Consider the following 56,507-nt stretch of genomic DNA (forward strand, 5'->3'; position numbering starts at 1 on the left):
ACTGTGAGGCGCACTAAAAAAGTCTATCCCTAAGGATAGACGCAATCGGCTTAATATACAATTCTTTTTGCTTTCAGAAACGTTTTTTTCCAATATGCTTTATTGATATTCGTGATCTGTACGCCGTTCTTCGGCTCAGGAGATGCATGCAGCATACGCATATTACCGATATAAATGCCGACATGTCCAACGGTACGATTCGATTTAAAGCGGCCCGGCACGTAGAAAAACATCAGATCTCCTTTACGCAGAGACTTCCGGCTGACCAAATTGCCTCGCGTGCCTTGCTGGCGCGCCACCCGCGGCAGACTAACCCCGTACTTGCCGTATACATACTGCGTGAAGGTCGAGCAATCGAAGCGTCCTGTTTTCGGATACGGCCCCGTTCCAAAACGGTATTTCACCCCGAGATACTGCTTGCCTTTTCGAATCATCGCATTGATATTCACATTCTTCAGCACAGGGACGACCTGGTCATTGCCCAAATCTGTCCAAGCCGGCAGGGCTTGATCCAATAATGGAACAGCGGCTTCCGCATCCTCGTCCCCACGGAATGGATCGGCCGGGTCATCGCTAAAATCCAAATCGGGCGAAGTGCCGGCCGGATCAGGGGCATCCTCGTTCGGCGGTGTCGAAATGGTCGAAGGATGGATGCGCAATTCCTGATTTTTCACCTCGAAGGACATATCGTCCTGGAACAAATCCCCAACCGCCGAAACAGGCAAATAGGCATTGTCGCCTTCTTGGACGACCGACTGTCCCAGCTGGATTTCAGCACCGTCTTTTACCGCTTTGTTCGTATTCATGATCAGTTCGAAATTCGCATCATTATCGCCAATCTGCAGCTTTGTGTGGCCATCTTCCCAATTGGATTTGTAATTTAGCGTTTGAATGAGCTGTGAGACCGGAATATAGTTGGTGTTGCCGATCACCTTAATTGGAATGACCGCATCTTCGTTGGTGCCTTGAGCGATGATACCGCCGCCCCGCTGCGATAAGCTGCGCGCCGAATTGCCGTTCGTTGTCGACTGAGCCTTGGGCTTCGCCGTGGGCGACGGGCTGCTGCTCGGGCTTGCGCCATCCTTCCCACAGGCTGTAACCGTCAAGAGTGCAACAGCCATACCGCCAGCCGCCGCTGCTTTCCATATCCTCCACATGCGCTTCTCTCTCCTTCAGGAATCCATTGTCATCCTTCATAGAGTGAAGCAAGCGAGGAGCAAATATGCGCCAATTCTTGGCCAGCGGCATGGTGCTTAATGGAAAGAAGTTGGTTGATCAAGCAGAGCGAAAGAGCCCTGCGATCCAGTTAAAAAAGTCGCCCAATATCGGTATCAATCCGATCCCGTGCTGACCAATCGCAACAATGGCATAGGCCGATTCACCAATCCCGACGACACCGAGCGCAGTTTGACCAATGGCGACCGCGCCTAGCGCTGCTTCTCCGATGGCAACAGCGCCCGCGGCCCAATGTCCAATGGCGACCGCACCTGCGGATAGAAAACCGGAGACCGCAACGGCCCCTCCCGACAAGTAATGCGAGACCGCAACGGCGCCCAAAGACAACAGCCAAGAAATCGCGACGGCTCCAATCGATACGAGCCCGAAGGCTACGCCTCCAGCTGAAATCAGACCAATCGCGATATCCCCGACTGCGATAAGCCCGATGGCCACCTTTTTCCTGCCCGTGTGCGCCCCTCCGATCCGTATACTGATCAGCGGCAGCGACTGCGAGGGCCACTGATAATCAATCTCCCGCTGATTCCATCTGCTCGTCTCCCACATCCCGTTATGCCAGCTCCGTTTGTGCATTGTACGTAACCTCCAATGTATCACCGTTTAACTTCGTTATGTTTAAGCATAACATGTCTTTAGGGCTTGTTGAACCGTCCGAAGGTCCTTGTGGACTCGGTCTCGGGACGGAGCTTTATTCAAAAGGGAGCCCCGCGGCCAACCGCAGTTGGTTCGCAAGCCAGTTATAGTAGACCTTCTGCTCTTGTAACTTGGTCGTTGTTACGACGTCGCCTTGACACTCTTTTTGCGCCTCGTCCGCTTGTAGCCAAGCCGGTCCAATCCACGTATGAATAATCGTATTCGCCACTCCCGGGTCTAATTTCAAGCTTTCTTCCTCCGCTCTTTGCAAGGTGAAGCCTTGCTGTTGGTTACTGCTCAGAATCTTAACCAGCTTGTTCGCATAATTAGGATCTACAGCCCATCCCGCGGTAGCGATCGCCTGGATCTGTTCCATTTCCGTCGCCTTGCATCTGACATCGGCATAACGTCCATTTTGCAGGATAAAATCCACATACCCCGCAACAGGGTCATCATACTTGATGTAAAAGCCTCCTTCTGAGGCAGGGCGGGGCGTACCCTTCAAGGACTCACTCATATAAGGCTGCCAGGTCTGGCCAGCGATATTGTTGTTGATGTGCAGGTTTGAACTCGTAAAGTTGCCGGTTTCAAGCTGCCACTGGGCTAAAATGACTGTCGGAAACCAGCCTGTATCCAAACTGGCCTCCTTCGCCTTGTTCCACCAATTAATCATGTTCATTTGGATGTACCACCGACTTTACTTTTGATTAGACGAATCGCTTCTCGCAATGGCTTGGGGAGCGGCAGCCCCAGCTTGCCGTAATTTTCACTGATCGAAATCAATTCGTTCGCTAAAAATGAATAAATAGCCCCCTGCATAATTATCGTCGTTCCCTGAACCTGGTCAAGCCGATGCGCAAGCATGATCGCGGTAAACATGAGCGCTTTTTTAATAAGCCCCCAAAAACCAATGCTGCTCTGCGGCTGACCCGATTTAATCATGGCAAGGACGCCGGTGATATAGTCGACACCTGCGGCTATCGCCAATAACACTAACAAACTCGTCCACCCCCCGAATGCATAGGCTCCCAATGCTACAAACAACGTCGACGCGATACTTTTTTCCATCCTCAACCACCTCCTTTTCTAATTACCAAGTTGGCTGCGAAAATCGTAAAGCCCTCGAACATGTATTTTTCGAAACGTTATGAGAATGAAAAAGACGACTGAACCGAATACACGGATAGCCGTCTTTATACACAAATAGTATGATTGCTTCCGCCTACGTACCTAAAAGCGCTGTTCTTAAATCCAGCCAATGTTGGCCCTTGCGATCCTTCGTCGTGTCGATCACCGTATCAGGTGCCCATGAAGGCGCTGCCGTAGACAGCACTGTATAAATGTCTGTGATTGCCTGTCTCAACTCAATTAAATGGACCGCCCTTATGTTTGTGGCCGATGCCCCGTTCGTCCAGTCTTGAATCGAAGCATCTGTCCATGTTGCTACGGCCAAGCCCCGCGCCTGTCGGATAGCGTTAATCTTTGTTCGCAAATCATCAATCGTACGCTTGCTTATCGCCGTATCGTCTGAGGCAATTACAGTAGGCCACGAAACGGCCTGAATAGTAAATGCCGCTGTCCCGCTCCACGTCCCCCAATCCTTTCCATCGTATGCTCTGATTCTGACGTAACGTGGGCCCGTTGTTATGTCTGCCTGAGGTGTATAGTAGCCCGTCGACCCGCTCGATAGACTTGTTGCGCTCCACCCCGACGAAACCGCGCTTGATGTAGTGTCAAGCAGAATTGACGAGAAATCATTTGCTGCACTTATTTGAATTTGAAAATTAGTCAATGTGGCGTCGTTGGCGTCTGTAACCGTAAATTTGAATTTAGGGCGCTTGTTTAGCGTATAGCCGGATGACGAGAGATTGACGGACGTTGACACGGGATAACTATTTGTGGTGAATGTCGTATAGTTCAACGTGCTGACGTTTCCAGCGTTGTCCATATAGGTTACACCCCATCTATATTGCGTCGCAGGCGTTAGCCCCGTTAAGCTATTTGTCAGCCCTACAACGGATTTAGGATAGCCTAGGACGTTAGCCCACGATGAGCCGTTCCACTGCTGCAAATAAAGGGTTGTGAGCAACAGGCCAGAGGATGGAGCCGGATCGTTAAAGGCTGACCATGAAACGCCGTTTGATGTTGCGTATAACACTCCGTTTGTTTGCGTTGGTGAGTTTGGCGCTGTCGTATCCGTTGAGACTGTAGAAACAGGGCTACTTAAACTCCAGTTACCCGCGTTATCTTGATAAACCACAAAAACGCGATACTGCGTATTGGGCGTGAGTCCCGTTATTGTGTATGACGTTTGTCCCACAGCTAGCCAATTCGTTTGAAGTCGCACGCTTGCCATAGTTTCAACGCATACATAACCGCCGCCATTCTGCCCAGAGCTTGGCACGTTATCACTAAATGCGGAAAATGTTATTGCAGCAGTTGTGCCTGTTACCGTTCCGATTGTGTGGGTTGGTTGGTTAGGAGCTACAGTATCAATAACAGTCGGCGTACTTCTCCCGCCGTAATTCGGATCGGGGCTTGTGCCGTTGGCTATATTGATTGCCCCCGATGAATCCCATACACGCATTCTGAAGTAGTAGCTACCATCCGACGTTATCGCCCCCGCCGGAATTGTATAGCTTGTTGCTGAACTCGCTATATAGCCCGAACTCCATAGAACTGCGTTATATGCAGAATTTGCAATCTCTACCTCAAACCCTGCTTGTGTGTCTCCGCTGTCGGGATCGCTAAACGTCCATGAAATTGTAGGCGTTCTCGTGTTTGCGTATGCTGTCGGGCTTGTTACTGTCGGAGCGTTTGGTACTGTATTAGCTGTATAGCTGTAAATACTAACACGTGTGGTTGTGACGGAGGCAAATGCCGCCCCCACACCTTTTGAATACCCTTCAATCGTTTGTGCTTGCATAGCGACGTTATACGTGGAAAAGAGTGCGCCTAAATCTGTAATGGCTGATACCGAAGTGCCGAAATTGGACACAGTATAGTGATACATAGAACCAGGCGCTTGATAATAAAAAGCATGAATATTTCCAGATGAATCCATTACAATCGTTTCCGTCGATGGATGAGTAAATGAAAAGGATGAAACTTGACTCCATGAACTGCCATCGTATTTATATATTCTGAGTGTAGCTATTAAATATGGATCAACAAAATAAATATTCCCATCCTTAGGGTTACGCAACAAATACGTATAGTATAATGAGTTTACCGCCATCCCAGAAGGAAGCCCGATGGGTGTAAACGCATTTGTGTTCATGTCTATAGACACAACATTAACGCCCGGATAAACGAAATATACACGCCAATCTTTTTCAACCATCGTGCGTACGTTTGCTCCGCCATAGCCAATAGCTGAAAATGCTGTATTCCATCCTCCGACCCACATTTTATCCTCGGAAGGGGAATCTTCACCGCTATCAACCCTATTTGTCGTCCCTACATATATCTTACCATTAGACGCAAGAAAAGCCGGACCAGTGTCCGCGTAGTACGAATATCCGAAATATTGTTGCCACCATCCGCCATTTGAATACGCTACAGAATTTGCGGAAGCACCGACTGGGATGGCTGTTAAGTCAATTCCGTAAACGTAGTAGTTTCCCCAGTTTCCATTTGAAACACGTGTGCTTAAAAGTTTAGTTCCGCTAACTGTCGTATTATATAATCCCCAGTTACCACTTTCTATGTACGTATGTAAATAGAAAGACGCCCCGTTGTCGGAAGAAACCCAAAATTCGATTCTATTACTCGACGCGGGATTCGCTCGAATAATATAAATCCATCCGTTAGATAAAACGCCGTAAGCTCCATTTACTTGTAATTGTGGGGAATTTCCGAAATCCAGTGTAATCTGATTAGAAGCACTCATGCTCTATTTCACCTTCCTTACGGCGCATATTTTTTAGCTAATGCAATTTGCGCCTCTACCCACTGCTTCGTCGCCGCATGCATCGCCGCAGTCGGATCGGCCGGCAGCGTAACCCCACTGCCCGTAAACACCGGATTATCCTTCGGCGCCTTCCCCGCTACCGCAGCATCCAAGGCATCCATGTTATCATCGATCAATGTTTTCAGATTCACATATGTCGTTGTCGGCGAACTGCGATCCACTTTGTTTAATCCTAAATTCGGTGTAGTAGGCGTAGCCATACCACATCACCCCCATGCAAGATAATCGAGCACTGTGTGCTCAAGCTGGTCAATCGTCAATGCCTCAACCTCTGAGACGGATAGAAAACGGAAGCGATAGATCACTTCAAGATGTGCCGGTAAAATGTCACCGACAGCCGCATACACGTCTGCCATGTTAGGAGGTGACCCGATCACATCCGAGAAGCTCACCGTAATTTGATAGGATGCAGGATCGGCGCTCACATCAATCGCGCCATTCTGATAGCTGCTTACTACCTTACGAAGCAGCTCAATCGTGACCGTCCCTGTCCCCCGAATTTTCGACTTAATCACGGACCGCCGTTGATCGTAGGGCTTCGTAATGTCCGTCGGGATGCCAAGAAAATCCTCCCAATACGAGAGACCCCAGGTTGCGCGATCGACAATTGCCTGATCCACAACATCACTCAAACTGCCGTTCAAATCGTCAATCTCGACACCTTCTGCCTGCACCAGCGCCCGGGTTTCGTAGATGTTTTCAAACATCTCCGGCAAGGAGCCCAGCATTTGCGCTCCCGCCGCACTTCCGATTTCAATCTCAATCACTCAGCGTCACCGTCCCGAGAACCGCCAATGCCCCGGCAGCAATGCCCACATTGCTCCCCGCTCCATTGAGCAATAGCGATGAGTAGTCTGCCACTCCCGCCACATTCAGCAGCATTGCGCCAACCTTCGCATATTTGACCGAGGGATCGGAGCTAAAGGCGATGCCGGCACAATATTCAGCCAAAGCAGCCGAAAAGTCAGCCTGCACCTGAGCCAGCGTACGCGAACCGTCAAGCGTAATCGTTCCCGTCACTTCAATCGCGACGCTCGTTGCAGCAGCCACCGTAACCGACGCGCCAATCGGCGCCTTCCCTTCGCCAACCCCCGCATTCGGATCCATATACGCCTGAACTTCATCAACAAGCGTTGAGCTTGCTGGCTGCTTGTTCGTATCCATGATAATGACTTTGACCGTTCCTGGTCCGTCCCACAACGGAATCACCTGCGCACCGCCTACGCCATCGACCTCCAGCGCCCATTTTTTATAATCCGCTTTGTTGCCGCTCGTTGTCGGTTCCCGAACCTCCGAGAAGAAACGCGCCCGATAACTGGCATCGCTCTCCCGCTCAGCGCCGGGAATGAGCACATCCGACAGGGTCGCACTCACCAATCCGGTAATGTAATCGATGGGCAGCATCGTGCCATAGTATTGATTTCCGACAACGCCTAGCGTCTCGCAACGCATTTCAAATTGGCCGGCAGCGATTTTCGAAAAGACCGCATACGTCACTCCGGAGATCGAAAACCGACTCCCGATGGGCACATCAAGCGGTACACCTGCAGCCCCTGCAAACACGCCCTTCCTTATTGCGTAAGTTGCTTGATTTCGCGTCAGGCCAAACGGTTCGGTTAAATCATCCAGATGCTCCTCCACAGCCGTTTGCGGAAATACGGAACGGAGTCCCATGTCCAACTCGACATAAAGCTGAGCAAGCTCGGAAGCCGCAGGCGCCAATGCATCATAGATCATACTCCCCTGGCGCTTGTCCACATCGTCCGGGATCCGATCTAACATACGTCCCAGAATGACCGCGTAACTTTGCGATTCATACATGCCATTACACCTCTTTTCTCGTTTCAAAATTTCCATAAGCCGTGATAACTGTAAACGTTACGATTGCGGAATCCCCGTTCAGACGAATCGTCAGATCCTCAATCGCTTTAATCCGATCATCTTGCAGCAGCGCCTCTTGAATCCGCCGATTGAGCTCGGTCCGAATAAAAACGGCACTCTTCCCAATCAGCGATTGGAACTCGCAACCGTAGTCGGGCCCATAAATCAAGTAGTTAAATCGCTCTGTCTGCAAAACTTTATAAACGGCTTGCCGCACCGCCTCCAGCCCGTCCACACGCCCAATGATTCGCCCCGCGACCGGATCAAGCGCATAGGTCAAGGATGGCTGCTCAGCTTGCTGCAGCGCCCTATTGCCAATTCCCCCAGAAGGAATCATGACGACACCACCCGATCCAAAATCAAAAACTGCTGCCCGCCCTGCAATCGAAGCAATATCAGATCGTCTCCAGCCTCAAGGCCGCGGCGAATGACCAGCGGTTCCGGCAGCGCCTCACTCTCTACCTGGTATGCCGTCAGACTCTCAGGCACAATCAAAAAATCCTCATCAAGCGCGAATCGTTGATCAACGAACACCTCTAGAGGATCAATCCCTGTGACCTTTGCAAAAAGGAGCTGCAGCGGCTTCCCCGCCTCCGTCGCCCCAACACCAACCTGTTTAATGAGGTTGTTCAGTTCCGCTATTTTTTTCATAGTCGTATATCCTCAATTCTAGTGACATGGTATGGTCGGCCCCGCTAAACTTATGCGTACATTCATCCACCAGAAAATAACTGTTCTGCCCGATTTCCCCGATATTGATCGATACAGAGCTACCGGCCCGCACCCGAATTTCTCCGATCGCATCTATGGAGAAGGTGCGCGTTTCGCGGTTTTTCAGCTCAATCAGGTTATCCAGCATCTGTTTAATCTGAGCTTCATTCAGCTTCTCATTTACCTTCTGATAAAATTGCAGCCGCCCCCACCTGGCAATGTTCCCGCTATCCTGTGCGACATACAGGTCACGCGATTTCGTCGTTTTATTGTCCTGAACGAGCTTGATGCGGTTGTATGTGTCGGAATCAATGGATCGCTGCATTTTATAATCGAGCGCAAGACTCTCATCCCCAATGGAAAAATCCAATTTCCAATCGTCAATATCCCGAAGCGCCAGCTCGCCGAAATCGTCGTAAAAAACGTAAGATCTCCCCGTGGCCACCGTCGTATCTGCCAAGGCGTCGCAAATCATATCCAGCAGCTTGGTGCCGTCCTCCAGCCTTTGCGGGAACTTGTGAACCGTATCGGCAAGCTTTCCTGTTTTCAGTTCCAGATCATCGGCAATCTTCTGAATAATCTCAGTGGCAGTCATATTTTTAAAAACATACGTCTCATTCCCCATCAAATACCGAACTTGATCGTAGGCGGTAATTTTGACGCCATTGTCCCGGCCATCGTCGACGACAAAAATGTAGCCATAGAACAGAGGCTGTCCCTGATACCGCAATCGCACGACATTACCCGGCGCATACTTAAAAGCATCACTCTCATAGAGCCCTCCCTTCAAGAGTGTAAAATCCAACCTGGAAGCCTTGCCAACCCTGCTAGTCTTCACCGTCACTTCGGCGAAAGGAGGTTCCCACATCATTCCGTCCCGATTGTCAATCTCTAACGTTAACATGGCAGCACCTCAATAGGCAGGGAGCTTGATTCGCGTGCCCGCCTTTAATTTTCTGACATCCGCGTCCGACAGCTTGTTCAGCTTCTGGATCTCCTGATACTTCGAACTGTCAGGATCCCCGTCAGTATTCAAATAAAACTTCATAGCCACTTGCGCGAGGGTCTCGCCGTCTTTCAGCATGTACGTATCCGGCCTGATGCGATCATCCGGCCGACGCTTGGGTTGGGGAATCGCAGCCGCTTCGCCATTGCTGTCCGTTTTGACCACCACTCTGCGTGCCGAATAGAACACATACTCCTTCAGCGACAACGAGTATTCCAGATCGCCGGAGCTCCCCGCATCCTCATTCCAACTGAACTTTTCAATGGAAGCAGGGAAATTAATATCTTGCCCCCGGAAATGCTGCTCAACCAGATGCTGCTCATAATGCGCGCCGTACACAAACCGAATCGGATGCTTGGTTGCCATCCATTTTTCAATCAACTTCACATAATACATCGGTTCAAAAAGCTGCTCACTCGTCACGAACGGGTACCACTTGGCCGGAAAAATGCCACTGAACGATACCTCCCTGAGCTTCGGGCTCGTGATGATGTTGATCTCACCGGCGCGCGTTTCCGCTGTTCCCCCGTTCGGCCCAATGATGTCATAGGTCTTGCCATTGCCGCTCGCCGTTAATTCAATCGTTTCGGGGTTGACCGGGATTTGGAACCCTTCCTCGTTGTTGTTGAAACTTAAGTGAATTTCATAACTCACGCGATCACCCCGCTCACGGAACTGGATACTTCCACCTGCAAAGCTTCCACGATCTGACCGAGCATATCCTCGACATCGCCTGTATTATTGTTATGAATATCCCCAGTCAGCTGTACAGTCGGCGTGAGGGAAACGAAGTTTTGAATGCTCTTCATCTCAGCCAGGTCGCGCATGACCTTCAGATCCTCGCTGGAGATGTCGACGGTGTCATTAATAGAGCCAACTTCGTTCACTCGATTAATGGTCGCGTTTTGATTCCAATTATCGAGTACAGACGTGTCCGCTCCTGGCATTTTGAACGAGAGATTTTTCATAAAATCCGAGCCACCGTTAAAGCCATAATCGAACTCGTTTTTGAGGTTTTTCTGATCCATTTTGGCAGCGGAGAAGTCCATTACATTCTTGTCGCTAGTCGGTTTTTCTATCTTGTCGAGAACACCCTGCATCTTATCACTAACACTGTGGATATTTTTTTCGTCGAGTAGCTGCACTGGTTGAAAATCTTTTCCAAACAAGCTACTGACAGCGCTCATCAGCCAGTTAAATCCTTTCAGAGCCACGTTTATTGCTGATATGATAGAGGTCATCAATCCTCCAGCAAAATCTTCAGCGCTTCTCACCATGTTTATCGCAAATAGCCCCCAAGACATTGCTAAATCATAAAAACGTTTTTGAATTGCATAGATGGGGTCAATAAATAAATTAACTAAAAATTCAGCTAGGCTGACAAAGTAATTCCATATGACAGCAACAATATTCCAAACCACCCCAACCAACACCATAAAGCTTCCCGCAATCGCCCCAACAATTTGAGCAGCGGTTACCCCGCACTGCAACAAAATAAAGATAACTGCTCCAATGGCAGCAGCAACAAGCAGAATCGGCCAATTAATCGCCAGCCAAGCCAATACTTGTGCAAAAAGCGGCGGCAACGCTGCAAATAAAGGAGGGATCATCGCCCATAGCTGCGGAATCAGGTATGTCACAACGGCTGCACCAATGGCAATCAAGATATTGCTAATCAGCGGCCAATGCGCCTGAATCACATTTGACAGTGCTAAAGCAGTTTGTACCAAAGTGCTGAAGATCATGGCTACACCTCGAATTGCGGAGGCAAAGGCGTCAAAATAAGGTTGAAACTTCCCGCTCTGAAAAGCCGTATTCAGCAGTTGCATCAGTGGGAGAAGCGCTGTAACAGCACCTTGCCCCGCTTCTGCCATGGAGCCTTTAAGATTATTTTTCAAAGCCTGTAACTGATTCGCGGGACTTGCCATCATTTTATCGTAGGCAGCTTGACCCATTTTCTGTTTTTCAAGCAACTGATCGAATGCCTTTAAGAATCCATCAATATCGCCTTTTTTACCTAAACTGTCCAATTTGTATTTGCTGACATCTGCCTTGGAGACGTTAAAATTCTTTTCCAGCGCCCCTGTATCCCCAGTCATCGCATCTTTCAGCGCCGATGATGATTGATCGAGCGTACTGCCGCCGCCGACACTTAACCTTTGAGCCATTGTGTTCATTTTGGATAGCTGATTCGTATTTTGCGCAACAGGGAGAAAAGAGAGCGTACTTTTCAGCGACTGACTGACATCCTGCCCTGCGGCGAGCGCTTCTTTTTTAAACTTTGCGAACATCGCTGCTCCGACCTGGTCGTTGCCAGTTCGCGCTTTAAATGTATTTGCCAACTGCTGCTCTTCCATACTTGCCGACATCGCACTTTTCGCCTGCTTCATGACAGCAGACAGCGTATTGGAGGACGCAACACTTTTAACGAAACCTACGAGTTTACTGCTTTTTCCAGGGTCAGCTTTCTCAGCCGCTTCTTTAACGGCTTCCTCCGCCTTTCCCCCAACAGCTCCACCCGCTCCCCCACCTGCGCTAGCAGCCTGAAGCAGCTCCGTAAGCTTTTTAACTTCACCGGTTAACGTATGCATCATGCTGCTCATTTCCTTAAGAAACGATTCCAGGGCGGAAGGAAAATTAAATTGGACTTCTGTCATAAACGTACCCATCATTTCAAAAAGCCGCTCGCGAAAATCATAGGCTTGCCTCATCGCTTTGGTGGTATCCAACCGCTCCATTACAACAATTTCCGGTTGTTTATATAAAGCCAGACTCGTACTAACCGTCGCCATCCCAACACTCCTTTCCCGCAAACAAAACGCCTCCAAGAGGCGTTTTATTTCCGAGTCTTTTTGGATTCGTCCGCCTCGCGTTTTGCAAAAACCTGGAGCGAAGCGAACACGAAGGCTCGCTCACTCCGAGGCAGCTGCAAAATTTCGTTAGGCAGCCTTCTTAACTTAAACAAGGCGTAGTACAGGAGGACAGCGGTCGGGTCCGGCTCGCACCGTTCCCCGTCCGTGCCCCATCCTCCCTCGATTAGTTTTTTGCCTCGTCGACCAGATCGTTCATGTCTTTATCGAAGCCGTTGATCTCCTGAACCTTGAGCAGCAGGTTCGCATATTCGCCGGCGAGCAGCATTTTGCGGATCAGCGTTTCCGCGCCGAGCACACCGTACGATTTTTGCAAATCCGCATCCTTCAGATTCGGGAATTTAACGCAAGCCACCGCGAGCTTGGACAAGTAATCCGTCTGATCCACTTCCGCCACCTGCTGGCCGCCCTTGCTTTTGCTTCGCTTTGTGGCGGACTTGCGAATTGCGTCGTTGTCTTCCTCCGTAATCGAACGGAGCACCCACGCGACCGGTCTGCCCTCGCTATCTTTAAAGCGTTCGGATACGACGAACTCCTCCGTCGTTTCCATGGCAACATTGCCAGCCAAAAATACGCTCATTTCACTCATGCCAGTACCCTCCTTCTATGAATTAGCCTAATTCAGGCGCAGAAAATTCCGTCGGCATATCCCAATCGTCGAATGTAAAGCTGACTTCTTCTTCCATCGCCTCAGATTCAACATCGAATGCAGCGATCGTGATTTCGTCCAGGTTGATGTTTTTGACCGTCGTCACCTGCTGGCCGATTGAAGAACTCGGATCTTCATTCGTCACCTGCACGTCAAAATATACGTCAACGCCATTTTTGGTGTATTCCAGCATCATTTTACGGAACAGCGAAGTGGTGTAATAAATCGTCATGCTGCCAGTTCCGCTGAAGCCATTGGCTTTGTTCTGCGTGCCGCGTTTGCCGAGCGTCTTGATTTCTTTCTTGTTTTTCTTGACCTTTGCCTCGAATTTCTTGGCATAAAACATCAGCTCAACCGAACCGTTAATCGTGGCATAAGCGCGGGCGGATTGCCCGGAAATCGTATCTTTGGCATAAAGGAAACTCATATTAGTTCACCTGTACTTTCGTATAAATTTTTTCGATGGCATCGACCGGCTGTACCGACACTTCAACGAGCACGCTATCTGCCGATACGCCCTGACCAATAACAATGTCCGTTTGCGAATTGAAGTTTTGCACGGCGCCAATCTCTTGCAAGGACTCCAGGTACTTCACATATTCGTTTTTCAGCAGGTTGCGACCATCGCTGTTGTTATCGAGTTTGCCGATATAAAAACGCTCAAAAATCCGCTTCAAATCGTTATTGATCGCATCCAATACGCGAAGCACACGGTTTTTGGCGAACACCGGTCCCTTCGTCACGGTAAACGACGTCAACGCGTTAATATCTTGCTCCACGATCGCCTGGCCGTTGTTGTGAGTGAACAAGAACTCGCCGGATTTGAGCGCCGTTTCGATTTGGCTGTTCGTGTATCTCGGGTTCGCATCCACCGCATCGTCGTAAGCATGGTAAGTGAGCGTTTCATTCACTTGCGCTGCGGCTGCGGCCCCTGCTACCCACGCGGTGGCTGACACTGCATCCAGATGCGTCCCATCGCTTAAAATAACCCCGTTTTTGACGGAGATCACGCCTTCGTAATCCGCCGCAGGATAGTTCGCGAGGACAGCTTGAATTTTCTTGCCCTCGTCATCCCTCAAACGCTTGGCAAATGCCGCATACGTCGCTTTCAGCGCCGCATCGCTCGACGGCAACGCAATCGTCTGAAAATCGTAAACCTCAATCGCTGTCAAATAATCGATGTGGTCGGCATTCGTCACCGTACCGTCGGCTCCGCCGGTCAAGGCTGCGCCGGCTGTAGCGGTCAGATCGCCTTCCCCGCTCCAATCGATCCAAGCATTCGCCGCAAGCTCCGCAATGGTGCCAACGATCTGCTTGTCCACAACCTCCGAACTGAGCAGCGTCGTCACGTCAAATTTGGAAGGCGAATCGACGTTCGGCTGAATCGTCACTTTCAGTTGATTGCCGCGCTCCCCGCCGTGCTTCGCTGTAGCCGTCAGGTCTTCCACCGTAACCGCCGCTTTCGTTCCGCTGTTCAAGCGATAGAGCAGCAGTGTGCCAGCCCGCTTCAGCGCTTCTTTGACCAAGACAAGCTTGCTGTCCGTCACCTCATAACCAAGCAGCGCCTTGACATTGTCACCTGCATGAATTTCAAGCACTTGCTTAGCCGCGCCCCAGCTCAGTGTCAGAGCCATCGTCGCGATCCCGCGATCTCCCAGCGTGCCCAGCGTGCTGCTGCTTGCGAAATTAAAATATGCGCCCGGGCGCACCTTATTTTGAATTGTAAAAGTTCCACCTGCCATCTTACTCCACCGTCCTTTTCAAAAATGTAGTTACAATCTGTTCCACCTGTTGATGGGTGTAGCTTTCGCCGTCTGCGAGCTGAGATTTCAGCACATCTTTCAACGTCCCTGCCCACCGGGTCGAGCGCAATAACTGCTCTTTCGTAAATACGGGCTCTCGTCCCGCTTCATGTTCCTGGTTCATACGCGAACCTCCTGTTCAAGCTTCATCGTCTGCGGAAGCACCGCTTTCTCTCGCATCACATGAACATCCGCCGTTACGTAAAAGCGGAGGACATCCTCAGCAATTTCATACTTCATCGTGTGCAAGCGAAAGGTTTGTCCACCTGCCTCCATGTTCACCAGCGGCTCAAAAAGCTGCTCAGCCACGCCCCGGCAATCGGCCTTTTTCGTCAAGCTCTCCGGCTCCGGATAGAAGGAAATGCAAAACTGCATGACGCGCTTGCTTCTCCGATCCAAACCGCCGATTTGCTCGCTGCTCGTCAACGTGACCAACAGATACGATTCCTGGCTGCCAGGCTCCTCTGTATGAACCGGAACCCCAGTCACCGTCTCGCCGAGGCAAGCTGCAATGCCTGCCATAATCTGATCAACAATGATCGTTCATCACCTCCTTAGCGAACTTACGTTCGCATCTTACACTATATAGGGGCATGCGTGCGACAAACTAACTTTTTGTAAGTAGCAACTTTCGGATATGCTCCATCTTCTGCTCGGCTCGCTGGTAATGCGTACGCACAGTGCGAATTGTAATGTTTAATTCCCGCGCAACCTGTTCCCAACTGAATTCAAATCCGATGTGCAAAATGTAGCACTGACGCTCTCGCTCCGAGAGTGCCGCCATGGCATCGTGCAGGCCGAACTCCTCTTTGGCCGTGAGCTCGCGCACGGAATCCGCAACGGGAACACCTGTAAAACTCTCAAACCAGCTGGGGTCCCACACTTTGGTCAGCTCATAGACCGATCGGCGTTCTACACCCCTGCGATTGCCAGGCGCCCGCCCTGTGCGAAGCCAAAGCACGATGTACTCACAATCGCCGATCATCTCGGCGAGCAGTTTTTGATCCTCTTGACGTTCTGCCTGCTCCTTCATAGCCGTGAGATTCTGAACGGTTTTCATATATTGCAGCAGCAAATCATGCAGACTCAATGAAATCCACCTCCAGATTAGCTCTGCTGTCATCTAGATCAGTGCCGTCCTCCAACTTCTGAATGTTTTTCACATACACCCCGATTCCAGTGCCCGAAGCAAGATCCTCCGCCGCAAAATAAAGCGACACCCGCCCATACATTCCGGCAAAAATGTCATTGGAATTCAGAATCGGCTGGAAGTCCCTATCCACGATCCCTGGCTTTTCATCGGGCTTGGCTGTCGCCGTCAATACCCAGTGCCCATGGCATACCTGATCTGCCATCGAGTCGCCATCGCGAACAGGGCTCGATACTGTCAAGCAGTTCGTCTCTTTCCAACGAACCCGAACACCTTCTTCAATCGCACCGTGAACGGCTGCATCCATTTTTCGCTTCGTTGCCGCATCTGACTTGGGAATGAGCACCGTGATAAGATACGCTGTTCCATTCTCCCGATTGCGATTGCCAGAAGGCTGCAGCTTGAGCTGGATGAATCTCACCTTTCCAGTAATCACTCTTTGTTTATCATGAATATTTAGCATTGTAGTCCCTCCGTTATTCTCATCTTGTATTCCCGACATTATATCTAGTGTTCAGAACCAAACATACGTTCTTATACCCAAAAATGTACAGTATCCACGACATTTTGTCCAAACCGATTCTGAGCGATTTTTGCCCATTTTTACAGGAATCTCCCATTCTAGCTCTGAAACTCCATATATTCCCTTAATATAACTTGTATTTCCGTCTTTTTAGTGTTGCCCTCCCGACTTCCACTCGTTATACTAGACTCAATAGTCGGAATAACCGACATGAAAGCGAGGATCCCATCATGTCCATAGGCGCCAACATCAAGCGATTTCGTAAAGAACGGAAATTAACGCAAGTCGAACTGGCCGAGAAGTCCAGTCTCTCTCGTTCGTATCTTGCCGATATTGAAGGAGATCGGTACAATCCAAGTGTAGAGACGCTCAAATCCATCGCAGAAGCGTTGAACATCCCCACGCATCATCTCCTGGATGAAGACAACGCACCGCCGCCGGATTGGGCAACGTCCAAAGATTTGCGGGATTTTAAAAAAATGCTGCTCGAAGATGCGCCTGTCATGTTTGACGGGGTTCCGCTGGATCAGGACGATAAAGACAAAGTGATGAAAGTAATGGAAGCGATTTTCTGGGATGCCAAGAAGAAAAACAAGAGGAAGCCTATCGAAGAGTAGCGGAGGACCTGAATGGACGAACTTATTTATAAGCTAATTCGCAAATATAAAACGAATAATCCATTCGAGCTGGCCAAATGCCTGAATATCAACGTGGTGTTCCACGATCTCGGCGACAACACCCGCGGGTTCTACACCAAAAAGCTGCGCCGACGCTATATTGTGATTCATAATCAACTGGATGAAAACTGGCAGCGTTTCGTCTGCGCGCACGAACTCGCCCATGACAGGCTGCATCCCGGCATCAGCCGTTTTTGGATAGACGAGTCCTCCTTCTTTGTCGCAGGCAAATTTGAAAGACAAGCCAATCGGTTTGCGATCCGGCTGCTGACCGCGGGAGATTCTCCGCAGCAGGGGGAGTCGCTGCAAAGCTTTTTTAACCGGCATAACATACCGGAGAGTATGGAGGCTTTTTATTAGCGCGCCTTGGAGCGAGGCCGGTGTGATAAAAAGCTGTAACAGGCGCCACAACGCTTATTGCCTCGAAAAACGAGCATTTTTTATTCTAACGGTTGCCGCAACGCTTATTTCTATGAAATCTGGTGAAATCAGGCTGATTTCGTACAAATAAGCTCCGTGGCGACCGTTACAGTTTGAAATGGCGGATTTTGCGCCAAATAGCCGCTGTGGCGACCGTTAGCGCCAGCAACGTAAGCATCGTGCCCTCTCCGTCCCCCGCACGCAACCGCTGTTCCCGCTACGGCAGTCCGCATATATTAGAAGCCTGCGCCACAAAAAAATACGTGCCCGCGCGACTTGAGGAAGCAATCCCCTAAGTCATTGCGGACACGTATTTTACACACCAGGAAGCTTGAAGACATTGCTTTGAATTATCAAAGCTTATCCGATGCTTCCTTCCATCTCAAATTTTATCAATCTATTCATCTCAACCGCATATTCCATCGGCAGCTCTTTCGTGAACGGCTCGATGAAGCCCATAACGATCATTTGCGTCGCCTCGGCTTCGGTTAGACCACGGCTCATGAGGTAGAACAATTGGTCCTCAGACACCTTGGAAACCGTTGCTTCGTGCTCAAGCGTAATGTTATCGTTCATGATTTCGTTGTACGGAATCGTATCCGACGTCGATTCGTTATCCAGGATCAGCGTGTCGCACTTGATGTTCGCTTTGGAACCTTGGGAGTTGCGTCCGAAGGAAGCGAGACCACGGTACGTTACTTTACCGCCGTGCTTGGAGATCGATTTGGATACGATCGTGGATGTTGTATCCGGTGCAAGGTGCGTCATTTTCGCGCCTGCGTCTTGGTGTTGGCCTTTACCCGCAACCGCGATGGAAAGCACCATACCTTTCGCGCCGCGGCCTTTAAGCACAACAGCCGGATATTTCATCGTCAGCTTGGAACCGATGTTGCCGTCGACCCATTCCATGGTCGCGCCTTCTTCAGCAACCGCACGTTTGGTCACGAGGTTGTAGATGTTTGGCGCCCAGTTTTGGATCGTTGTATAACGCGCACGGGAGTTCTTCAGACACACGATTTCAACGACCGCGGAGTGCAAGGAGTTCGTGCTGTAGATCGGCGCTGTGCAGCCTTCTACGTAGTGCACGAAGCTCTCTTCGTCGGTGATGATGAGCGTACGCTCGAATTGCCCCATGTTCTCGGAGTTGATGCGGAAGTAAGCCTGCAAAGGCACTTCGCATTTGACGCCTTTTGGCACGTAGATGAACGAGCCTCCGGACCAAACGGCGCTGTTCAGCGCAGCGAATTTGTTATCGGACGGAGGAATGACCGTACCGAAGTATTGTCTGAAAAGCTCAGGGTACTCGCGCAAGGCAGAGTCGGTATCCATGAAGATAACCCCTTGATCTTCCAGCTCTTTTTGCATGCTGTGGTAAACAACCTCGGATTCGTACTGCGCGGATACGCCCGCTAGGAACTTTTGCTCCGCTTCCGGAATACCGAGCTTATCGAACGTTTCCTTAATTTCCGTAGGAACTTCTTCCCATGTTTTCCCTTGCTTCTCGGATGGACGCACGTAGTACTGAATGTCGTTAAAGTCCAGATCGTCCATGTTGCCGCCCCAACGCGGCATCGGCATTTTGAAGAATTGCTCCAAGGACTTCAAGCGGAACTCCAGCATCCACTCCGGCTCGCCCTTAATTCTTGAGATTTCTTCAACGATTTCACGAGTCAAACCTTTGCCCGATTGGAAAATGGCTTTGTGCTCATCCCGAAAACCATACTTATACTCTTCAAGATCCGGCATTTGTTTCGCCATGGTTGATTCCTCCTTCATGTGTAATGTTTATATGTGGTTCACGAAAAAAATGTGCTAGTGTTCGGTTTTGTGCGTATGCTCGATCCCTTTGCGCAGTGCGTTCCAGGCCAGCGTGGCACATTTGATTCTCGCAGGGAATTTATTGACGCCGGACAGCGCCTCAATGTCCTCGTACTCGAATTCGACCGGCTCCCCCTTCATCAAAGAAGAGAAATCCTCCGCCATCTTCAATGCCTCTTCAAGCGACTTGCCTTTAACGGCATCCGTCATCATCGAAGCGGAAGACATGGAGATGGAGCAGCCTTCTCCAGTGAACTTCGCCAGTTTGACAATCCCGTCTTCCACCTGCATTTGAAGCGAAATTTTATCGCCGCAGGTCGGATTGTTCAAGTCGATCGTTACGGCTTCATCCGATTCAAATTTCCCCCGATTACGAGGCGTTTTATAGTGATCCATGATCACGCGACGGTACAAGTCATCCAATTGCATGGCCGAAGTACTCCTTTGTCTTTTGTAAGGCCATCACGAGACGGTCTATATCCTCTTCCGTATTGTAGAGATAAAAGCTTGCGCGTGCCGTCGAGCTGACTTCCAGCCATCTCATCAGCGGCTGGCAGCAGTGGTGGCCTGCACGAATGGCGATGCCTTCCGCGTCCAGCACCGTAGCCACGTCGTGCGGATGCACGTCGCCGAGGTTGAACGTCACAAGCCCCGCACGATTCGTCGTCGGTCCGTAAACCGTCAAATCCTCGAGCTGCGTCATGCGCTCCAGCGCATACTGCGTAAGCTGAACGTCATGCTGATACACGTTCTCCATGCCGACTTCCTGCAGGAAGTCGATCGCCGCGCCAAGCCCTACAGCGCCGGCGATAATCGGCGTGCCGCCCTCGAATTTCCAAGGAAGCTCCTTCCATGTGGAATTGTACAAATCCACATGGTCGATCATTTCGCCGCCGAACTCAACCGGCTCCATTTCTTCGAGCAGCGCCTTCTTCCCATACAATGCCCCGATTCCGGTCGGCGCACACATTTTATGGCCGGACAGCGCGTAGAAATCGCAATCCAGATCCTGCACATCCACTTTCATGTGCGGCGTGCTTTGCGCACCGTCGACAACCATTTTCGCACCGTGCTTGTGGGCGATCTTCGCGATGTCCTTCACAGGATTCACGACGCCGAGCACGTTGGAAATGTAGACAACCGAAACGATTTTGGTGCGATCTGTAATCGTGCTTTCCACATCCGCCAGCGCAATCGAGCCGTCCGGCTGAAGCGGAATATATTTTAATGTAGCGCCCGTCGCCTTAGCGGCTTGCTGCCAAGGAATCAGGTTGCTGTGGTGCTCCATCGGCGTAATGACGATTTCGTCGCCTTCTTTCAGCACCGAGCGCGCATAGCTGGACGCTACAAGATTGATGGCCGTAGTCGTACCTCTGGTAAAAATAATTTCCTGCTCGCTGGCTGCGCCGATGAACTTCGCCACTTTGGCTCTAGCTCCTTCGTACGCATCCGTTGCCCTGGAGCCGAGGGTATGAACACCGCGATGAACGTTAGCATTATCCCATTCATAGTAATGCTTCAGTGCCTCGATCACCTGAATCGGCTTCTGGGAGGTAGCAGCGCTGTCCAAATACACCAGGGGATGACCATTCACTTCTTGCTTTAAAATGGGAAATAGTTCACGTATCTCGGCTGTATTCATTGTCCCAGCTTCCTCTCCACTAAGCTTTGCAGCTGATCTTCAACGCTTTGCAACGGAATCTCGGACACGATTGGCGCCAAGAAACCGTAGATGATCAGACGTTGAGCCTCTTCCTTCGTAATCCCGCGCGACATCAGGTAGTGAACCTGCTCCGCATTGACTTGGCCTACGCTCGCAGCATGGCCAGCTTTTACATCATCTTCATCGATCAAAAGAATCGGATTCGCGTCCCCGCGAGCTTTCGGGCTCAGCATAAGCACTTTCTCCGTTTGTTGGCCGTTACAGCCTGTTGCGCCCTTCTCGATCTTCGTGATGCCGTTGATGATCGCCGTCGCGCCGTCACGCATAACCGCACGCGTAATCATATCGCTCGTGGATGCTTTGCCCCAGTGAACGGCGCGTGTCGTCAGGTTCAGCTTCTGCTCTTGCGTGCCGACACAGATCACTTTCGCATCGGAGTCGGAGCCTTTGCCGCGCAAAATCGACGTCGTATCGGACATCGAGTTGCCAAAGTTCAGCTCGCCGACAACCCACGCGATCGCGGAATCGTCTTCGAGAATCGCACGGCGGTAAGTCAGGTCGGTCACGGACTCTTCCATGCTGTGCACGGAGGAATAGTTCACGCGAGCGCCCGGTTTCGTGAAGACTTCCACGACGCCGTTTTGTACGAGCGCAGCACCGCCGACAGCGGATACGTAATTTTCAACAAAGCTTACAGAACTGAATTGCTCAGCTACGATCAAAATATGCGGCGCAAACGTCGCTTCCGCATCGTCCGCGATGAACAGCGCTTGAAGCGGAGCTTCAACCACGACATTTTTCGGAACGTAGATGAAGACCCCGCCGTTCCACAGCGCCGCATGCGTCGCCGTCACTTGATTTTCGTTTGCTTCAACGGCTTTCATGAAGTAAGGCTTCACGAGGTCCGCATGCTCGCGTACCGCTGTTTCGAGATCGGTGAAGATCACACCCTGCGCTTTCAGCGCTTCGGACACTTGCGTGAACACGATGCCGGAGTTGCGCTGCACGATCAAGTTCTCTCCGCCAGCCAACCCTTGGCTGACAGCTGGAAGTGCATCCACAGACGCCACAGGCGACTGGGCTTTATAGGAACCGTAGGAGGAAATGCTCCAGCGGTCGATTCTTGTTTTTTCAAGCGTTGGTAAGTCCAACGAATTCGCCAGGGAGAGACCTTCGGAACGAAGTGTCGTCATCCATTCCGGTTCTTGTTTGCTTCTGGAAAGCTCAAGCACCGAGTTCGAATCGATGGATAGGGTCGTTTGATTGCTCATAATATCCTCCTGATTATTACTTCGGTGTTGATTAGTATTTCGGCGCTGTGGTGTTCATTGGAATTTTGAATTCTTCTTCGTCTTGACCAACCGTTTCGTCCACGATGCCGAGTTCTGCTTTCACCCAGTCATAGCCTTCCGCTTCCAGACGCTCTGCAAGCTCAGGACCGCCGGATTTAACGATGCGGCCTTGCATCATAACATGTACAAAATCAGGTTTTACGTAGTTAAGCAGACGTTGATAGTGCGTGATGATCAAGAAACCGCGCTCTTCACTGCGCATAGCGTTAACGCCTTCCGCAACGATACGAAGCGCATCGATATCCAGACCGGAGTCGATTTCGTCCAAAATGACGATTTTCGGCTCAAGCAGCAGCATTTGAAGAATTTCGTTACGTTTCTTCTCACCGCCGGAGAAGCCTTCGTTCAGGTAACGGTGCATGAACTCAGGGTTCATTTCAAGCTGCTTCATTTTCGCTTCCATTTGGCGAATGAACTTGATCAAAGAGATCTCATTGCCTTCGCCGCGGCGTACGTTGATCGCACTGCGCAGGAAGTCAGCGTTCGTTACGCCCGTAATTTCGCTTGGGTACTGCATCGCCAGGAACAGACCTGCGCGAGCGCGCTCGTCAACGGCCATTTCCAGCAAATCTTCACCGTCGAGCGTTGCGGAACCTTCCGTCACTTCATATTTCGGGTGCCCCATCAATGCGGAAGCCAGCGTACTTTTACCCGTACCGTTCGGTCCCATGATCGCATGCACTTCGCCGCCCTTGACTTCAAGGGACAGACCTTTCAAAATTTCCTTTCCTTCGACGTTCGCTTTCAGCCCGTCTATTGTAAAAATTGGGGAATTTGCCATTTTCGATAAGCCTCCATAATGTTGAGTGTACTTTTAAAACAAATGACAACCATAAACCTAAACTGATTATCACTGATTCTCATTAGAATAATTCTATTATAACTCACTACTGTAAATCAAGAAAGGGCATTTCCATACAAAACGAGTGCAAAATGTGAAAATATGCGTAGTTTTTATGTCAAAACCCGTTTTATTTCGGCAAGTTGCGCAGCAAATTGTTCGTCATTCAGGACAGGCTCCAGCCCATCGTCCCCAGGCGCCTCGTTTCCAAGCTGGATCCAGGATTTGCAGCCCATATAGGCCTGTTCGATCGGAATGGTGATCGGCTGCTTCAAACGATACACCCTTAACAGCATAATATGCAGCGGGTTTTTCCGTTTCCACTTCAATCTTTCTTCCGTGAAATTTTCCGTCCAAATGTGAAAAGGAAACAACTGATTGAGCCGCTCTTGCTCCATGATCTCGATGTCCTCAATCAATCGGGCATAGCTCGTAATCGTGACGTGTGTATCTTCCGCCGACCAGTTCGCAAGCGTCTCGTCAATGACACCTCGGTACGCTTCCTTCAGCAGTTCCCGGCGTTGGTGCTCATACGTTGGATACAGCAGGAAATCGTGCGACTGCACCTGGAAGTCCCGCGTTTCTTCGATAATCCCTCCCTTGCGCATAATAAAAATCTGCTTGCCAGCCTCCAGCGCCTTGATCGCCGATGCCCACTCCTTAAGCGCAACTGCGTTCCCCATTGTGCCAACGCCTCCGTTCTCCTCATTAATCCATCTATTATAAATAATCTTGCTTTGTAAAACAAATTAGAGAACGCTTACGAAGCATAAAAAAACAGCCTCGCTATCAGCAAGACTGTTCTCCTCATTTATCTGACGATTCTGCGTAATATGCGCTCTGAATTCGGGCAAACTGTTCCTGATTTCCCTTCAGCGGGTTCGGGTCCGCAGCCGGCCTCTGGGGTTCAGCCCAATACGCAACGAGCAAAAGCCCTGCCAGACTCGCGGCAACGAGTAGAACTTGCACAATTTTCTTCATCGGCTCTTCCTCCGATTCTTCCTATATATAATTCTAGTTTACGGAAGTTTCATCAGAGGCATGTTCGGGCAAATTAAAATTTGTGTAAATTTTCCGTGAAATTTAACCGAGGAACGCTTGCAGCATCCAGCGATGCTTCTCGAGGCTCGTCTGAATGCCCAGCAGCATATCCGAAGTCGTCTCATCCGCGACTTGCTGGCAAGCTTCCATGCCGGCTTTCAACTCTTCCGTAACCGTTGTGAAATCGGCGATGATCGCTTCCACCATCTGATTAGCCGCCTCGCTGCCGGAAGCTTCCTTAATCGAAGCTGTTTCCAGATACGATTTCATCGTGGCCGCAGGCTTCCCGCCAATCGTCAGCAAGCGCTCCGCCAGTTCATCGATATGCAGCGCGGCTTCATTGTACAGTTCCTCAAATTTCACATGCAGCGTAAAAAATTGATTGCCTTTCACATACCAGTGGTAGTTATGAAGCTTCACGTAAAGCACGTTCCAGTTGGAAATTTGCTTGTTCAGGACAGTATGAATCGTTTGCGGGGAAACCGTTGTTGCCGTAGCCATGATAAACCTCCTTCGAAAATAGCGTCTGACGCCGAGCTTGTACACCGTAGTTTAGGCTTTGGCCCGCGATTTTATGTAAAATCTGAAACAATTGCGTCCAGAGTATTTCAAGCTGCCGCAATATGCCTTATACTAGGAAAAGACTCATCAAAACAGAGTAATTTAGTTGGAATTAATTCCATTACTTATAGGAGGAAAATCAATGTCAAACTACCATCCGCTGACCGAAGCGCAAGCAATTGCGTATGCGCGTCAAATCCCGCAGTTATTTCAAACAGGCTCTGAGCTGTCCAGCCAAGAAATCGGGGACGGCAACCTTAACCTTGTATTCCGGATTACCGAAGCTGGGACGGGGAAAAGCATTATTTTAAAACAGGCGCTGCCTTACGCCAAAGTTGTCGGCGAATCGTGGCCGCTGACGCTAGACCGCGCCCGCATTGAGAGCGAGGCGCTGATGATCGAAGAAGCGCTGTGCCCGGACCTCGTGCCGCATGTGTACACATACGATGCCGATCTGGCTCTGACGGTCATGGAAGACCTCAGCGATCACGTTATCATGCGCCGCGGCTTGATCGAGCGCAATCAGTATCCGCTTTTTGCCGAGCATATCGGACGCTTCCTGGCCCACACCCTGTTCTTCACTTCCGACCTCGGGAAAAATCAGCAGGAGAAAAAGCTGCAGCAAGGCCGATTTATCAACCCTGAGCTGTGCAAAATTACCGAAGATTTGATTTTCGACGATCCGTACCGCAATTCGGACAATAATAACATTGAAGCGCACATCCGCGATGCGGCCGAAGCGCTGTGGAACGACAGCGAGCTTCATCTCGAAGTGGCGATTCTCCGCAACAAATTCCTGACGCAGTCGCAAGCGCTGCTGCATGGGGACTTGCATACCGGTTCGATTTTTATCAAACCTGATTCAACGAAAGTGATCGACCCTGAATTTGCCTATTACGGTCCGATGGGCTTTGATATCGGCGCTGTACTGGGCAATTTGCTGCTGAACTATGCAGGTCAAGAGGGCTGGAGTCAGGATGAGGAAGGCCGCGCCGAGTACCGTGCTTACCTGATTCAAACCGTGAAGGACGTTTGGACGCATTTTGAAGCGAACTTCCGCGCGCTTTGGAATGAGCAGGGTGTGGACCGCGTATTTGCAACGCCTGGCTACCAAGATTATTTCGTAGCGAATTTGCTGCGCGACGCCGTAGGCTTTACCGGTGCGAAAATGGTGCGCCGCGTCGTCGGCCTCGCCCATGTCGCCGACATTGATAAAATCGAAGACGCCGCGGCTAGAGAACGCGCACAGCGTTTGGCGCTGCGCATCGGCACCGGCGCGATCCGCACAAACCGCCAAGTGAACAACATCGACGAGCTGATCGCGCTGGCGACGCAAGCTGTAGAAAGAGGTTTTGCCCTATGAGTTTGAACGGCACAGAGACATCAAGCGCGCTCGAATCCTTGCGCTGGAACGGCCAGCAGCTTGATCTGCTGGATCAACGCTTATTGCCGGAAGAGATCGTCTATCTTCCGCTTGAAACCCCCATTGAGGTGTGGGAAGCGATTCGCCACCTCAAAGTGCGCGGCGCCCCCGCGATCGGCATCGCCGCCGCATACGGCGTGTACCTCGGCATCCGCGGTGTGGATGGCGGCGTAGATGCGCTTCTGGCCGAAGTCCAGAAGCAGGCGGACTACCTGGCGACGTCGCGTCCGACGGCCGTCAACCTGTTCTGGGCGCTCGACCGCATGCGCGCGCGCGCGACGGCGCTGGCCGCCGAAGGCGTGAGCCCAGCGGCATTCCAAGAGGCGCTTCTTGCAGAAGCGCAGCAGATCCAGGCGGAGGACGTGGAGACCAACCGCCTGATCGGCGAACACGCGCTCGCGCTGTTCGAGGACGGCTTCGGCGTGCTGACGCACTGCAACGCCGGCGGTCTTGCTACCGCCAAGTATGGCACGGCGCTCGCGCCGTTCTACTTGGCGAAGGAAAAAGGGCTGAACATCAAAGTGTTCGCCGATGAAACGCGGCCCGTGCTGCAAGGCGCACGGCTCACCGCTTTTGAACTGCAGCAAGCGGGCGTGGACGTCACGCTCATCTGCGATAACATGGCCGGCGCGGTCATGGCCAAGGGCTGGGTGCAGGCGGTCATCGTCGGCACAGACCGCGTAGCGGCGAATGGCGACGTGGCCAACAAGATCGGCACGTACAGCGTCGCCGTGCTGGCGAAGGCGCACGGCATTCCGTTCTACGTGGCGTGCCCGCTGTCCACGATCGATCTGAACACGCCGACTGGCGGCGACATTCCGATCGAGGAGCGCCACGAAGACGAGATCACGCAAGGCTTCGGCAAGCGCACGGCACCGGCGGGCGTGAAGGTGTTCAACCCGGCGTTTGACGTGACGCCGAACGAGTATGTCACCGCGATCATCACGGAAAAAGGCATCGTGCAAGCGCCTTATACCGAGAACTTGCGCAAGCTGTTCGAATAATAAAAAGAGGGTGCCCCGGCCATTTCATTCGAAATGGCGAGGGGCATCCTCTTTATTTGGCATTCGCTGTTGCAACATGGGATCATCAAAGCTGCAACTGATGCCCGCGATAAGCGTTCGGCGTGGTGCCGAACGCTTTTTTAAACACATAGTGCAAATAATTGCTGGACGTGAAGCCGCTGCGCTCGGCGATTTTCTCCAGCGTCAGCGTCGTTTGCAGCAGCTCGCTGCACACATATTTGAGACGAATCCGCTCCAGATATTCGCTGAACGAGATGCCGGCCTGCTCCTTGAAAATGCGCTGCAGCTGCCGAGAGGAGATCTGCACGCGTTCCGCCACGCCTTCCAGCGTAAGCGGACGGCGATAGTTATCCTCAATGAATTGCACCGCCAATTGGTAGCGATAGCTTTTCATGTCCCGCGCAGGCAGGTTGACCCCTTGCCCATCCAACCGGTAGGCGCCGACGGTCCGCAGCAGCATCTGGACGATCGCTTGCTTAATCGTCGTGTACTGCCCAAGCCCATTGCTGCGCCAGGCCTCATAAGCCACCAGAAAATATTTCATCGCATCCTGCCGGTCCTGCGCCGGCATATGCGGTGCATCGCGCAGCTGCTGAATGCAAGCATCCGCTTCCGCACGCTCCCAAGCTTCGCCCCATTCCCGCATGGCGCCCTCAAGATTATCGTGCGGCTCCTCCAGCTTCACGATGTCCACATGCAGGCAAAGTTCACCCATGGCCTCGCGCTCATCCGCTTCCTGCCGATGGCTCACACCGGGAGCCGTGACATACAGCATGCCCTCCTGCAGCGGATATGTCGTGCCATCGAGGATGACTCTTCCTTTTCCACGCGGGATATAATGAATTTCAAACTCGGAGTGATGATGAAAATCGACCACCGCCCCAGGGGCAAACGAGGTCAAATGACATTTGAGTATCGTCAGACCGTACCCACCCCAGCGAAAGCTGAGGTCCAGGCGATCGAGCGCCATCGGATTTTCAAGCATCGGTTCGAAATAAAAGGGCTGATTCATGCTGTTCACGGCTTCCTTTCCCTCTCGGGTCTCCCCGTTACGGTTGCAGCGAATCCAGCCGCACCTGCCCTTTGCTTGCAGCGGATTGGTTGGACGCCTCCATCAGTTTCGTTAAATCTACAGCCAGGCGAATATTTTCCTCGGCCTTCGTGCCTTGCTGAATATGTGCGACCCACTGGTCAAAAGCCGACAGCTTCGCCGCAGGCATCTGCACTTCCGTCCACGCCGCGTTAGCATCCCGGTTCGATTTCACCAGCACACGTCCGTCATGCTCGGAATACAGCAGGCTGCCGTCCGTCCCGTGCAATTCGACGACGAATGGGGAATGCGCGTTGACGAATCCGGCTTCTACGATGCCAATCGCACCGTTCGGATAGTGGAGCAAGGCGACTGCGTTATCTTCCACTTCACGTCCGGTTACATACCCGTATGAAGCGCTTACAGCGTCGGGAAGTCCGAGCAGCAAGCGTGTCAGGTACATGGGATGACAGCCCAAATCGATGAGCGCACCGCCGCCGCACTGCTCTGCATTGTAGAAATGTGCCGGCAGCCAGCCATTCGGATTCGCCGTCGTCGAAATGCCACCATTGTGTGACAAGCGCGCCCGAACCAACGTAAGTTGTCCCAATTTCTCTTCTGCGAGCACACGCTGAATCGCTTGCGTCGAAGGCGAATTCAGCCTTGGCAGCGATACGGTCAACGTAACGCCCGCTTCCTCGACAGCCGCCAAAATCTCATTCACTTCATGCAGCGTAGGCGCCACGACTTTTTCGGTAAAAATATGTTTGCCCGCCTTTGCTGCCGCGATCATGACATCGCGATGCAAATTGGTTGGCGTATCGACAACCACAGCTTCAATCTCGGGATTTGCCAGCAGTTCTTCCAAGCTCGCATAGAAGGGTACGCCCCGCTTCGCGGCCTCATCCTGGCCTCTATCCGGCAGTTCGTCCCATACCGCGGCAATTTCCGTGTTCGGGTGTTCATCCACTTGTTTTGCATAATCTTTCGCATGTACATGCCAGAAGCTGAGCATAGCTACTTTCATCGTAATACCTCCAAATAAGTGACTTGGGTTCATTGTATCACGGTGAAACCTGGGATTAAATTTCGATTTAGCGACAGATTGTTGTGCAAAATTGCGACATCCTTCCTGTCGTATAATTTGAACTGTAAAGTAGATCCTTATATTCGTCAAGCATTTCAGCGCATAGACCAAACTTGATTATTCCAATTGGATTAGTTTAAAATAAATCCATACTAGCAAGGCCAGGAGGGATTCTTATGTTATTTTCACCTTATACGGTCGGCGGCCTTACGCTGAAAAATCGCATCGTCATGTCGCCCATGTGCATGTACGCTTCTGATGATTCGGGCGAAGTGAAGGACTGGCATTACGTCCATTACGCAACAAGAGCCGTCGGCCAAGTCGGCCTCATCGTGCTAGAAGCCACCGCCGTTACCCCGGAGGGCCGCATTTCGGCGCGTGACCTGGGCATCTGGCAGGACGGCCAAATCGAAGGCTTGCGGCGAGTCGTCGAATCCGTTCACGGCTTCGGCGCGCACATTGGCATTCAACTGGCCCATGCCGGCCGCAAAGCGGTGCTCGACACGCCTGCGCTCGCCCCATCGGCCATCCCCTTCTCCGAATCGTCCAAAACGCCAGAAGAAGCATCACTGGCAGACATTCAAGCTGCGATTCAGGCGTTTGCCGATTCCGCTGAGCGTGCCAATCAAGCCGGTTTCGACGTCATTGAGCTACATGCCGCTCATGGCTACTTGATTAACGAGTTTCTGTCGCCGCACTCGAATCACCGGCAAGACGCGTACGGCGGCGACGCGGAACGCCGCTTCCGTTTTCTGCGCGAGACGGTGGAAGCCGTCCAAGCGCGCTGGGACGGTCCTTTATTCGTGCGCATATCGGCGAATGAATATGTCGATGGCGGGCTTACTCCGGAGGACTACGTTTATGTAGCCCGGCAATTGAAAGCGCTCGGCGTACATCTCATCGACGTGAGCTCTGGCGGTAATGCGCCTGTCGTGCCTGATTCCTACCCAGGCTATCAAGTGCCGTTCGCCGAGAAGCTTCGTCACGAAGCCGGCATCCCGGTCGGTGTCGTCGGCCTCATTACCAGCGCGCAGCAAGCTGAAGAAATTTTGCAGAATGGGCGCGCCGACCTGATCTTCCTCGGACGCGCGCTGCTGCGCGATCCGTACTGGGCCCGGACAGCCGCTCGCGAGCTGCAGGCCGAGCTTGCGCCGCCGCCGTCTTACAGTCGGGGCTGGTAAAACGAGAATACCCTCGCTGGGAACGGCTGTCGTTCCCGCGAGGGTATTGTTATTTGGCGACGGGAACCGTCCGAAAGTATTCTTCCAGCGTGACATTCTTCGTCTGAATTTCTTTGGCTATATCGTTTCCGACATAGCGAATATGCCAAGGCTCGTACTGGTAGCCGGTAATGCCCTCTTTGCCTTTGGGATAGCGAATAATAAAACCATACTCGTACGCATGCTTCTCGAGCCATACGGCCTCTTTCGTCCCCCCGAAGCAATCCTCGGCCGCACACTTGCCGTTGCTGCCGGTCACATCGATCGCCAGACCTGTTTCATGCTCGCTGGTGCCTGGCACCGCACTGTACGTTTTCGCCTTTTCTTCGCCGTCGATGCTCACATACCGCTCAAAGACGGATTTCTGCGTCACATAAGACCGATAGGCCGATACACCTGCGAGATGAATACCGTCTTTCTCTGCGCCCGCAAACAGCTTCTCAATGGCTGTCGCCGCGACCTGGCGCATTTTGCGCTTTTCGATCTTTTCCTTGAACGTGAAAGGAATGTTCGGATACACCAGATCGCTCGGCTCATAGCTGGATGGCAATGAGTTTTGCTTGTTAACAAGCACCGTCACGCTCGTCGGGTTGGCGACCACTTGGACCGCGTCTCCCTTCGTCGCCGCAGGACTTGACGTTGCCAACGCTTTCCCGGTGGGACTTGCTCCCGGCTTTGTCGAAGCCGCAGGCGTGGTCGTTGCCTGGGAAATCGGTGTGGCACTCGCCTGGCCGCCCGTATTCGGCGAAGACGTAGGCTGGGTTGTCACTGCCGTTGTCGGCGCAGGCGATGAGCTTGCTGCTTCTTGCTTGTCTCCGCAGCCTGTCAGCGCCACGACAGACGCTGCTATTAAAATGGAAATTGATACCTTCATTTTCGTATTCATACTTCTCGTTTTGCCCCCTAAACGTTGTAAAAACTTTTCAAAAGAATAGACACGGTTCGAGCTGAAAAAGTTTCATAGTTCCATCCAAACAACAAAAAAGACTGCCTTTAGGGTAGCTCCTAAACGCAGCCTTTTCATATTTTAAGCGGAATGACGGGTTGGTGACAAGTTTTACGCCGAGAAGTCTAGTTCTGGCTTGCCGCGATTGCCTGCTCCAGATCGTAAATAATATCTTGAATCGCTTCCGTACCGACCGACAAGCGGATAAGTCCTGGTGTTACGCCGGCAGACGCTTGCTCCTGCTCTCCCAGCTGGGAATGCGTCGTGCTTGCCGGGTGAATGATCAAGGATTTTGAATCGCCTACGTTCGCCAAATGCGAGAACAGCTCTACAGCATGAATCAGTTTCTTGCCTGCCTCTACGCCGCCTTTAATGCCAAAGCTCAGAATCGCGCCTTGCCCTTTCGGCAAATACGTTTGCGCCTTCTGGTAGGACGCATGGCTTTCCAAGCCTGGATAGCTCACCCAGTCCACAGCTTCGTGCGCTTCCAGGTATTTCGCGACCTCGAGCGCATTGGAGCTGTGACGTTCCATACGCAAATGCAACGTTTCCAAGCCTTGCAGCAGGAGGAACGCGCTGTTCGGAGACAGAGACGCCCCCAAATCGCGCAGCAATTGAACGCGCGCTTTAATGATGTACGCGATCGGCCCAACCGCTTGTGTATATACGACACCGTTGTAGCTTGGGTCCGGTGTCGTAAGACCCGGAAATTTGCCGGAAGCCGCCCAATCGAACTTCCCGCCGTCCACGATGACGCCGCCAATGGTTGTGCCATGGCCTCCGATGAACTTCGTTGCCGAATGAACGACGATGTCGGCGCCATGCTCGATCGGACGAAGCAAATACGGGCTTGGGAACGTGTTGTCGACGATAAGCGGAATGCCGTTCTCATGCGCAATCTCGGCAACCGCGGCAATGTCCAGAATATCCCCGCTCGGATTGCCGATAGACTCTGCGTACAGCGCTTTCGTTTTCTCCGTAATGGCAGCGCGGAAGTTCTCAGGGTTGCTGGCGTCGACGAATTTCACTTTAATGCCTAATTTAGGCAGTGTGTTGGCAAACAGATTATAGGTACCACCGTACAGCGCGGATGCCGCTACGATTTCATCGCCTGCTTCAGCGATATTGATAATAGAAAACGTAATGGCAGATTGTCCAGATGCTACTGCGAGTGCCGCAGGCGCGCCTTCCAGCGCGGCAATGCGCTTTTCGAACACATCGGTCGTTGGATTCATGATCCGCGTGTAGATGTTGCCGAACTCTTTGAGGGCGAACAAATTAGCGGCATGCTCCGTGTCATTAAAAACATAAGACGTGGTTTGGTAAATCGGGACAGCACGGGATTTGGTAACAGGGTCGACCTCTTGTCCTGCGTGAATGGCCAACGTTTCCGGTAAGAACTTACGTTCAGAATTTGACATGAGCATGCCTCCTAGGGTATGTATAATAGTAGATGGTTTGCAGGAAAAAATGTAAATTATTCCTACAGGAATAGTATGATATAATTCTACTGGAAGATGCTGCTAGAAGTCAATGATAGATTTTCAGATTGTCTCCTATATATGCCAAAGACTGCGCTTCGATAAGCGCAGTCTTTTCACTCTTATAATACTTTCGATAAAAACGCCTTCGTCCGCTCCTGCGTCGGATGCTCAAATATTTGCGCGGGCTTGCCAACCTCCACGATGACGCCTTGCTCCATGAACATGACACGGTCGCCGACTTCGCGGGCAAAGCCCATTTCGTGCGTAACCACAACCATCGTCATGCCTTCCTGCGCCAGCTGCTTCATGACCGCGAGTACCTCGCCGACCATCTCTGGATCGAGGGCCGATGTCGGCTCGTCGAACAGCATGATTTTCGGCTCCATCGCCAGTGCGCGGGCAATCGCCACACGCTGCGCCTGACCTCCGGATAACGAGTCCGGCTTGGCGTTCGCTTTGTCCGCCAGCCCGACTTTTGCCAGCAGCTCCAAGGCTTTGGCCCGAGCTTTCTCTTCCGGCCATTTTCTAACCTTGATCGGAGCCAGCATTATGTTATCGACCACGCTCATATGAGGAAACAGGTGAAACCGCTGGAACACCATGCCGAGATCCGCCCGGATTTCATGAATGTTGCGGCTGCCGATGATCGCCTGGCCTTCGATGAGGATCGTTCCGTCGTCCGGCACTTCCAGCAGGTTCAGACAGCGCAGAAACGTCGATTTGCCCGAACCGGAAGGTCCGATCACGACAAGCACTTCCTTGCGCTCCACATCCGCGCTGATGTTGCGAAGAACCACATTGTCCCCGAACGCTTTTTGCAGATTTCGTACTTCAATCATCGCAGACACCCTACATCCTCCTCTCCAAATAGCCAAGCAGCTTGCTTAAGGAATATGTCAAAATAAAATAAATCAAAGCCGCGGTCAGATACGGCTCCCACACTTTGAAGTATTGGCTGCGCATCGCATTCGACCAGTACATCAGCTCTGGCGCCGCAATAATCGCAAATAAAGAGGAATCCTTGATGAGCACGATAAACTCATTTCCGAACGGCGGAATCATCCGTTTCATCGCTTGCGGCAAAATAACGCTCTTCATCGTCTGCACATGCGTCATCCCCAGCGAATACGCTGCTTCCGTCTGCCCTTTGTCAATCGATTGAATGCCGGCGCGGAAAATTTCCGCCATGTACGCCGCCGAGTTCAGCGACAACGCTGTGATCGAAGCGACGATGGCATTCGTCTCGCCAAGAAATAACGGCACGACACCGAAGTGCACGAGCAAAATTTGTACCAACAGCGGCGTGCCGCGGAAGAAATTCACATAGATGCTGCACGGCCAGGTCAAGTAACCGCGGCTGGACATTTTGCCCAAGCCCACAGCTAGGCCCAGCACCGAACCGAACAGAATGGATAGAATCGAGATGCCGATCGTCCAGAGCGTACCTTTCAGCAGCAGAGGCAAATAATCAATAATAATATCGAAACGAAAATCCATTCAACTCTTCCTTTCCTTTCATTAGAACCGTTAGACATGTCGTGCTTCGGTCCCTATCATGAACAAAAGCATGCGCACAGTGCTGCGCATGCTCCGGTTTCCATTATTTTTGTTCAAGTAGTTTCTTGGTATCCGGCTCTTGGCCAAACCATTTTTTATATACCGTCGTATACGTGCCGTTTTCGATAATTTTCTTGATCGCTGGGTCAAGCTTCGCTTTCAGCTCGCTGCCCTTTGGAAGCAAGATACCGTAATATTCGGATTCGAAATTTTTCGGATCGGAAATGGCAACCAATTTTTTGTTCGGATTATTTTTTACATATTCACTAACGATGGCAACGTCCGCGACGACCGCGTCTACACCGTTATTTTCAAGCTCCATCAGTGCCAGCGTGTTGTTATCCATCCGCTTGAGCGACTTGTTGTCTGCGCCCATGATGCCCGACATCAGCGTGTCCGCTGTAGTGGAAATCTGAACGGCCACCTTCTTGTCCTTTAGGTCAGCAGCGCTTTTCACAGGACTGCCTTCTTTGACTAAGATCATGTTAATCGACTCAAAATAAGGAATCGAATAATCGTAAGATTCCTTCCGCTTTTCCGTAATGGAAACGCTGGAAATGCCGCCTTGATATTCTTTGCCTTGCTCAACACTCGTCAGCATCGTATCCCAACCGGTGTTGACAACTTCGTAAGAAATGCCGGCTTCTTTCATGACGGCATCAAGAAACTCAATGTCAAAGCCTGTCATTTTGCCTTTATCCATGTACTCCATCGGCGCGTATGCCGCATCGGTAGCAAATTTGATCTTAGCGCTCCCGCTGTCTTTGGATCCGCAAGCTGTCAACGCAACCAGCATCATCGCTGCTAGTGCAAAAATACTAAATCTTTTCACTCATCTTCCCCCGTTCTAGTTCATACCGAATCATATATTAACACTTGGTCAATAAAATGACAACAGCTATGTCAGCAGGAAATTGGTGGAAAGTCGGATTTTCTGACATCTTTGTTTTCTTGCACAAAACGGAAGCGGCAGATTCGTCTTGCCCACCAAAGCAAAAACACCGGGATCTCTTGATCGCCGGTGTCGCATACTTATCTTTTACAGCGCTATGTGTTGTTCACTTACATCATTCTCAGAATGGCGTCCCTGCCTGTCATCCCTGCCACAATACCTAGATCTTCCGCCGTATAGGTCACGGACTCCAGCGGCGCATCAAGCAGCTCCTGAATCGTCCGAACACCGGTCGCCCGAGCAGCAATAATGTTGCGTTCCCGCAACCGTTCATTGAGCAGCGCCACATCCAGCGCACCGCACATAATATAGCCTTTATCCGTTGTCACAACCAGCAGCGTCGTTTTCGGCAGCTTGACTTCAATTGCGATTGCTGTATGTCCCTCAAGGAGAATGGGTTCTACGCGCATCATGCTCTGCACAGCTCCTCTTCGCAGTCTTACGGTAGTATATGCGAGGGCGGCTAGTACGGTGTGGTGGGAGAGGGAATGTTTTTTGTAAGTCAAGACTTTCCTCGAGGCGCAGAACATATTGATTGTAAAACAAATAAGGGAGACCCCGTATTCGGGCGCCTCCCTCATGCCTTCTACGTAAAAGAAATGAATCCATTTACAAGGCATAGCACTTCATGTCCAAATGTCCCACTACGACTGCACGTATTTCACAGACTAGAGACTTAATAAGTCAAGTCTATAACTCATTTTAACCATTGTCAAGAGATTATTCCTTAGTCGGGGCAACCTGTTTCAAAGATAATTCTTTTTCCAACTCTACAACCCTCTCGTTGGCCTTCATCATTTGATGTTGTAGCAGTTCTATTTGAGCTTCATATTTTTTTCTCTGTATTCGCAAGTCGGATTTAGTTTGATTCTTCAGCTTTCTAACTAATTTATCTTTCTCTTCAATAAATTCGGTAGCAAAACGTGATGCTATTTTCTGTTCTAGCTCTTTCCATAAGGGGGTTCCTTTAATTGAAAAGTTAAGATCTCTAATGATTCGATTTTTATGTACACTGCGGATCTGATGTACAACTAGGGTGGAATTATTTTGAAACCCTACATCAAGCGTTCCACCCTTGTCAACATGAATGACGGATTTTCCCATCTCACCGTAGTAGTTCTGACCACGATTCGTAGTAATAGGTACCATCACAATGAATTTTTCGAACTCTCCTATCACAACTCCCATATGATCATAGGAAAGTTCATCTCCAATATTAAGTGTACCGAGTTTTACAAATACTACATCGCCTTTTTTATAACTCAATGTTGCGGCGTGAGTTTTTTTCTCTGTTCTCTTAGAACCATGGATTCCGTACTCTTGCCAAGAATTGAGATCAAGGATGAATTCCAAGCTTTTATGCATAGTCTGATTCGACATCATTTTATAATTATTCTGAAAAAGATGTAGAAGCTCAGTTTCCACATTACGGTTAGTGTTCGCTAATGCGGTTTTAACATTCGGTTCATTTAATAATGATATGACTTGATTCCTATCAATTGTCATTTCTATCAATCACCCTATTCTTTTCAAACTAGTAAAATTATACAGCAATTCCCCTAATTTTCTCAATAATAAAGATTCCATGACCTATGCATTGACAGCTAAAAAGAAATCCCGTAAAACATTTTCCAATAATTTTCCCACGATTCCGGGCAATCCGAACTACTTTTGCCGCCAAGATCGTGATATAGTAAGAAGACGAGCCATTTCATTTAGGACCAGGAGGCTATATGAGTCAGGGGAACTCCAATTCGAAAGCGAAGAACGGACATCTGTTCACGGTAGAAATTTTAATTGAAGAAGGGACTAATGGCCTAGCCATGGAGAAGCTCCTTCATCTTCTGAACGTGGACACCGTCAAAGACTACCAGATCCTCAAGGGTATCAACCTTGGGAAGCTCATCGCGCTGAACACGAATGCTGGCAAGCAGGCACCCGCACAGCCTGCGGGCAAGACCGCACCCCCCGCGGCCAAACCACCGAGTGCAGACTCCGCTCATGACATCATGCATCAACTGGAAAGCTTTAAAGCGAACAACACGTTGATCCGCCTGACCGTCATTAAAGCCCAAGGCATCAAGCTCAATCTGCCCTGCCGCATCCTCAATTTCGACCGTGACAACCAGAATGTCACCGTTTATCATGTGGATGAGAAAAAAGTGTATCTGTTCAAGCTGAATGAAATTGACGATTACGTCGCTTTCGATCAAAAATAAGCGAAGGCTCCCGCGGCTAATTAATGCCAGGGAGCCTTCTTGTTATTCCTCGGGGGCCAACGCGGCCGCCGTCATGCCCTCGCTCATCATCAGCTCGAGCGCCTCGCCTGCAATCGGCGGGCTGAACCAGTAGCCCTGCACTTCGTAGCAACGGTTCTGGTACAGGAACTTCAGCTGATCTTCCGTTTCCACACCTTCCGCGATCACCTTCAAATTCAAATGATGCGTCATGGCAATGATCGTGGCGACGATTGCCGCGTCATTCGGATCTTCCATGATGTCCCTCACGAACGAACGATCAATTTTGAGTTTGTCGATCGGGAATTTTTTCAAATAATAGAGTGAGCTGTAACCCGTACCGAAGTCGTCGATACTAACGCCAACGCCTAGCTCTTTGAGCTCCAGCAGCGATTGAATAGCATGATCTACATCCATCGTCATGCTCTCCGTAATTTCGAGCTCCAGATACTGCGGATCAAGCTTCGTCTGCTCTAGCACATGGCTGATTTTTCCCTTCAAGTTATGCTGGAAAAATTGGCGCATCGACAAATTCACCGAGATGGCAATCGGCGGATAGCCCGTGTCCTGCCACAGTTTGTTCTGGCGGCATGCCGCCTTCAACACCCATTCCCCGATCGGCACGATGAGTCCCGACTCCTCTGCAAAGGGAATGAATTGACTCGGCGAGATCAATCCGCGCTCCGGATGATCCCAGCGAATCAACGCTTCGGCGCCGACAATGCGCCCGGTCTGGATCTCCACCTGCGGCTGAAAATGAAGGACAAATTCATCGTTCGCGAGTGCGCGGCGCAGCTCGTTTTCCAGCTTGAGGCGGTTAATGGACGTCAATTTCATATCGCTGTTGAAAATCTGATAGTCGTTCCTGCCTTTGTCCTTCGCTCTCGCAAGCGCAATGTCCGCGTATTTCATCAGCATATCGGCGTCTTCGTCTTCATCGCCCGCAATCGCCACCCCGATGCTTGCCGTTACATGAAGCTCATACTGCTCGAGCAGGAATGGCGCTGTCAACACGCGGTTAATACCTGCGATGACCGCAATGACATCGCCTGCGTCCGCAACATTCGTATAGTAAAAAGCGAACTCATCGCCTTCCGTACGCGCTAGAAAGTCGCTCTCGGTCACACAATGCGTAAATCGTTCGGCCAACTGCAGGAGCAGCATGTTCCCATAATCATAGCCGAAGCTGTCGTTCACCAATTTGAACATGTCAATATCCAAGTAAAAGACGGCGAGCTTTTGCCCGGATTTTTTGCAAATCTTCAGGCATTCGTTCAGTTGCTCTTTAAACAAGCGCCGGTTCGGCAAGCCCGTCATATCGTCGTAATAGGCCATGTAGCGAATTTGTTCGTCGCCGCGTTTGCGCTCCGTGACATCTTGACCGATCAGAATAAACCCTTGTTCGTCTGGGGCAATGGAAACGGGGACAGCCGTCACTTTCATGTCGATGCGGTAGCCGCTTTTATGCAGAACGGACGTCTCGAAGTTCACCGTCATACCCATATGCGCCGCGAGCACTCTTGCGTCATGCGCAATCTGCTCCTTCGTCATGATGGTCGTCATATCAATGACTGCGAACTCCTCCAGGGTATACCCCAGCAGAGCCTCCGCGGCTCTATTCATGCGCACGAAACGCTGCCCTTTCTTATAGAAGAGAATCGCGTTGGGATTATGCTCAAACAAGGAATCGAGAATGTGGAACTGCTCCCTCTCATCAGGCGCGACCGTTTGGATAGCATCCGGTTCCGTTTGACGTCTTCGCAGCCAGTAGATCAATAGCAGCGATGCCAGTAAACAAAACCAGGGAGCAAACGGCTTTAGGAAAAGGCTGACACCTACGGCTGCGACCACATAGAAGCCAATATAAAGCCGGTTTTTCACGAATTAGCCTCCTTATTGCTGCCTATCGAATACCGCTAGGAAGCGTTATCATCGTCTTCATTCTACAAAGAGGCGGAATTTTCCTGCTGCCTTGTCGGAAATAGAAAAAAAGAGGCGGAATTTCTCCACCTCTTTCGTCAATATTGTCGGTTGCTATTTCAACGCGGCAATCGCGAGCAGCACCCAACCGACCAAAAAGCTTACGCCGCCCAGTGGAGTAATCGGACCGAACACTTTCAGGCCCGTTAGGCTTAATGCATATAGACTACCCGAGAACAAAATGATACCGATGAAAATCGCCCATCCGGACGCGGTTACGAGAGAGGTATGAGGCAAACGATCTGCCAGCAAGGCGATGACAAGCAGCGCCACCGCATGAATCATATGGTAATGCACCCCGGTTTGAAACACATCGATTTTATCGGGAATGCGATCTTTCAATACATGTGCGCCGAACGCCCCTAACGCGACGGATAGAAACGCATTAATAGCGCCAATCAGTATAAACAATCTCATCTAAACTTACTTCCTTCCTGGCCTCCGCTACACGGCGCCAATATCGTGCTGCCCCACAATCAATTGGACAGGCTCCAGATATACGCGTGTCACGGTTGGCTGCTCAATTAGATTAATCTCAATGTCTACGACCTTATAACGAGTCGTCTTGCCTTCCCGCTTATCAAAAACCACTTCAAATTGGCGCAGACCCAGTTGGTGGGTAAATACAGAAGAACCAATGGCAACAGCATTGACATCATACTCTCCATGCTCGAAAACAACCTCCGACAAAATCTCCTCGTTCATATCGACGATCGTGACATACTGGCTGAATTGGTACAACATCAGGACAGAATCCCCTTTCATATGGTTACAATTGTAGTCCTGCATATATTCGCCAAAATTTGTCGATATTCCTGCTATTGTCACGCCCAATCTACAACTTTATACCCAGTCCAAAAAATAAATCACAATCGGAATCGTAATCATGCTGAACAACGTCGAGGTAAACACCGCCTGTGAAGAGAATTCCGCTTCATTTTCATACTCAATGGCCAATAGCACCGAGCTCAGCGACGTCGGCACCGCACAGGACAAAATCAAGGCCTTAGCCGTCAGTCCGTAGAGTCCGAGCAGCCAGACGACGAAAAATCCGAGCAGCGGCCCCACCGCCAGCCGCAATAAATTGGAGAGCAGCACGTTCGAGAAATGGAATTCCCATTTCATCGCGCCAAGCTGCACACCTAGCGTTAGCAATGCCGTTGCCATAAACGCATTCGCGATATAGCTAATCGGCAGATGGATCGACTCCGGCACTGGCACATGGAAATAGCGAAGCAGCATCGCCAGCGGAATGATATAAATAACCGGCAGCGACAGAATCGTTCGCATCGTCGCCTTCCAGCTCGCCCTATGTGCATTCAGCGCATATATGCCGTATGTATTTGGGATTAACGTCTGCATAATCATAATAATAATTTGAATGGACAGCGTATACGCATTTCCGGCAAAAACCGTCTGATTCAGCGGCAGCGCATAATTGGCACTGTTGTAGAAAATGACGCTGTTGCGCATCGCAACCCGCATCCCGCGCTGGTGCTTCTGCACGCGAACGATGATTTCAATGATCGCAAACAGCAGCGAAAAGAAAATGACAAAAAATAAGAGCACCTGCATCAGCACGGACAGGCTCATTTCGGATTCATACAGCTTCGTAAACACGATAGCCGGTGAAAACACATAAAAATTCAGCTTCGATAACGTGCGAATATCGATTTTAAATGCGCGATAGATCGTCGCCCCAATCGCAATCATAATGCTGATCGGCACGATGTTATTAATCAGAATATAGATGAAGTAATTCATTCGCTGTTCGTCCCCGTTCCTCGCATACCCCTGTTGTCTCCGTTACATCGTGGCATTTACACTTGTAATGATACGCTGCAGCTGCTGATTAAAGCTCACAATTTCTTCTTGCGAGAGCCCGCTCGCCGCGAATAGCGTCTGCGGAATGCACATGGCACGATCGTACAGCGCGCGCCCCGTCTCCGTAAGCAGGATATTCACAACCCGCTCGTCCTCCTGCGACCGCTTTCGCACCAACAACTGCTGCGCTTCCATGCGCTTCAGCATCGGCGTCAGCGTCCCGGAATCCAGGTCCAGCTTCTCGCTGAGCTCCTTGACGGTGCTTTCCTCCTGATCCCACAAGACCAGTAGTACGAGATATTGCGGGTACGTAATCCCCAGTTCTTCCAGAAGAGGACGATACATCCGCGTTATTGCTCTCGAGCTCGCATATAGACTGAAGCACAGCTGATTTTCCAATTTCAAAAATTCACTACTGCTCATCGTCAAATTCCTTTCATCTATCATTTTGCAAACAATCGATTCGCTTCCAATTTAAACAATTATCCTATGGATGTCAACCTGCCAAAAAAGCGAAAAGAGCGCCGCTTAGGCGCCCTTCCGCTCATTATCACTGCAACGCTACTTTATATTCGCGCTCTTCACATACTCTAACCATTGCTTTTTGTACTCCGCCTGGATTTTATCAAGACCGGCCACTTTCGCCTTCTCCATGAAGGTTTTCAGACCGCCCTCCACGTCAGCGACAAGCCCTGCTTCCAGCGGATAGAGATACTGTTTCTCCACTTGCTCCAAAGCAGCCCGCTCAGCCTGATAACTGGTATAGTCTTCAGCAAAGCCGGTGAATTTGTCCGGAGTAGCGATTTTATCCAAGTCGGAGAAAATTTGCTTCACGCCGTCATACCCTTTATCGAACAGCATGAATTCCGGGTTGCGCCATGCCCAACCCTGCATGCCTTCGCGTGGGAAGCCATTCGTGTTGCTGTCGCCGATCATTTTATAATAGCCGTTATCAACTTCATAGTTTTTACCTAAAATGCCGTACTGTGTCAATTGGTTATACGTTTTGTCCGTCACCATCTTCTCATAAAAAGCCAACGCTCGCTCTGCGTTCTTACTGCTTTTCGGAATCGCAAAGCCGTTATGGATCGGATGCACAGGCTCGGCATGGCCTTTAATGGATGGTGCCGGGTAATACTCCAGCTTCCAATCCGGATGCGTGGAGGCGATTTTCAGCTTCTGGTCGTTGAAGCGCGTCGGATTGTCCCCGAGGTTCGCCGCAGCTTTACCGCTTGTAATCAGATCCGTCATCGCATCTTTGGTGTTCAGGACGTTTTTGGAAATGTAGCCGGCGTCCTGCCATTTCTTCAACGTTTTCAGCTCGGCCAAATGTTCGGGAGAGCCCCAGTACGCGGTCACTTCCGACGGATTCTTGTACGGAACTTGCATGCCGTACGGCAGCGCGCCTACAGGGTCGATCGTCAAGTTTTTATACTGGTCGGAGAGACTGCCTTTCACATCGCTGTTCGCAGCGAGCGGAATCATGTCGGGCTCGTTCTTCTTGATGCCGGCCAAATATGCCTCGAAGTTCGCCAAGGAATCCGGCTTCGGCAGATTGTATTTCTGGCGCAGGTCCTCCCGCCAGATGAAACCCGTCGTCACATATTCCTTATAGGTGGCCGGGACGGTGTAGATTTTGCCGTCGATCTTCACGGCATCCCACATGTCCTTCGGCACGAAGCTGTTCAGCTTCGGCGCCGCTTTGGGCAGCAAGTCGTCGAGTGGCAGGAACGCACCCTTCTTCGCGTATGCCTGATACTGCGTCCAGTCAGCGGTGAAGATCAAGTCGACCGCTTGGCCGGAGGAGAGGAGCAGTTTATATTTTTGATCCCAGTCGGTCCAGGTGGTGAAGTTGAATTTGACGGTTGCATTCAAATCCTTGAGCGCGAGCTTGTTAATTTCATCCTCGATCACCGGCAAATCTTTTGGCGCCGGTCCCAGCATGTAAAACTGGAGCTCCACTTTCTTCGAGATGTCGAGGCCCGCAGGCGCAGCAGGTGTAGTCTGGGCGGTGGAAGCTTCAGGCGCTTTGCTCGCAGCGGCGCTCGGCGATGGGCTGTCCGTGGATGTTGTCGAGCTGCACCCGGCAAGCAGTGAGCCGACGAGCGCAACGGCGATGGATGCGCCGAACGTATTTTTTAAATGATGTTTCATACAAATCCTCCCTTTATTCATTATATATGGTATTCGAACAAACCTCTATGTTAGCTGTCGGACTTCCTCCGATTCAGGTCTAACCTTTCACTGCGCCAATCGTTAACCCTTTAACAAAGAAACGCTGGACAAACGGATATAGAAACAGAATCGGCCCCGTCACAATGATGGCCATCGCCAATTTGGTCGACTCGGTCGGAATCTCCTGACTCATCGTCGCCCCTGTACTGACTCCAAGCTGCGAGATGGCCGCTGCCGTATTGATAATGTTGTACAAGAAATATTGCAGCTCGTATTTGTTCTGATCGTTGATGAAAAGCGACGTCGAGAACCAGCTGTTCCAATAATGAAGGGCGAGAAACAGCCCCACCGTCGCAATGCCCGGCAGCGCAAGCGGCAGCACGATCCGATAGTAAATCGTAAAATCGTTCGCCCCGTCGATTTTCGCCGACTCTGACAACTCATCCGGGATGGAAGCAGAGATAAAACTGCGCATGAGCAGCACCAGAAACGGCGTCATCAGCCCAGGGAAAATGAGCGCCATGTACGAATCTGTGAATTTTAAATATTTCGTAATCAAAATATACCAAGGCACCAAACCGCCGCCGAACAGCGTCGTGAAGTAAATATAAAAGGAAGCCACATTCCGATATTTAAAATCTTTCCGCTGCAGCACATACCCTGTCATCGTCATCATAAACAGCCCCAGCGCCGTCCCCGTGACGGTCACAAACGTCGTGACGCCGTATGCTCGCAGCACCTTGTCGGGAAAATTCAGCACCGCTTTGTAAGCCGTGATGGAAAACACCTGCGGAATCAAATGATACCCGTGCTTGATAATCGATTCATTCTCGGTCAAGGACCCCGATATGATCAGAATGAACGGGAACAAACAGAGCACGGAAAGCGCAATAATAATGAGATAAGCCAACATATGAAAAGCAATGACGTCAACGCCTCTGGCTCGCACCCAGATTCACCTCCTAGAATAATGCGTAATCTTCGTTTGATTTGCGAATCAAATAGTTCACGGTCATAATCAGCACGAAGCCGAAAATGGATTGAAACAACCCAGCCGCCGTCGCCATGCCAATGTCGAACGTCACTTTGAGCGAGCGGAATACGTACGTATCGAGGATGTCCGTCGTGTTGTATAGAATGCCGTTATTCCCAATAAGCTGATAGAAGAGATCGAATTGTCCCTTCATAATGCTGCCCAGCGCAAACAAGAGCAGGATGACAAAGGTCGGCTTCAGCATCGGCACCGTAATGTACCAGATCCGCTGAAAAATATTGGCGCCGTCGATCTTCGCCGCTTCATAATACTCGTCGCTGATACCGGTGATCGTCGCGAGATAGATGACCATCGTATAGCCGAGATTTTTCCATACATAGAAAATGACGAGAAGAAAAATCCAGGCCGTCGGCGTATTGTAAATATCGATCGGGTTTTTATCCAAGGATTTCAGCGTCGTGTTCACAAAGCCGGTATCATAGTTGAACATGTTGTAAGCGATTGCATTAAGCAGAACAAAGGAAATGAAATACGGCAGAAACATGAGGGATTGCGTAATCTTTTTGAATAGCTTACCGTGCATTTCACTGAGCAGAATCGCCACGAAGATCGCTGCCGCATTCAGACAGACGATAAAAGCCAGATTGTAAGCCACGGTATTGCGAGTCAGTGTCCATAACGTGCCGGACTTCCATAAGAACTGAAAGTTTTGCAGTCCGACGAAAGGACTTCCGAATAATCCGCCGTCAAAATCGAAACGGGTGAAGGCAAAGTAAATGCCGATCATTGGCACGTACGAATTAATAAAGAAGAATAGCAAGGTCGGCGCTAACATCAGAAACATGATTTTGTTTTTGTTCAGTTCATACCAGAAGCCCTTTTTACGAAGCATTGTCTTCCCCCTCCTGCTTGCCCTGTCATCAGATTGTGTGTGAGCGATCGTCATATCCGCATTATAAGCGGCGATTCATCGTTTCCGATACTGAAAATCCGTTCAAAAAACTGAAAGAATCCCATCAACTCTTGCCATCTGCGGTATGAACAATTCCTACTTTCATGGACTTTCCCGACTTTTCACACGGTTTCCTATTCCTGAGAGCCGCTCCATCCATTGCAAGCGTTTTCGAGATACGCTATACTTTTCCTACACATGGAGGAGGGGTGCCTGGATGCTTCGTAAGAAGGAGAGCAAAGTGATGTACCGCAACATTCTTCTAACTACGATCATGACCATCGTGATTACGCTGCTCGTATCCTCTACGATTCTTTACGTTAACTTTGACAATATTGCGCTCAAGCAAGTGTATGCATCGGACTCCGACAGTCTCCAGCAGACCAGCACGCGCATTCAATCGATCACCGGCACCGCCGCCTCGCTTTCATTCCAGATCTACCGCGATTTCGTCATCAGCAAGCTGCTGTTCTACGATAAGCCCGACATCTTCGATATTCAGGGCAGCATGGCCCAGTTGAATAATTACCGCCTTGCTATGCCGTTCATTGACTCGATTTATGTTTACAACGGCGCTTCGAAGTTGTTTTATGTGAGCTCGAACAATTTTCAGAGCGGCATTCAAACGCGTGAGCAGCTTGGCGATCCCGGGATGGTCGAGATTTTGGATCATTTTCAAGCCTATACGCCTTTCATTCCGATTCCCAGAACGTTTAACACAGCCGCAGATCAACCTTCACTGCCCCCACAACCTGTCGGCATTTACTCGTATCTCTGCTACGATGCCATTAACCTAGAAAACTCCTTGAATTCGGCCATTATCGTCAACATTTCCGAATCTTTCTTCAATAAAACCTTGCAAAATCAGCCGAACAGCCGCTCCAGCAATGAATTTATTATTAATAAAGAAGGGACACTGCTTTCTACGAACGGCAGTGATGCGATTGCTACCCGCTATGCGGAGAAAAGCTACATTCAGCGCATTCTGGCCAACGCCGGATCGCCTGGCTATCTGGTCGCCGACGTCGATAGCGTCAAGTCGCTCATCTCCTACACCGCACCGGATCCGCTCGGCTGGCGATACATCCGTGTCACACCGTACGCGGTGATTACCGAGAAAATTACGAGCATGCGTACCAAAACAATTTACATCTCGCTCAGCATTTTGCTGGCCGGGCTTCTCATGTCGCTGTTCACCTCCAAACGGCTGTACGATCCGATCGATAAAGTCATTCGCAGTTTGAAGCTGCTGGAGAATGAGCGCAGAGATAATCAACAAATTTTACGGCAAAATTTCCTGAGAAATATGTTGACCGGCCGGGACGTGTACCACCCTGCTGCCTTGCAAAAGAAGCTCAGCTACTTCGGCTCCAGTATCGATATTGCCAACCCGGCCATACTGCTTATGGTAAAAATTGACCGCTTTGAGGAAACGCGCGCAGCGTACAACGATCAAATCACCCTGATGCGCTACGCGATGATGAATATCGGGTGGGAAGTATTCAGCCCAAGCTTCCATACGGAGGCCATCGATATGGAGGAAGATCATATTCTGCTGCTTCTCTCTGCGAAAGAACAGGAGCTGTGTCTCGAGAATATTGCTTTCACTTCACTTTTGGAACAGCTTCGCACCTCGATTGCCGATTACATTAAGCTTTCTGTGTCCTTGACGATCAGTCCGTTACAGCAGGATGCGCAAGATTGTTTCGACCTGTACCATCAACTGCTGGAAGCATCCTACCACCGCTTGTTCCGAGGGCATGGCTGCATGATCCATTCCGATGAGATTCTGGCCTATCAAGACAAGGAGTATCAATTCCCGACGCAAAAAGAAAAACAGCTCGTCGAGCGTCTGATGACCGGAGACAGCGCAGGAGCAGAGGCGGTCTACAGCGAAATCATACAGGAAACAGCTGTGTATCCTTACTCTGTCGTACATCTGGCGATTTCGCATTTGACACTGACCGTCAACAACGTACTAACGACAATGAATCGCAACAATGCCGTGTCCATGCCGCTTTATCTGAACACGTCCATTGCTTCACTGTCCCGCATCGAAACGATTGCCGAGGTCGACAATCAGTTCTTTCAAGTGTTCCGGCAATTGGAACAGAAGCTCGACGAGAAGAAGAATTCGAAGCATCTCGAGCTGATTAAAAAAATGAATGACATCATCGAACGCGATTATGCGAACCCGAATTTGTCGCTTCAATCCATCGCCGACGAGCTGTCCATGTCACCGGTTTACATTTCCCGCTTGTACAAACAGAACACCTTGGTCCCGCTCACCGATTACATTCAAGATGTCAGGCTGAGCAAATCCAAGGAACTGCTCCTGCAGACCAACTTATCTGTCGCCGACATCGCCGAGAAAACCGGTTTTACGAGCGACTCCTACTTCTATCGTCTGTTTAAGAAATATCACAGCATTACGCCGAACGATTTCCGAAAAAAATTCACGCCTCAAAGTGCGCTTTTAACGAACTTAATGGACGGGGGCATCGCCCTGCAGAAAGGGATGGAGAAACAATGAAGACATGGTTAACGAAGCATGAGATGAGCTTGGGGCGGGTATTCGAGGCAGTCACGGAGAGGGTGCGTCAGTACCCTGCTCCGCTTGATCAGCTAGGGCTGTCGTATGCAGCCAAATTCGACGTAGGTCAAGAAGGCAGCTCTAAGAACTATGTCTGCTACTTACTGCCTTATTGGATGGAAGATGTAGGCGAATTATCGTCCGAAACGCAAGATAAACTCGCGATCGCAAATATTTTTATCATGTTGTACTACTTCATTCAAGACGACATTATGGATTCTTCCAAAGGGGAGCATCGCGAGAAGCTGCCATTGGCTAATCTGTTTCAAATGGACTATATGGCGATTTATCGTGAACTTTTCCCGGCTTTTTCTCCATTCTGGAGCTACTATGAGACTTATGTATGCGAGTGGGCGGACAGCGTGACGAACGAAGGCAGCCGAGACGATTTCTTTGATGACAAGCTGCGCATCGCGCGCAAAGCAAGTCCCGTGAAGAACGCCAGCACAGGCGCTTTGCTGCTGACTGGACAAGCCCATCTGATCCCTGAGGTAACTGCTGCTGTAGAGTTATCGCTAGTTACACTGCAGATGTTGGATGATTACGCAGATTGGGAGGAGGATTTGGAAGAGGGAAGCTATAATTGTTTGCTGGCTTCGATTCGTAGGAAGCTGAACTTTTCGCGGATAGATACGCTGACCGTGGAGGCTGTGAAACATGAGCTTTATGTACTAGATCACGCCGATGTTTATTCAGAAATCGCTGCAGCCCATCACGAAAATCTGCATCATATGTCGATTCATATGGATCAACTCTATGAATTTCATGAATCTCTTGTACGAAACTTGCAAAATATTTCTCAGGAAATAAAAGAACAAAGAAAACAATTACTTTTAGGCGGTTTTTTCCATTTTATGTCGAAATCTGTATAGAATTTTCTGTAATTTTTTCGGGAATCATGCTACAATTCTCTTTGTAGGGAATTTTACCCAATAACTATAGTAGGAGTGATTGCCGATGTCATCAAACGAAGCACTGAAAGCGCAAATTATCCAAAAGGCCTGGGAAGATGAAGCCTTCAAACAGCAACTGCTGTCGAATCCTAAGGCGGCACTGAAGCAAGCGTTCAACATCACAATTCCGGATGACATCAAAGTGAACGCAGTTGAAGAAACGTCGACAGAGTTCGTGTTGGTTATTCCTACAAATCCTGCTAAAGTATTGGTTATGGCAAATGGTGCAGAATCTATGTGGTAGTTCATAATTAAAAAAGGTGCCCGCTTTTAGCGGTGCACCTTTTCTTCCGTTATAGCAGGAAATCGAAGAATTACTTCTGTACCTTGATGGCGTTGGCTCTTGAATTCAACCTTTCCCTTCATCATGTCAATTAGCCGGAACGTTACCATAAGTCCAAGACCGGTTCCTTTCGTCTTGGTTGAGTAATACGGTTCGCCGAGCTTCATTAATTGTTCCGGCTCTATCCCCTCACCGTTGTCCTTGATGTGGATCCACACTTCTTCTTGCTTTCGATAAGCCCAAATGTGAATTTGCCCTTCTGTTTGAAAAGCTTCTATGCTGTTTTTGATTAAGTTCATTAGGACTTGCTTTAATTTAGATGAATTACCGAGTATGTAAAGGTCATTTGGTACACTTACCGAAATCCCTCCCCCATGCATTGTAGCTAATGGGACGATAATACCTTCTATTTGACTAATTTCCTTGTTAACATTTAACTCTACCATTTCATCCAACTGGGGTTTGGCAAAGGTCAAGAAGTCAGTAATAATTACTGATGCGCGATCTAGTTCTTCTATAGCAATTCCCATGTATTCCTTGTTCTTTGAATCAGCCGATGAAGAAACCAATTGTAAAAATCCCCGTGTCACTTGTAGCGGATTACGAACCTCATGCGCGACCGAAGCTGCGAGAGAGGATATCATCTCCATTTTCTCAGAGAGCTGAAGTTGATGATTATAAAACTCTAATTCTTTAGCGTAATTAATCATATGCTTCTGATTAATGGCGAATCTTCTGCATAAAATGATGATTAAAGTCAGAAGAAAACCAATGATGCCATATTTCCAAAGAATAAATTGATACCTTTGCCCATTTCCATAAAATAGAACAAGATCAAGAATTCCCATAATAGCAAAAGTAGCGAACCCTATCGAGAATATCATCGCCTCTTTATTACCACGAATCACAAAATAAACTGACAAAATCGAAATTATACTAAATTGTAAAATCATCATGATGCCTAATAATGTAACAGACATAAAATAGTAGAGTTGGTTCCATTGATACCCATTCATTTGATTAATGAACATAAAGGCAATTGTCATTGTCGAATAGGCCGTCTGGGTGATACGAAAATAGCGTACCCAACGTAATTTTCCGTTTTCGAATATTTTTTCAATGAAATACGTCAGAGTAAGCAAGAAAATGGCAAGCGAGACATCAAAAACATTGCTAAGCAGAACACCAAATTGCGGATAGTTTACATACAAAAATTGCGAAAAAGTAAGGAATATCCCACCTAAAGACAAGATATGCAAGCTAAGGGAGATCCATGTTTGGCGTTGTGTTTTGTATAAGAACAGGGAACAAATAAACATTATAAAAGAGATAATTAGTAGCGTACTGCCTATAATGAAGTTTTGCATATCTTTTAAAATTAGCGTATGCGTTAAAACATCATAATTGCCCAATTTTATTTTTGAATTTATCCCAAGCCTATCCATCGTTGTTTCCAATCTCATATAAAGAACCTGCTTATTGTCTTCAGGGTTCAACGGTAAAAGCGAATACATAATGTCATGTGCATAGTCATATTTCATTTCGTAGATTAGTTGGCCATCCATAAACACTGATTGTTTTTGAGCATAAATTCTATCTATATACCCCCCATAATTTTTTGGAATCTCGTCTGGTAACTTAAACCGAACCCATGCAACCGTCACATCCTTCGGCTTTTCCGGTGCCACATCTCCGTTTTTCACCGTAATCCATTGATTCTCCGCCCCCGCGGTACTCATTACATCCTTTATAGTTGTTTCCGGTGAAGACCACATCAGATCCCAAGAAGAAATCGGTTTCAAGTCATTAACCTCTGCGGCTTTCGTCTGGGGAATCAAGCTGAGCTGACTTACCAGAAACACCATCCATACGACCATAGCACACAAACCGATTCGCCGCTTTTGAGTTTGCCCCATGCATTCACCTTCCCAACGTTACCTGTAAGTTATTTACAAATTATAATTCGACGATTATCAGCACTTTCCTTCTCTCATTTAACATAATTAAACAAAAGTAAACACCTTATAGCCGTATGCTATACAAAATAAAAAAAACAAAAAGGAAGTACTTAGTTCCAGAAATGAACTCCTTTTGACTGGATAATATTTCCTAGTCTAATCATAACATTGGATATGAGGATCTTCAAACTTAAAATTACCTCTAAGACTAGAAATCTATGCTATCGCTCTTTGCTAACCATAGCTTCTATGCATCTAAAGGCACTGTTAATAAAAAGATGTTTTGGGGTTTGAAAAATTTCACATACAATGCTATGATTTAATTAGGTAATTTTATCCAACAGGTAAAAGGGGGAAGATCTATGGTTACTTTAAATAAAAAACATATTGTAGTTCAGGGACAATCAGCGAAAGACATGATACAAGAAATCAATCAACCACCTTCCTTCAGTAAAGAACACATTGAAATGTTCAGAAATGCATTAGAGGTTAAGAAAAAACTTGAACAAAAGGCAATTGCTAAACTGAACTGATTGGAAAGGATGCTATACTTCATATGAATTTGGACGAAGTTGAATTTACTCCCCTGAAAGCAGAACATACTTTCGGGGGTTTTTCATGTGGAAATACAGACATAGACCGTTTTTTAAAATCCGACCAAGCCTATGCAGAGCAGATTGCATTGAATTGACGCAATGGGCAGGAGTCAAGTATCTTTTTCTATGGTCCGTCCCAAAATCAAGAGAGTTTTACAAGAAGAAGCTCTTTGTTGAAACAGATGTTGGCGAAACGAAGAATCAAGTAGCTATGAGACTATTAATCCCATACTATCAAACTGTTTAAAACCTGTCATTTTTGCCTACACTACAAGCATAAACTGTATCACTCTATGCTTGTGGAAGGTGATGAAGATTGAAACGAACTTCTAGAATTGTTGTCAGAGGTCAATCGGCAAAAGATATGATTAATGAAATAAACGATCCCAAAATAAGTAAAGAACATTTGGAATTATTCCGTAAAGCTCTTGAAGTTAACCGTAAAATTAAGAAAAATGAGAAATAATAAAAAAAAGGACAAATCAGAACCTTCGTTCGATTGTCCTTTTTCTTTTTAACTTTCTTCTCCCTAACTCTCCTTCTTCATCTCCGACTCATGCCAGGAGCTAAGCAGCCATTTCGCAAAGGCATTTACGAGCAGGAAGAAGATGATGCCGAGCGCCGAGGCGGATAAGCCGCAGGCGAACAGGTACGGCGTTTTGAGGCGAGCTGCTGCGTAGGTGATCGCGTAGCCGAGTCCGCCTTGGCCGCCGCCGATGCCGGCGATGTATTCGCCCACGATCGCGCCGACAACGGAGAGCGTGCAGGAGATTTTGAGGCCGGCGACGATGTAAGGCAGGGCTGCGGGAATGCGCAGCTTGAGCATCGTCTGGAAGCCGCTCGCATTGTAGAGGTAGAACAGGTTGCTCATGTTCTGATCCGTGGAGTTAAGCCCGATCAAGGTGTTGGATAACATCGGGAAGAAGCCGATCAGGAACGTAATAATGACAATGGCGTTCATGCCTGCATCGAACCAGATCACGATAAGCGGAGCGACAGCAACGATCGGGATGGTTTGTAAAATGATGGCGTACGGATAGACGGCTTTCTCGATCCATTTGGAGCTGGCGAGCAAGACCGCGCCGGCAATGCCGAGGAAGATGCTGAGCACGAAGCCCAGCACAGCTTCAAAGGTGGTCGTCCGCACCGACACCCAGAGCCCGGCTCTATTTTCATAAGCGGCTTTCACGATGTCGGATGGCTTGGGAACGAGGTACGCCGGTGCATGGGTCAACGCACACAACAATTCCCAGCCGCCGATAAACACGATAAATGCGACCAATGGCGGCACAAGCTGTCTCAAGAGCAGAAGGAATCGAAGGCCAGGCGAGACCCCATCCTCCATGCGCTTGGTCCAGGCCACACGCTCGCGTGCAGGAAAGATTTCATCAGGTAGCATTTGCAAGTAATTAGAGTCAACAGCCATAGCACTTGTCTCCCTTCGCTTTACATTTCACATATAATTTTGCCCGGATTCAGCAGACCTCTCGGGTCGTTCACCCGCTTCTTGCGTTCCATACTGCCGACTTCGCCGCGCCCGCCCTGATCGAGGACCCACGTATGCGGGTCGAAAATGCGGACACCGATGGATTCGCAAAATCCGATGATCTCGTACAGTCGTTCCTCTGTCGTAAACTTCACGACTGGCAACGCCGTCGGCGTCACCGTACCACCGCTGCGCACCCATTCAACATGCAGAAACAGTTCATCGCCGTACTCCGCTTTCAGCAGTGCGATCTGCTCCAGGTATCGATCAATCTGGAAGCCCGCCTGCAAATAGGTCATCGTCTCATCGGTTTTCATCGCCCACAGTGTCGTATGGTTCCAGGTGAAGTCGGAGACACCGATCGTTTTGCGGTAATTTTTTGCTCCTATTATATGGGCGAGATGACCGCCGAACGCTTGCGCATGTTCTTCCACCAAAGCGAGTGTTTCCTCAGCAAATTCCAGCATGACCGCCGCCTGTCCCTCCTGTATCACTTTGGCAAAAGGGATGAAGTACGAAGGGATCGGCCATTCCATCGGCGCAACCAATCTTTTTGGAATGCGCTCATCTCGGGCCAGCACTTCGCCGAAGCGCATCGAGAGCTCGAAGGTCGGAAACTGGGCAATCGCCTGCGTCCATTCGGTGCGCGGGGCCAGCGGAATCGTTACTTCGGTCAAAATCCCCGTCGTGCCGTAATTATGAATGTAGTTGAACAACTCATCGCCTTGAACCACGAGGCGCTGCGGCTCCTCCTCCATCGTATAGATGACGGCCTCCAGCACGTTGCCATCCCACAGATTGCCGTAGGTGATCGACCCGATCCCGCCGGACCCGCCGCTGACGAAGCCGCCGACCGTCGCTTTCACATACGTACTGGGGTATATGCACAGCTCCTGCCCGACTTCGCGTGCTTTTTTGTCGATGATGCCGAGCTTGACGCCGCATTGCAAGCGGGCATAACCGGGGCCAATTTCAAGAATCTCATCCATCCGGCTGAGATCCATCAGGATGCCGCCCTGCAGCGGAACGGCTTGCCCATAATTGCCGGTTCCGGCACCGCGCACGGTCACCGGAATGCGGTGAGCGTAACCGAAGGCCAACACTTCGGCCACTTCCGCTTCCGTTCTTGGCAGAACGACCGCGTCAGCAGCCTTCACCCCTTGCAGCAATCGGTTCAGCACCGGTGAGTACCAGTAATAATCTTTGGACAGCTTTTCCCTTATATCGGAATCGATTGCGACGATGTCTGAACCAAACTGGTCTTCGATTTCATGCAGCCAAGTCGTTTGTGTGGACATTGCAGGCTCACCTCCCTTTTTAATGCACTAAGGCGTCGTTCACTTCACGCACCAAATCGTTGAATTGCAGCGTCGTCCGGAATGTCTCATCCCGTGGGAACGGCACGGGAATTTCTACTCTGGCGGCGATTTTGCCGGGGCGAGGGGTCATGACCATGACGCTGGTTGATAAAAACACAGATTCAAACACGTTGTGCGTGATAAACAGTACGGTCATCGATTTGTCCTGCTGCCAGATGTTCAACAGCTCCAATTGCAACGTTTGGCGAGTAATTTCGTCGAGGGCGCCGAACGGCTCATCCATCAGCAGCAGCTTCGGCCGGGAAATCAGGGCGCGCGCAATCGACACGCGCATCTTCATGCCGCCGGAAAGCTCCCGGGGCAGCACTTTCATGTAATCTTTCAGCCCGACAAGCTCGAGTACGCGCTGCGCTTCGGCTTGCTGGGTTTTCTTATCGACGCCTCGCAGCTCGAGCGGAAGTTTGACGTTCGATTCTACCGTCGACCACGGCAGCAAGGTATGGTCCTGAAACACAAACGCAATGTCGCTCTGCTTGCGCGCTTCCTTCGGCGTCGTGCCGAAGACGTCCAGCGTGCCTTTACTCGGCTTGGAGAGACCGGTCATGATTTTAAAAATCGTCGATTTCCCGCAGCCTGAAGGGCCTACGAAGCAAAGAAACTCACCTTCCTGAATGATCAAATTCACATCCTGCAAGGCGATCGTGCCGTTCGGATACGTTTTCGAAAGATTCGCCAAGCTGACAAAGGTTGAAGGTGTTGCAATCGGGCTGGACGCAGCAAGCAATGGGGCATTCTTCGCCATGTTCGTCATCTCCTAAATAATCTGCTATATTCGAACCATGCGCACTTCGTGGGCGTTCACCCTTTCACGGCGGCTTGCTTGCTAAAAGAAACTTGCTCCGCTGATGCTTGCCAATATTGCGCCAGCGCTTCATGCCGCCATTCAGCTTTGCTTCCCGGCGTACGCACGAACCGGCCTTGGTTGTACACCCATCTCCGATCGGGTAGTAGGGTGAACAGCTCTTCTACTGTCGTGCCGTCCAAAATAACGAAGCTGGCGGGAATACCCTCTTGTATGCCGTACTGCGGCAAGTCAAGCACCTTCGCAGGCGCCTCCGTAATCATGCGTAGCAGCGTGCGAAGATCGCCAGGTCTGCCCATATGCGCCGCATAGGAGCCGATCAAGGCAATTTGCAGCAAATCCCCCCGCCCGAAAGGATGGAAAGGATCGTGAATATTGTCCGAAGCGATGGCAATCGGAATGCCCGCTTCCCAGATTTGCTTGAGACGCGTCACACCGCGCCGCACCGGAAACGAATCGTGTCTGCCTTGCAAATACAGATTCACAGCCGGCAAAGATACCGCTTTGAGCTTCGCTTCGGCCATACTATCGATAATTGCCATAGCATCCTCGTCAGTCATCGAAGCGAGCGCACACAAGTGATCGACGGCAACTCGGCCCTGGTAGCCGGATTGGATCGTTCGCTGCGCCACGTAGAGCGCTGTCTTCATCGCCGGATTGTCGGTCTCGTCACAGTGGAGATCGATCGGTACGTCGTATTTTTCAGCTAAGTTAAACATATAATCAATATCCGCCTGCGGGGTCTCCGACAAATGCGGTGCGCC

General features: G+C 50.0%; 62 protein-coding genes (1 of these 62 running past the window's edge). 12 read left to right on the forward strand and 50 right to left on the reverse strand.

Annotated elements, in window-relative coordinates; genetic code table 11:
* Window positions 1–50: 50 nt before the first annotated feature.
* The 20 genes from ABE504_RS29340 to ABE504_RS29435 form a co-directional block, all read right to left on the reverse strand.
* Window positions 51–1,157, reverse strand: coding sequence for an NlpC/P60 family protein (locus tag ABE504_RS29340; protein ID WP_430095745.1), 1,107 nt, complete (start codon window positions 1,155–1,157; stop codon window positions 51–53).
* Between the two features lie 118 nt (window positions 1,158–1,275).
* Entirely contained in the window at window positions 1,276–1,809 is a 534-nt protein-coding gene (locus tag ABE504_RS29345; protein WP_430095747.1) for a hypothetical protein, read from the reverse strand.
* A 115-nt stretch (window positions 1,810–1,924) separates the two neighbouring features.
* Window positions 1,925–2,548: a glucosaminidase domain-containing protein gene (locus tag ABE504_RS29350; RefSeq protein WP_430095749.1), complete on the reverse strand. Its 624-nt coding sequence runs from the start codon at window positions 2,546–2,548 to the stop codon at window positions 1,925–1,927.
* Entirely contained in the window at window positions 2,545–2,937 is a 393-nt protein-coding gene (locus ABE504_RS29355) for a phage holin family protein (RefSeq protein WP_126141659.1), read from the reverse strand. Before ABE504_RS29355 ends, ABE504_RS29350 begins: the two co-directional genes overlap by 4 nt.
* A gap of 154 nt (window positions 2,938–3,091) precedes the next feature.
* Window positions 3,092–5,761 (reverse strand): hypothetical protein, encoded by a 2,670-nt coding sequence (locus ABE504_RS29360; protein WP_430095752.1) that lies wholly within the window; start codon window positions 5,759–5,761, stop codon window positions 3,092–3,094.
* A 17-nt stretch (window positions 5,762–5,778) separates the two neighbouring features.
* Window positions 5,779–6,042 (reverse strand): hypothetical protein, encoded by a 264-nt coding sequence (locus tag ABE504_RS29365; protein WP_430095755.1) that lies wholly within the window; start codon window positions 6,040–6,042, stop codon window positions 5,779–5,781.
* 6 nt (window positions 6,043–6,048) lie between these two features.
* The gene (locus tag ABE504_RS29370; protein ID WP_430095758.1) at window positions 6,049–6,609 is read right to left on the reverse strand and encodes a putative phage tail protein; all 561 of its coding nucleotides are present in this window, start codon (window positions 6,607–6,609) and stop codon (window positions 6,049–6,051) included.
* Complete coding sequence (locus ABE504_RS29375) at window positions 6,602–7,663, reverse strand: baseplate J/gp47 family protein (protein WP_430095760.1); 1,062 nt, start codon at window positions 7,661–7,663, stop codon at window positions 6,602–6,604. Before ABE504_RS29375 ends, ABE504_RS29370 begins: the two co-directional genes overlap by 8 nt.
* 4 nt (window positions 7,664–7,667) lie before the next feature.
* Complete coding sequence (locus tag ABE504_RS29380) at window positions 7,668–8,060, reverse strand: DUF2634 domain-containing protein (RefSeq protein ID WP_430095762.1); 393 nt, start codon at window positions 8,058–8,060, stop codon at window positions 7,668–7,670.
* On the reverse strand, window positions 8,057–8,374 hold the full coding sequence (locus ABE504_RS29385) for a DUF2577 domain-containing protein (RefSeq protein WP_430095765.1): 318 nt from the start codon (window positions 8,372–8,374) through the stop codon (window positions 8,057–8,059). The genes ABE504_RS29380 and ABE504_RS29385 overlap by 4 nt, the downstream gene beginning before the upstream one ends.
* Entirely contained in the window at window positions 8,340–9,338 is a 999-nt protein-coding gene (locus ABE504_RS29390) for an XkdQ/YqbQ family protein (RefSeq protein ID WP_430095768.1), read from the reverse strand. The genes ABE504_RS29385 and ABE504_RS29390 overlap by 35 nt, the downstream gene beginning before the upstream one ends.
* A gap of 9 nt (window positions 9,339–9,347) precedes the next feature.
* A complete protein-coding gene (locus tag ABE504_RS29395) occupies window positions 9,348–10,094 on the reverse strand; it encodes a LysM peptidoglycan-binding domain-containing protein (RefSeq protein WP_430095771.1) in 747 nt (248 codons plus the stop codon).
* Entirely contained in the window at window positions 10,091–12,232 is a 2,142-nt protein-coding gene (locus tag ABE504_RS29400; RefSeq protein ID WP_430095773.1) for a hypothetical protein, read from the reverse strand. Before ABE504_RS29400 ends, ABE504_RS29395 begins: the two co-directional genes overlap by 4 nt.
* 244 nt (window positions 12,233–12,476) lie before the next feature.
* Entirely contained in the window at window positions 12,477–12,899 is a 423-nt protein-coding gene (locus ABE504_RS29405; RefSeq protein WP_430095775.1) for a phage tail assembly chaperone, read from the reverse strand.
* Window positions 12,900–12,921: 22 nt separating this feature from the next.
* The gene (locus ABE504_RS29410) at window positions 12,922–13,386 is read right to left on the reverse strand and encodes a phage tail tube protein (protein ID WP_430095777.1); all 465 of its coding nucleotides are present in this window, start codon (window positions 13,384–13,386) and stop codon (window positions 12,922–12,924) included.
* A 1-nt stretch (window position 13,387) separates the two neighbouring features.
* Window positions 13,388–14,701 (reverse strand): phage tail sheath family protein, encoded by a 1,314-nt coding sequence (locus ABE504_RS29415; protein ID WP_430095779.1) that lies wholly within the window; start codon window positions 14,699–14,701, stop codon window positions 13,388–13,390.
* A 1-nt stretch (window position 14,702) separates the two neighbouring features.
* A complete protein-coding gene (locus tag ABE504_RS29420; protein WP_430095781.1) occupies window positions 14,703–14,885 on the reverse strand; it encodes a hypothetical protein in 183 nt (60 codons plus the stop codon).
* Window positions 14,882–15,283, reverse strand: a complete 402-nt coding sequence (locus ABE504_RS29425) for a phage tail terminator family protein (RefSeq protein WP_430095784.1) — start codon at window positions 15,281–15,283, stop codon at window positions 14,882–14,884. Before ABE504_RS29425 ends, ABE504_RS29420 begins: the two co-directional genes overlap by 4 nt.
* Window positions 15,284–15,368: 85 nt before the next feature.
* Entirely contained in the window at window positions 15,369–15,851 is a 483-nt protein-coding gene (locus ABE504_RS29430) for a sigma factor-like helix-turn-helix DNA-binding protein (RefSeq protein WP_430095787.1), read from the reverse strand.
* Window positions 15,838–16,374 carry an ssDNA-binding protein gene (locus tag ABE504_RS29435; RefSeq protein WP_430095789.1) on the reverse strand — a complete coding sequence of 179 codons (537 nt, stop codon included), beginning with the start codon at window positions 16,372–16,374 and terminating at the stop codon, window positions 15,838–15,840. The genes ABE504_RS29430 and ABE504_RS29435 overlap by 14 nt, the downstream gene beginning before the upstream one ends.
* A gap of 290 nt (window positions 16,375–16,664) precedes the next feature.
* Here ABE504_RS29435 and ABE504_RS29440 point away from each other — a divergent pair, with 290 nt between their 5' ends.
* Window positions 16,665–17,051 (forward strand): helix-turn-helix domain-containing protein, encoded by a 387-nt coding sequence (locus ABE504_RS29440; protein WP_430095792.1) that lies wholly within the window; start codon window positions 16,665–16,667, stop codon window positions 17,049–17,051.
* 12 nt (window positions 17,052–17,063) lie between these two features.
* Complete coding sequence (locus ABE504_RS29445) at window positions 17,064–17,471, forward strand: ImmA/IrrE family metallo-endopeptidase (protein ID WP_430095794.1); 408 nt, start codon at window positions 17,064–17,066, stop codon at window positions 17,469–17,471.
* A gap of 420 nt (window positions 17,472–17,891) precedes the next feature.
* Here the strand turns inward: ABE504_RS29445 and sufB are convergent, their stop codons facing one another.
* The 8 genes from sufB to ABE504_RS29485 form a co-directional block, all read right to left on the reverse strand.
* The gene (gene sufB, locus ABE504_RS29450) at window positions 17,892–19,289 is read right to left on the reverse strand and encodes a Fe-S cluster assembly protein SufB (protein WP_430095796.1); all 1,398 of its coding nucleotides are present in this window, start codon (window positions 19,287–19,289) and stop codon (window positions 17,892–17,894) included.
* A gap of 54 nt (window positions 19,290–19,343) precedes the next feature.
* Window positions 19,344–19,778 carry a Fe-S cluster assembly sulfur transfer protein SufU gene (gene sufU / locus ABE504_RS29455; RefSeq protein WP_430095799.1) on the reverse strand — a complete coding sequence of 145 codons (435 nt, stop codon included), beginning with the start codon at window positions 19,776–19,778 and terminating at the stop codon, window positions 19,344–19,346.
* Complete coding sequence (locus ABE504_RS29460) at window positions 19,765–20,991, reverse strand: cysteine desulfurase (protein WP_430095802.1); 1,227 nt, start codon at window positions 20,989–20,991, stop codon at window positions 19,765–19,767. Before ABE504_RS29460 ends, sufU begins: the two co-directional genes overlap by 14 nt.
* Complete coding sequence (sufD, locus tag ABE504_RS29465) at window positions 20,988–22,283, reverse strand: Fe-S cluster assembly protein SufD (RefSeq protein ID WP_430095805.1); 1,296 nt, start codon at window positions 22,281–22,283, stop codon at window positions 20,988–20,990. Before sufD ends, ABE504_RS29460 begins: the two co-directional genes overlap by 4 nt.
* Before the next feature lie 31 nt (window positions 22,284–22,314).
* Window positions 22,315–23,145: a Fe-S cluster assembly ATPase SufC gene (gene sufC, locus ABE504_RS29470; RefSeq protein WP_126141680.1), complete on the reverse strand. Its 831-nt coding sequence runs from the start codon at window positions 23,143–23,145 to the stop codon at window positions 22,315–22,317.
* Between the two features lie 173 nt (window positions 23,146–23,318).
* Window positions 23,319–23,888 (reverse strand): DUF1802 family protein, encoded by a 570-nt coding sequence (locus tag ABE504_RS29475; protein ID WP_430095807.1) that lies wholly within the window; start codon window positions 23,886–23,888, stop codon window positions 23,319–23,321.
* 124 nt (window positions 23,889–24,012) lie between these two features.
* On the reverse strand, window positions 24,013–24,186 hold the full coding sequence (locus ABE504_RS29480; protein ID WP_430095809.1) for a hypothetical protein: 174 nt from the start codon (window positions 24,184–24,186) through the stop codon (window positions 24,013–24,015).
* Window positions 24,187–24,288: 102 nt separating this feature from the next.
* Entirely contained in the window at window positions 24,289–24,747 is a 459-nt protein-coding gene (locus ABE504_RS29485; RefSeq protein WP_430095812.1) for a Dps family protein, read from the reverse strand.
* A 202-nt stretch (window positions 24,748–24,949) separates the two neighbouring features.
* Here ABE504_RS29485 and mtnK point away from each other — a divergent pair, with 202 nt between their 5' ends.
* Both mtnK and mtnA read left to right on the forward strand, forming a co-directional pair.
* The gene (gene mtnK, locus ABE504_RS29490) at window positions 24,950–26,170 is read left to right on the forward strand and encodes an S-methyl-5-thioribose kinase (RefSeq protein ID WP_430095814.1); all 1,221 of its coding nucleotides are present in this window, start codon (window positions 24,950–24,952) and stop codon (window positions 26,168–26,170) included.
* Window positions 26,167–27,234 carry an S-methyl-5-thioribose-1-phosphate isomerase gene (gene mtnA, locus ABE504_RS29495; RefSeq protein ID WP_430095816.1) on the forward strand — a complete coding sequence of 356 codons (1,068 nt, stop codon included), beginning with the start codon at window positions 26,167–26,169 and terminating at the stop codon, window positions 27,232–27,234. Before mtnK ends, mtnA begins: the two co-directional genes overlap by 4 nt.
* Window positions 27,235–27,319: 85 nt before the next feature.
* Here the strand turns inward: mtnA and ABE504_RS29500 are convergent, their stop codons facing one another.
* Both ABE504_RS29500 and ABE504_RS29505 read right to left on the reverse strand, forming a co-directional pair.
* On the reverse strand, window positions 27,320–28,267 hold the full coding sequence (locus ABE504_RS29500; protein ID WP_430095818.1) for a helix-turn-helix domain-containing protein: 948 nt from the start codon (window positions 28,265–28,267) through the stop codon (window positions 27,320–27,322).
* Window positions 28,268–28,304: 37 nt separating this feature from the next.
* Entirely contained in the window at window positions 28,305–29,312 is a 1,008-nt protein-coding gene (locus tag ABE504_RS29505) for a Gfo/Idh/MocA family protein (RefSeq protein WP_430095820.1), read from the reverse strand.
* Between the two features lie 236 nt (window positions 29,313–29,548).
* Here ABE504_RS29505 and namA point away from each other — a divergent pair, with 236 nt between their 5' ends.
* On the forward strand, window positions 29,549–30,553 hold the full coding sequence (gene namA / locus ABE504_RS29510) for an NADPH dehydrogenase NamA (protein WP_430095822.1): 1,005 nt from the start codon (window positions 29,549–29,551) through the stop codon (window positions 30,551–30,553).
* A gap of 49 nt (window positions 30,554–30,602) precedes the next feature.
* Here namA and ABE504_RS29515 read toward each other — a convergent pair whose 3' ends face one another.
* The 7 genes from ABE504_RS29515 to ABE504_RS29545 all read right to left on the reverse strand — a co-directional run bounded on the left by ABE504_RS29515 (window position 30,603) and on the right by ABE504_RS29545 (window position 37,037).
* A complete protein-coding gene (locus tag ABE504_RS29515) occupies window positions 30,603–31,478 on the reverse strand; it encodes a D-alanyl-D-alanine carboxypeptidase family protein (protein ID WP_430095825.1) in 876 nt (291 codons plus the stop codon).
* A gap of 185 nt (window positions 31,479–31,663) precedes the next feature.
* Window positions 31,664–32,959, reverse strand: coding sequence for a homocysteine synthase (locus tag ABE504_RS29520; RefSeq protein ID WP_430095827.1), 1,296 nt, complete (start codon window positions 32,957–32,959; stop codon window positions 31,664–31,666).
* Window positions 32,960–33,141: 182 nt separating this feature from the next.
* On the reverse strand, window positions 33,142–33,861 hold the full coding sequence (locus ABE504_RS29525; protein WP_430095988.1) for an amino acid ABC transporter ATP-binding protein: 720 nt from the start codon (window positions 33,859–33,861) through the stop codon (window positions 33,142–33,144).
* 10 nt (window positions 33,862–33,871) lie between these two features.
* Window positions 33,872–34,519, reverse strand: a complete 648-nt coding sequence (locus ABE504_RS29530; protein ID WP_430095830.1) for an amino acid ABC transporter permease — start codon at window positions 34,517–34,519, stop codon at window positions 33,872–33,874.
* A gap of 103 nt (window positions 34,520–34,622) precedes the next feature.
* The gene (locus ABE504_RS29535; protein WP_430095991.1) at window positions 34,623–35,378 is read right to left on the reverse strand and encodes a basic amino acid ABC transporter substrate-binding protein; all 756 of its coding nucleotides are present in this window, start codon (window positions 35,376–35,378) and stop codon (window positions 34,623–34,625) included.
* Between the two features lie 263 nt (window positions 35,379–35,641).
* Complete coding sequence (locus ABE504_RS29540) at window positions 35,642–35,944, reverse strand: YunC family protein (protein WP_430095832.1); 303 nt, start codon at window positions 35,942–35,944, stop codon at window positions 35,642–35,644.
* Window positions 35,945–36,251: 307 nt separating this feature from the next.
* Window positions 36,252–37,037, reverse strand: a complete 786-nt coding sequence (locus tag ABE504_RS29545; protein ID WP_430095835.1) for a type II toxin-antitoxin system PemK/MazF family toxin — start codon at window positions 37,035–37,037, stop codon at window positions 36,252–36,254.
* 227 nt (window positions 37,038–37,264) lie between these two features.
* Between ABE504_RS29545 and ABE504_RS29550 the strand changes: the two genes are divergently transcribed.
* Window positions 37,265–37,750, forward strand: a complete 486-nt coding sequence (locus ABE504_RS29550; protein WP_430095837.1) for a hypothetical protein — start codon at window positions 37,265–37,267, stop codon at window positions 37,748–37,750.
* Window positions 37,751–37,792: 42 nt separating this feature from the next.
* On the opposite strand, the gene ABE504_RS29555 is transcribed toward ABE504_RS29550, so the two are convergent.
* From ABE504_RS29555 to ABE504_RS29590, 8 genes are all read right to left on the reverse strand, one after another.
* Entirely contained in the window at window positions 37,793–39,649 is a 1,857-nt protein-coding gene (locus ABE504_RS29555) for a putative bifunctional diguanylate cyclase/phosphodiesterase (RefSeq protein WP_430095839.1), read from the reverse strand.
* Between the two features lie 153 nt (window positions 39,650–39,802).
* Complete coding sequence (locus ABE504_RS29560; protein WP_430095842.1) at window positions 39,803–40,165, reverse strand: DUF423 domain-containing protein; 363 nt, start codon at window positions 40,163–40,165, stop codon at window positions 39,803–39,805.
* A 27-nt stretch (window positions 40,166–40,192) separates the two neighbouring features.
* The gene (locus tag ABE504_RS29565) at window positions 40,193–40,492 is read right to left on the reverse strand and encodes a hypothetical protein (RefSeq protein ID WP_430095845.1); all 300 of its coding nucleotides are present in this window, start codon (window positions 40,490–40,492) and stop codon (window positions 40,193–40,195) included.
* A 99-nt stretch (window positions 40,493–40,591) separates the two neighbouring features.
* The gene (locus ABE504_RS29570) at window positions 40,592–41,512 is read right to left on the reverse strand and encodes an AEC family transporter (RefSeq protein ID WP_430095847.1); all 921 of its coding nucleotides are present in this window, start codon (window positions 41,510–41,512) and stop codon (window positions 40,592–40,594) included.
* A 42-nt stretch (window positions 41,513–41,554) separates the two neighbouring features.
* Entirely contained in the window at window positions 41,555–41,995 is a 441-nt protein-coding gene (locus tag ABE504_RS29575) for a MarR family winged helix-turn-helix transcriptional regulator (protein ID WP_430095849.1), read from the reverse strand.
* Window positions 41,996–42,133: 138 nt separating this feature from the next.
* Entirely contained in the window at window positions 42,134–43,726 is a 1,593-nt protein-coding gene (locus tag ABE504_RS29580; protein ID WP_430095851.1) for an extracellular solute-binding protein, read from the reverse strand.
* Between the two features lie 79 nt (window positions 43,727–43,805).
* A complete protein-coding gene (locus tag ABE504_RS29585) occupies window positions 43,806–44,660 on the reverse strand; it encodes a carbohydrate ABC transporter permease (RefSeq protein ID WP_430095993.1) in 855 nt (284 codons plus the stop codon).
* Between the two features lie 49 nt (window positions 44,661–44,709).
* On the reverse strand, window positions 44,710–45,633 hold the full coding sequence (locus ABE504_RS29590) for an ABC transporter permease (protein WP_430095853.1): 924 nt from the start codon (window positions 45,631–45,633) through the stop codon (window positions 44,710–44,712).
* 277 nt (window positions 45,634–45,910) lie between these two features.
* On the opposite strand from ABE504_RS29590, the gene ABE504_RS29595 reads away from it, so the two are divergent.
* The 3 genes from ABE504_RS29595 (at window position 45,911) to ABE504_RS29605 (ending at window position 49,483) form a co-directional block, all read left to right on the forward strand.
* Window positions 45,911–48,226 (forward strand): AraC family transcriptional regulator, encoded by a 2,316-nt coding sequence (locus ABE504_RS29595; protein ID WP_430095856.1) that lies wholly within the window; start codon window positions 45,911–45,913, stop codon window positions 48,224–48,226.
* Window positions 48,223–49,158 (forward strand): class 1 isoprenoid biosynthesis enzyme, encoded by a 936-nt coding sequence (locus tag ABE504_RS29600; protein WP_430095860.1) that lies wholly within the window; start codon window positions 48,223–48,225, stop codon window positions 49,156–49,158. Before ABE504_RS29595 ends, ABE504_RS29600 begins: the two co-directional genes overlap by 4 nt.
* Before the next feature lie 85 nt (window positions 49,159–49,243).
* Complete coding sequence (locus ABE504_RS29605) at window positions 49,244–49,483, forward strand: NHLP leader peptide family RiPP precursor (protein WP_430095863.1); 240 nt, start codon at window positions 49,244–49,246, stop codon at window positions 49,481–49,483.
* 26 nt (window positions 49,484–49,509) lie between these two features.
* Here the strand turns inward: ABE504_RS29605 and ABE504_RS29610 are convergent, their stop codons facing one another.
* Window positions 49,510–51,438, reverse strand: coding sequence for an ATP-binding protein (locus tag ABE504_RS29610; protein ID WP_430095866.1), 1,929 nt, complete (start codon window positions 51,436–51,438; stop codon window positions 49,510–49,512).
* 404 nt (window positions 51,439–51,842) lie between these two features.
* On the opposite strand from ABE504_RS29610, the gene ABE504_RS29615 reads away from it, so the two are divergent.
* From ABE504_RS29615 to ABE504_RS29625, 3 genes are all read left to right on the forward strand, one after another.
* Complete coding sequence (locus ABE504_RS29615; RefSeq protein ID WP_430095868.1) at window positions 51,843–52,013, forward strand: hypothetical protein; 171 nt, start codon at window positions 51,843–51,845, stop codon at window positions 52,011–52,013.
* Window positions 52,014–52,036: 23 nt separating this feature from the next.
* Window positions 52,037–52,171, forward strand: a complete 135-nt coding sequence (locus ABE504_RS29620) for a hypothetical protein (RefSeq protein WP_430095872.1) — start codon at window positions 52,037–52,039, stop codon at window positions 52,169–52,171.
* Between the two features lie 221 nt (window positions 52,172–52,392).
* Entirely contained in the window at window positions 52,393–52,542 is a 150-nt protein-coding gene (locus tag ABE504_RS29625; RefSeq protein WP_430095874.1) for a hypothetical protein, read from the forward strand.
* Window positions 52,543–52,605: 63 nt separating this feature from the next.
* Here ABE504_RS29625 and ABE504_RS29630 read toward each other — a convergent pair whose 3' ends face one another.
* The 4 genes from ABE504_RS29630 to ABE504_RS29645 form a co-directional block, all read right to left on the reverse strand.
* Window positions 52,606–53,421 (reverse strand): ABC transporter permease, encoded by an 816-nt coding sequence (locus ABE504_RS29630; RefSeq protein WP_430095995.1) that lies wholly within the window; start codon window positions 53,419–53,421, stop codon window positions 52,606–52,608.
* Between the two features lie 101 nt (window positions 53,422–53,522).
* Window positions 53,523–54,860, reverse strand: coding sequence for an FAD-binding oxidoreductase (locus tag ABE504_RS29635; protein WP_430095877.1), 1,338 nt, complete (start codon window positions 54,858–54,860; stop codon window positions 53,523–53,525).
* Between the two features lie 19 nt (window positions 54,861–54,879).
* Window positions 54,880–55,683, reverse strand: coding sequence for an ABC transporter ATP-binding protein (locus tag ABE504_RS29640; RefSeq protein WP_430095878.1), 804 nt, complete (start codon window positions 55,681–55,683; stop codon window positions 54,880–54,882).
* Between the two features lie 56 nt (window positions 55,684–55,739).
* On the reverse strand, window positions 55,740–56,507 hold the 3' portion of the coding sequence (locus ABE504_RS29645) for an amidohydrolase family protein (RefSeq protein ID WP_430095880.1). It continues 621 nt past the right edge of the window; 768 of the gene's 1,389 nt are visible here — the last part of the coding sequence; the start codon falls outside the window, past its right edge — the gene reads right to left on this strand; it ends in the stop codon at window positions 55,740–55,742.

The organism is Paenibacillus oryzisoli, from assembly GCF_050467285.1.
Classification (GTDB): Bacteria; Bacillota; Bacilli; order Paenibacillales; family NBRC-103111; genus Paenibacillus_E; species Paenibacillus_E oryzisoli_A.

Excerpts from the sequence above, each read along its gene's own strand:
- ABE504_RS29340 (WP_430095745.1), bottom strand. The coding sequence starts at position 1,157 with ATGTGGAGGATATGGAAAGCAGCGGCGGCTGGCGGTATGGCTGTTGCA.
- ABE504_RS29345 (WP_430095747.1), bottom strand. The coding sequence starts at position 1,809 with ATGCACAAACGGAGCTGGCATAACGGGATGTGGGAGACGAGCAGATGG.
- ABE504_RS29350 (WP_430095749.1), bottom strand. The coding sequence starts at position 2,548 with ATGAACATGATTAATTGGTGGAACAAGGCGAAGGAGGCCAGTTTGGAT.
- ABE504_RS29355 (WP_126141659.1), bottom strand. The coding sequence starts at position 2,937 with ATGGAAAAAAGTATCGCGTCGACGTTGTTTGTAGCATTGGGAGCCTAT.
- ABE504_RS29360 (WP_430095752.1), bottom strand. The coding sequence starts at position 5,761 with ATGAGTGCTTCTAATCAGATTACACTGGATTTCGGAAATTCCCCACAA.
- ABE504_RS29365 (WP_430095755.1), bottom strand. The coding sequence starts at position 6,042 with ATGGCTACGCCTACTACACCGAATTTAGGATTAAACAAAGTGGATCGC.
- ABE504_RS29375 (WP_430095760.1), bottom strand. The coding sequence starts at position 7,663 with ATGTATGAATCGCAAAGTTACGCGGTCATTCTGGGACGTATGTTAGAT.
- ABE504_RS29380 (WP_430095762.1), bottom strand. The coding sequence starts at position 8,060 with ATGATTCCTTCTGGGGGAATTGGCAATAGGGCGCTGCAGCAAGCTGAG.
- ABE504_RS29385 (WP_430095765.1), bottom strand. The coding sequence starts at position 8,374 with ATGAAAAAAATAGCGGAACTGAACAACCTCATTAAACAGGTTGGTGTT.
- ABE504_RS29390 (WP_430095768.1), bottom strand. The coding sequence starts at position 9,338 with ATGTTAACGTTAGAGATTGACAATCGGGACGGAATGATGTGGGAACCT.
- ABE504_RS29400 (WP_430095773.1), bottom strand. The coding sequence starts at position 12,232 with ATGGCGACGGTTAGTACGAGTCTGGCTTTATATAAACAACCGGAAATT.
- ABE504_RS29405 (WP_430095775.1), bottom strand. The coding sequence starts at position 12,899 with ATGAGTGAAATGAGCGTATTTTTGGCTGGCAATGTTGCCATGGAAACG.
- ABE504_RS29410 (WP_430095777.1), bottom strand. The coding sequence starts at position 13,386 with ATGAGTTTCCTTTATGCCAAAGATACGATTTCCGGGCAATCCGCCCGC.
- ABE504_RS29415 (WP_430095779.1), bottom strand. The coding sequence starts at position 14,701 with ATGGCAGGTGGAACTTTTACAATTCAAAATAAGGTGCGCCCGGGCGCA.
- ABE504_RS29420 (WP_430095781.1), bottom strand. The coding sequence starts at position 14,885 with ATGAACCAGGAACATGAAGCGGGACGAGAGCCCGTATTTACGAAAGAG.
- ABE504_RS29425 (WP_430095784.1), bottom strand. The coding sequence starts at position 15,283 with ATGGCAGGCATTGCAGCTTGCCTCGGCGAGACGGTGACTGGGGTTCCG.
- ABE504_RS29435 (WP_430095789.1), bottom strand. The coding sequence starts at position 16,374 with ATGCTAAATATTCATGATAAACAAAGAGTGATTACTGGAAAGGTGAGA.
- ABE504_RS29440 (WP_430095792.1), top strand. The coding sequence starts at position 16,665 with ATGTCCATAGGCGCCAACATCAAGCGATTTCGTAAAGAACGGAAATTA.
- ABE504_RS29445 (WP_430095794.1), top strand. The coding sequence starts at position 17,064 with ATGGACGAACTTATTTATAAGCTAATTCGCAAATATAAAACGAATAAT.
- sufB (WP_430095796.1), bottom strand. The coding sequence starts at position 19,289 with ATGGCGAAACAAATGCCGGATCTTGAAGAGTATAAGTATGGTTTTCGG.
- sufU (WP_430095799.1), bottom strand. The coding sequence starts at position 19,778 with ATGCAATTGGATGACTTGTACCGTCGCGTGATCATGGATCACTATAAA.
- ABE504_RS29460 (WP_430095802.1), bottom strand. The coding sequence starts at position 20,991 with ATGAATACAGCCGAGATACGTGAACTATTTCCCATTTTAAAGCAAGAA.
- sufD (WP_430095805.1), bottom strand. The coding sequence starts at position 22,283 with ATGAGCAATCAAACGACCCTATCCATCGATTCGAACTCGGTGCTTGAG.
- sufC (WP_126141680.1), bottom strand. The coding sequence starts at position 23,145 with ATGGCAAATTCCCCAATTTTTACAATAGACGGGCTGAAAGCGAACGTC.
- ABE504_RS29475 (WP_430095807.1), bottom strand. The coding sequence starts at position 23,888 with ATGGGGAACGCAGTTGCGCTTAAGGAGTGGGCATCGGCGATCAAGGCG.
- ABE504_RS29480 (WP_430095809.1), bottom strand. The coding sequence starts at position 24,186 with ATGAAGAAAATTGTGCAAGTTCTACTCGTTGCCGCGAGTCTGGCAGGG.
- ABE504_RS29485 (WP_430095812.1), bottom strand. The coding sequence starts at position 24,747 with ATGGCTACGGCAACAACGGTTTCCCCGCAAACGATTCATACTGTCCTG.
- mtnK (WP_430095814.1), top strand. The coding sequence starts at position 24,950 with ATGTCAAACTACCATCCGCTGACCGAAGCGCAAGCAATTGCGTATGCG.
- mtnA (WP_430095816.1), top strand. The coding sequence starts at position 26,167 with ATGAGTTTGAACGGCACAGAGACATCAAGCGCGCTCGAATCCTTGCGC.
- ABE504_RS29500 (WP_430095818.1), bottom strand. The coding sequence starts at position 28,267 with ATGAATCAGCCCTTTTATTTCGAACCGATGCTTGAAAATCCGATGGCG.
- ABE504_RS29505 (WP_430095820.1), bottom strand. The coding sequence starts at position 29,312 with ATGAAAGTAGCTATGCTCAGCTTCTGGCATGTACATGCGAAAGATTAT.
- namA (WP_430095822.1), top strand. The coding sequence starts at position 29,549 with ATGTTATTTTCACCTTATACGGTCGGCGGCCTTACGCTGAAAAATCGC.
- ABE504_RS29515 (WP_430095825.1), bottom strand. The coding sequence starts at position 31,478 with ATGAATACGAAAATGAAGGTATCAATTTCCATTTTAATAGCAGCGTCT.
- ABE504_RS29520 (WP_430095827.1), bottom strand. The coding sequence starts at position 32,959 with ATGTCAAATTCTGAACGTAAGTTCTTACCGGAAACGTTGGCCATTCAC.
- ABE504_RS29525 (WP_430095988.1), bottom strand. The coding sequence starts at position 33,861 with ATGATTGAAGTACGAAATCTGCAAAAAGCGTTCGGGGACAATGTGGTT.
- ABE504_RS29530 (WP_430095830.1), bottom strand. The coding sequence starts at position 34,519 with ATGGATTTTCGTTTCGATATTATTATTGATTATTTGCCTCTGCTGCTG.
- ABE504_RS29535 (WP_430095991.1), bottom strand. The coding sequence starts at position 35,378 with ATGATGCTGGTTGCGTTGACAGCTTGCGGATCCAAAGACAGCGGGAGC.
- ABE504_RS29540 (WP_430095832.1), bottom strand. The coding sequence starts at position 35,944 with ATGATGCGCGTAGAACCCATTCTCCTTGAGGGACATACAGCAATCGCA.
- ABE504_RS29545 (WP_430095835.1), bottom strand. The coding sequence starts at position 37,037 with ATGACAATTGATAGGAATCAAGTCATATCATTATTAAATGAACCGAAT.
- ABE504_RS29550 (WP_430095837.1), top strand. The coding sequence starts at position 37,265 with ATGAGTCAGGGGAACTCCAATTCGAAAGCGAAGAACGGACATCTGTTC.
- ABE504_RS29560 (WP_430095842.1), bottom strand. The coding sequence starts at position 40,165 with ATGAGATTGTTTATACTGATTGGCGCTATTAATGCGTTTCTATCCGTC.
- ABE504_RS29565 (WP_430095845.1), bottom strand. The coding sequence starts at position 40,492 with ATGTTGTACCAATTCAGCCAGTATGTCACGATCGTCGATATGAACGAG.
- ABE504_RS29570 (WP_430095847.1), bottom strand. The coding sequence starts at position 41,512 with ATGAATTACTTCATCTATATTCTGATTAATAACATCGTGCCGATCAGC.
- ABE504_RS29575 (WP_430095849.1), bottom strand. The coding sequence starts at position 41,995 with ATGAGCAGTAGTGAATTTTTGAAATTGGAAAATCAGCTGTGCTTCAGT.
- ABE504_RS29580 (WP_430095851.1), bottom strand. The coding sequence starts at position 43,726 with ATGAAACATCATTTAAAAAATACGTTCGGCGCATCCATCGCCGTTGCG.
- ABE504_RS29585 (WP_430095993.1), bottom strand. The coding sequence starts at position 44,660 with ATGTTGGCTTATCTCATTATTATTGCGCTTTCCGTGCTCTGTTTGTTC.
- ABE504_RS29590 (WP_430095853.1), bottom strand. The coding sequence starts at position 45,633 with ATGCTTCGTAAAAAGGGCTTCTGGTATGAACTGAACAAAAACAAAATC.
- ABE504_RS29595 (WP_430095856.1), top strand. The coding sequence starts at position 45,911 with ATGCTTCGTAAGAAGGAGAGCAAAGTGATGTACCGCAACATTCTTCTA.
- ABE504_RS29600 (WP_430095860.1), top strand. The coding sequence starts at position 48,223 with ATGAAGACATGGTTAACGAAGCATGAGATGAGCTTGGGGCGGGTATTC.
- ABE504_RS29605 (WP_430095863.1), top strand. The coding sequence starts at position 49,244 with ATGTCATCAAACGAAGCACTGAAAGCGCAAATTATCCAAAAGGCCTGG.
- ABE504_RS29610 (WP_430095866.1), bottom strand. The coding sequence starts at position 51,438 with ATGGGGCAAACTCAAAAGCGGCGAATCGGTTTGTGTGCTATGGTCGTA.
- ABE504_RS29615 (WP_430095868.1), top strand. The coding sequence starts at position 51,843 with ATGGTTACTTTAAATAAAAAACATATTGTAGTTCAGGGACAATCAGCG.
- ABE504_RS29620 (WP_430095872.1), top strand. The coding sequence starts at position 52,037 with ATGAATTTGGACGAAGTTGAATTTACTCCCCTGAAAGCAGAACATACT.
- ABE504_RS29630 (WP_430095995.1), bottom strand. The coding sequence starts at position 53,421 with ATGGAGGATGGGGTCTCGCCTGGCCTTCGATTCCTTCTGCTCTTGAGA.
- ABE504_RS29635 (WP_430095877.1), bottom strand. The coding sequence starts at position 54,860 with ATGTCCACACAAACGACTTGGCTGCATGAAATCGAAGACCAGTTTGGT.
- ABE504_RS29640 (WP_430095878.1), bottom strand. The coding sequence starts at position 55,683 with ATGGCGAAGAATGCCCCATTGCTTGCTGCGTCCAGCCCGATTGCAACA.